The sequence below is a fragment of the Pseudomonas sp. H9 genome (genome assembly GCF_004353925.1).
Classification (GTDB): Bacteria; Pseudomonadota; Gammaproteobacteria; order Pseudomonadales; family Pseudomonadaceae; genus Aquipseudomonas.
The window spans coordinates 115344-171951 of sequence record NZ_SMOK01000027.1 but is presented as its reverse complement, the minus strand read 5'-3'; the positions used below and the strand labels follow the sequence as shown (position 1 = coordinate 171951).

General features: G+C 60.0%; 51 protein-coding genes and 1 pseudogene (2 of these 52 only partly in view). 26 read left to right on the top strand and 26 right to left on the bottom strand.

Annotated features, from left to right (window positions below):
- Positions 1-909 carry the 3' portion of an NAD(P)/FAD-dependent oxidoreductase gene (locus E1573_RS20930; protein WP_133216470.1) on the top strand. 471 nt of this gene lie to the left of the window's left edge, so 909 of the gene's 1380 nt are visible here — the last part of the coding sequence; the start codon falls outside the window, past its left edge; its stop codon occupies positions 907-909.
- Between the two features lie 101 nt (positions 910-1010).
- Here the strand turns inward: E1573_RS20930 and rfaD are convergent, their stop codons facing one another.
- Positions 1011-2006 carry an ADP-glyceromanno-heptose 6-epimerase gene (gene rfaD / locus E1573_RS20925; RefSeq protein ID WP_133216469.1) on the bottom strand — a complete coding sequence of 332 codons (996 nt, stop codon included), beginning with the start codon at positions 2004-2006 and terminating at the stop codon, positions 1011-1013.
- A gap of 176 nt (positions 2007-2182) precedes the next feature.
- Between rfaD and E1573_RS20920 the strand changes: the two genes are divergently transcribed.
- Positions 2183-3334 carry a lysozyme inhibitor LprI family protein gene (locus E1573_RS20920; RefSeq protein WP_133216468.1) on the top strand — a complete coding sequence of 384 codons (1152 nt, stop codon included), beginning with the start codon at positions 2183-2185 and terminating at the stop codon, positions 3332-3334.
- 4 nt (positions 3335-3338) lie between these two features.
- On the opposite strand, the gene E1573_RS20915 is transcribed toward E1573_RS20920, so the two are convergent.
- Positions 3339-4529 carry an MFS transporter gene (locus E1573_RS20915; protein WP_133216467.1) on the bottom strand — a complete coding sequence of 397 codons (1191 nt, stop codon included), beginning with the start codon at positions 4527-4529 and terminating at the stop codon, positions 3339-3341.
- A gap of 222 nt (positions 4530-4751) precedes the next feature.
- Between E1573_RS20915 and E1573_RS20910 the strand changes: the two genes are divergently transcribed.
- Positions 4752-6416: an FMN-binding glutamate synthase family protein gene (locus E1573_RS20910; RefSeq protein WP_133216466.1), complete on the top strand. Its 1665-nt coding sequence runs from the start codon at positions 4752-4754 to the stop codon at positions 6414-6416.
- A gap of 66 nt (positions 6417-6482) precedes the next feature.
- Here the strand turns inward: E1573_RS20910 and E1573_RS20905 are convergent, their stop codons facing one another.
- Positions 6483-7802, bottom strand: a complete 1320-nt coding sequence (locus E1573_RS20905; protein WP_133216465.1) for an OprD family porin — start codon at positions 7800-7802, stop codon at positions 6483-6485.
- 361 nt (positions 7803-8163) lie between these two features.
- Between E1573_RS20905 and E1573_RS20900 the strand changes: the two genes are divergently transcribed.
- Positions 8164-10251, top strand: a complete 2088-nt coding sequence (locus E1573_RS20900; protein ID WP_133216464.1) for a TonB-dependent siderophore receptor — start codon at positions 8164-8166, stop codon at positions 10249-10251.
- 99 nt (positions 10252-10350) lie between these two features.
- Here the strand turns inward: E1573_RS20900 and E1573_RS20895 are convergent, their stop codons facing one another.
- From E1573_RS20895 to E1573_RS20880, 4 genes are all read right to left on the bottom strand, one after another.
- Complete coding sequence (locus tag E1573_RS20895; RefSeq protein WP_133216463.1) at positions 10351-10542, bottom strand: hypothetical protein; 192 nt, start codon at positions 10540-10542, stop codon at positions 10351-10353.
- 183 nt (positions 10543-10725) lie between these two features.
- Positions 10726-11832: an agmatine deiminase gene (gene aguA, locus E1573_RS20890; protein ID WP_133216462.1), complete on the bottom strand. Its 1107-nt coding sequence runs from the start codon at positions 11830-11832 to the stop codon at positions 10726-10728.
- Between the two features lie 60 nt (positions 11833-11892).
- Positions 11893-12771, bottom strand: coding sequence for an N-carbamoylputrescine amidase (gene aguB, locus E1573_RS20885; RefSeq protein WP_133216461.1), 879 nt, complete (start codon positions 12769-12771; stop codon positions 11893-11895).
- Between the two features lie 184 nt (positions 12772-12955).
- Complete coding sequence (locus E1573_RS20880) at positions 12956-15862, bottom strand: aminotransferase (protein ID WP_133216460.1); 2907 nt, start codon at positions 15860-15862, stop codon at positions 12956-12958.
- A 195-nt stretch (positions 15863-16057) separates the two neighbouring features.
- Between E1573_RS20880 and rfbB the strand changes: the two genes are divergently transcribed.
- The 7 genes from rfbB to E1573_RS20845 are packed head-to-tail and all read left to right on the top strand — an operon-like array spanning position 16058 to position 23137.
- Positions 16058-17140: a dTDP-glucose 4,6-dehydratase gene (gene rfbB / locus E1573_RS20875; RefSeq protein WP_133216459.1), complete on the top strand. Its 1083-nt coding sequence runs from the start codon at positions 16058-16060 to the stop codon at positions 17138-17140.
- On the top strand, positions 17137-18009 hold the full coding sequence (gene rfbA / locus E1573_RS20870; RefSeq protein WP_133216458.1) for a glucose-1-phosphate thymidylyltransferase RfbA: 873 nt from the start codon (positions 17137-17139) through the stop codon (positions 18007-18009). The genes rfbB and rfbA overlap by 4 nt, the downstream gene beginning before the upstream one ends.
- Positions 18009-18554, top strand: coding sequence for a dTDP-4-dehydrorhamnose 3,5-epimerase (gene rfbC / locus E1573_RS20865; RefSeq protein ID WP_133216457.1), 546 nt, complete (start codon positions 18009-18011; stop codon positions 18552-18554). The genes rfbA and rfbC overlap by 1 nt, the downstream gene beginning before the upstream one ends.
- 11 nt (positions 18555-18565) lie before the next feature.
- Positions 18566-19426, top strand: coding sequence for a dTDP-4-dehydrorhamnose reductase (gene rfbD, locus E1573_RS20860; RefSeq protein WP_133216541.1), 861 nt, complete (start codon positions 18566-18568; stop codon positions 19424-19426).
- 35 nt (positions 19427-19461) lie between these two features.
- A complete protein-coding gene (locus tag E1573_RS20855; RefSeq protein ID WP_133216456.1) occupies positions 19462-21276 on the top strand; it encodes an ATP-binding protein in 1815 nt (604 codons plus the stop codon).
- Positions 21273-22685 (top strand): sigma-54 dependent transcriptional regulator, encoded by a 1413-nt coding sequence (locus E1573_RS20850; protein WP_133216455.1) that lies wholly within the window; start codon positions 21273-21275, stop codon positions 22683-22685. Before E1573_RS20855 ends, E1573_RS20850 begins: the two co-directional genes overlap by 4 nt.
- A complete protein-coding gene (locus E1573_RS20845) occupies positions 22682-23137 on the top strand; it encodes a YiiD C-terminal domain-containing protein (protein WP_133216454.1) in 456 nt (151 codons plus the stop codon). Before E1573_RS20850 ends, E1573_RS20845 begins: the two co-directional genes overlap by 4 nt.
- Here the strand turns inward: E1573_RS20845 and cysQ are convergent.
- Together cysQ and nudE are read right to left on the bottom strand one after the other, a co-directional pair.
- The gene (gene cysQ / locus E1573_RS20840; RefSeq protein ID WP_133216453.1) at positions 23126-23953 is read right to left on the bottom strand and encodes a 3'(2'),5'-bisphosphate nucleotidase CysQ; all 828 of its coding nucleotides are present in this window, start codon (positions 23951-23953) and stop codon (positions 23126-23128) included. The two genes, E1573_RS20845 and cysQ, sit on opposite strands and share 12 nt — an antisense overlap.
- Positions 23950-24516, bottom strand: a complete 567-nt coding sequence (nudE, locus tag E1573_RS20835) for an ADP compounds hydrolase NudE (RefSeq protein WP_133216452.1) — start codon at positions 24514-24516, stop codon at positions 23950-23952. The genes cysQ and nudE overlap by 4 nt, the downstream gene beginning before the upstream one ends.
- A gap of 80 nt (positions 24517-24596) precedes the next feature.
- Between nudE and yrfG the strand changes: the two genes are divergently transcribed.
- Positions 24597-25268, top strand: coding sequence for a GMP/IMP nucleotidase (gene yrfG / locus E1573_RS20830; RefSeq protein ID WP_133216451.1), 672 nt, complete (start codon positions 24597-24599; stop codon positions 25266-25268).
- A 245-nt stretch (positions 25269-25513) separates the two neighbouring features.
- Here yrfG and lysM read toward each other — a convergent pair whose 3' ends face one another.
- Complete coding sequence (gene lysM / locus E1573_RS20825; RefSeq protein ID WP_133216450.1) at positions 25514-25954, bottom strand: peptidoglycan-binding protein LysM; 441 nt, start codon at positions 25952-25954, stop codon at positions 25514-25516.
- A gap of 84 nt (positions 25955-26038) precedes the next feature.
- Between lysM and E1573_RS20820 the strand changes: the two genes are divergently transcribed.
- From E1573_RS20820 to E1573_RS20805, 4 genes are all read left to right on the top strand, one after another.
- Positions 26039-26926 (top strand): LysR family transcriptional regulator, encoded by an 888-nt coding sequence (locus tag E1573_RS20820; protein WP_133216449.1) that lies wholly within the window; start codon positions 26039-26041, stop codon positions 26924-26926.
- 92 nt (positions 26927-27018) lie between these two features.
- On the top strand, positions 27019-27849 hold the full coding sequence (fdhD, locus tag E1573_RS20815; RefSeq protein ID WP_133216448.1) for a formate dehydrogenase accessory sulfurtransferase FdhD: 831 nt from the start codon (positions 27019-27021) through the stop codon (positions 27847-27849).
- A gap of 2 nt (positions 27850-27851) precedes the next feature.
- Positions 27852-30188, top strand: a complete 2337-nt coding sequence (locus E1573_RS20810; RefSeq protein WP_133216447.1) for an FdhF/YdeP family oxidoreductase — start codon at positions 27852-27854, stop codon at positions 30186-30188.
- Positions 30189-30402: 214 nt separating this feature from the next.
- On the top strand, positions 30403-30885 hold the full coding sequence (locus tag E1573_RS20805; protein ID WP_133216446.1) for a glycine zipper domain-containing protein: 483 nt from the start codon (positions 30403-30405) through the stop codon (positions 30883-30885).
- Positions 30886-30922: 37 nt separating this feature from the next.
- Here the strand turns inward: E1573_RS20805 and E1573_RS20800 are convergent, their stop codons facing one another.
- The 4 genes from E1573_RS20800 to E1573_RS20780 all read right to left on the bottom strand — a co-directional run bounded on the left by E1573_RS20800 (position 30923) and on the right by E1573_RS20780 (position 34583).
- The gene (locus E1573_RS20800) at positions 30923-31351 is read right to left on the bottom strand and encodes a thioesterase family protein (RefSeq protein WP_133216445.1); all 429 of its coding nucleotides are present in this window, start codon (positions 31349-31351) and stop codon (positions 30923-30925) included.
- Positions 31352-31489: 138 nt separating this feature from the next.
- Positions 31490-33037 (bottom strand): phosphoenolpyruvate carboxykinase, encoded by a 1548-nt coding sequence (locus E1573_RS20795; protein WP_133216444.1) that lies wholly within the window; start codon positions 33035-33037, stop codon positions 31490-31492.
- A 179-nt stretch (positions 33038-33216) separates the two neighbouring features.
- Positions 33217-34119 carry an Hsp33 family molecular chaperone HslO gene (hslO, locus tag E1573_RS20785; RefSeq protein ID WP_133216443.1) on the bottom strand — a complete coding sequence of 301 codons (903 nt, stop codon included), beginning with the start codon at positions 34117-34119 and terminating at the stop codon, positions 33217-33219.
- Between the two features lie 62 nt (positions 34120-34181).
- Positions 34182-34583 carry an RNA-binding S4 domain-containing protein gene (locus E1573_RS20780; RefSeq protein WP_133216442.1) on the bottom strand — a complete coding sequence of 134 codons (402 nt, stop codon included), beginning with the start codon at positions 34581-34583 and terminating at the stop codon, positions 34182-34184.
- 141 nt (positions 34584-34724) lie between these two features.
- On the opposite strand from E1573_RS20780, the gene E1573_RS20775 reads away from it, so the two are divergent.
- Positions 34725-35207 (top strand): ATP-dependent zinc protease, encoded by a 483-nt coding sequence (locus E1573_RS20775; protein ID WP_133216441.1) that lies wholly within the window; start codon positions 34725-34727, stop codon positions 35205-35207.
- Entirely contained in the window at positions 35204-36109 is a 906-nt protein-coding gene (gene rimK, locus E1573_RS20770) for a 30S ribosomal protein S6--L-glutamate ligase (protein ID WP_133216440.1), read from the top strand. The genes E1573_RS20775 and rimK overlap by 4 nt, the downstream gene beginning before the upstream one ends.
- 74 nt (positions 36110-36183) lie before the next feature.
- Here the strand turns inward: rimK and E1573_RS20765 are convergent, their stop codons facing one another.
- The gene (locus E1573_RS20765) at positions 36184-37497 is read right to left on the bottom strand and encodes an ATP-binding protein (protein WP_133216439.1); all 1314 of its coding nucleotides are present in this window, start codon (positions 37495-37497) and stop codon (positions 36184-36186) included.
- 127 nt (positions 37498-37624) lie between these two features.
- Positions 37625-38365, bottom strand: a complete 741-nt coding sequence (ompR, locus tag E1573_RS20760; protein ID WP_133216438.1) for a two-component system response regulator OmpR — start codon at positions 38363-38365, stop codon at positions 37625-37627.
- Between the two features lie 240 nt (positions 38366-38605).
- On the opposite strand from ompR, the gene E1573_RS20755 reads away from it, so the two are divergent.
- Together E1573_RS20755 and E1573_RS20750 are read left to right on the top strand one after the other, a co-directional pair.
- Positions 38606-40924, top strand: coding sequence for a Tex family protein (locus tag E1573_RS20755; protein ID WP_133216437.1), 2319 nt, complete (start codon positions 38606-38608; stop codon positions 40922-40924).
- Complete coding sequence (locus tag E1573_RS20750; RefSeq protein WP_133216436.1) at positions 40924-41307, top strand: PaaI family thioesterase; 384 nt, start codon at positions 40924-40926, stop codon at positions 41305-41307. Before E1573_RS20755 ends, E1573_RS20750 begins: the two co-directional genes overlap by 1 nt.
- 4 nt (positions 41308-41311) lie before the next feature.
- Here the strand turns inward: E1573_RS20750 and E1573_RS27055 are convergent.
- Positions 41312-42580 (bottom strand): annotated as a pseudogene (locus E1573_RS27055) (aminotransferase class I/II-fold pyridoxal phosphate-dependent enzyme).
- Between the two features lie 327 nt (positions 42581-42907).
- Here E1573_RS27055 and gshA point away from each other — a divergent pair.
- Both gshA and E1573_RS20735 read left to right on the top strand, forming a co-directional pair.
- Entirely contained in the window at positions 42908-44494 is a 1587-nt protein-coding gene (gene gshA, locus E1573_RS20740; protein WP_133216435.1) for a glutamate--cysteine ligase, read from the top strand.
- A gap of 1 nt (position 44495) precedes the next feature.
- A complete protein-coding gene (locus tag E1573_RS20735; protein WP_133216434.1) occupies positions 44496-45152 on the top strand; it encodes a TetR/AcrR family transcriptional regulator in 657 nt (218 codons plus the stop codon).
- A gap of 46 nt (positions 45153-45198) precedes the next feature.
- On the opposite strand, the gene E1573_RS20730 is transcribed toward E1573_RS20735, so the two are convergent.
- From E1573_RS20730 to E1573_RS20695, 8 genes are all read right to left on the bottom strand, one after another.
- Positions 45199-45414, bottom strand: coding sequence for a molybdopterin-binding protein (locus tag E1573_RS20730; protein WP_028942316.1), 216 nt, complete (start codon positions 45412-45414; stop codon positions 45199-45201).
- A gap of 18 nt (positions 45415-45432) precedes the next feature.
- On the bottom strand, positions 45433-46245 hold the full coding sequence (ssuB, locus tag E1573_RS20725; protein WP_133216433.1) for an aliphatic sulfonates ABC transporter ATP-binding protein: 813 nt from the start codon (positions 46243-46245) through the stop codon (positions 45433-45435).
- Positions 46242-47036: an aliphatic sulfonate ABC transporter permease SsuC gene (gene ssuC, locus E1573_RS20720; protein ID WP_133216432.1), complete on the bottom strand. Its 795-nt coding sequence runs from the start codon at positions 47034-47036 to the stop codon at positions 46242-46244. The genes ssuB and ssuC overlap by 4 nt, the downstream gene beginning before the upstream one ends.
- Before the next feature lie 10 nt (positions 47037-47046).
- The gene (gene ssuD, locus E1573_RS20715; protein ID WP_133216431.1) at positions 47047-48195 is read right to left on the bottom strand and encodes an FMNH2-dependent alkanesulfonate monooxygenase; all 1149 of its coding nucleotides are present in this window, start codon (positions 48193-48195) and stop codon (positions 47047-47049) included.
- A gap of 58 nt (positions 48196-48253) precedes the next feature.
- Entirely contained in the window at positions 48254-49219 is a 966-nt protein-coding gene (locus tag E1573_RS20710) for a sulfonate ABC transporter substrate-binding protein (RefSeq protein WP_133216430.1), read from the bottom strand.
- Positions 49220-49312: 93 nt separating this feature from the next.
- Entirely contained in the window at positions 49313-49906 is a 594-nt protein-coding gene (gene ssuE, locus E1573_RS20705) for an NADPH-dependent FMN reductase (protein WP_133216429.1), read from the bottom strand.
- 215 nt (positions 49907-50121) lie between these two features.
- Positions 50122-50760, bottom strand: a complete 639-nt coding sequence (locus tag E1573_RS20700; protein WP_133216428.1) for a peroxiredoxin — start codon at positions 50758-50760, stop codon at positions 50122-50124.
- Between the two features lie 158 nt (positions 50761-50918).
- Complete coding sequence (locus E1573_RS20695) at positions 50919-52256, bottom strand: OprD family porin (RefSeq protein WP_133216427.1); 1338 nt, start codon at positions 52254-52256, stop codon at positions 50919-50921.
- A gap of 463 nt (positions 52257-52719) precedes the next feature.
- On the opposite strand from E1573_RS20695, the gene tauA reads away from it, so the two are divergent.
- The 4 genes from tauA to tauD all read left to right on the top strand — a co-directional run bounded on the left by tauA (position 52720) and on the right by tauD (position 56257).
- Positions 52720-53694: a taurine ABC transporter substrate-binding protein gene (gene tauA, locus E1573_RS20690; RefSeq protein WP_133216426.1), complete on the top strand. Its 975-nt coding sequence runs from the start codon at positions 52720-52722 to the stop codon at positions 53692-53694.
- Between the two features lie 81 nt (positions 53695-53775).
- On the top strand, positions 53776-54570 hold the full coding sequence (gene tauB / locus E1573_RS20685; protein ID WP_133216425.1) for a taurine ABC transporter ATP-binding subunit: 795 nt from the start codon (positions 53776-53778) through the stop codon (positions 54568-54570).
- Positions 54567-55406 (top strand): taurine ABC transporter permease TauC, encoded by an 840-nt coding sequence (tauC, locus tag E1573_RS20680; RefSeq protein ID WP_133216424.1) that lies wholly within the window; start codon positions 54567-54569, stop codon positions 55404-55406. Before tauB ends, tauC begins: the two co-directional genes overlap by 4 nt.
- Positions 55407-55423: 17 nt before the next feature.
- On the top strand, positions 55424-56257 hold the full coding sequence (gene tauD, locus E1573_RS20675) for a taurine dioxygenase (protein ID WP_133216423.1): 834 nt from the start codon (positions 55424-55426) through the stop codon (positions 56255-56257).
- 77 nt (positions 56258-56334) lie between these two features.
- Here tauD and betT read toward each other — a convergent pair whose 3' ends face one another.
- Positions 56335-56608, bottom strand: partial view of a choline transporter BetT gene (gene betT, locus E1573_RS20670; protein ID WP_165957368.1) — the 3' portion only. Its footprint extends 1688 nt past the window's final position; the window shows 274 of its 1962 coding nt (coding positions 1689-1962); the start codon falls outside the window, past its right edge; its stop codon occupies positions 56335-56337.

Genomic DNA, 56608 nt, shown 5'->3' with positions numbered 1-56608 from the left:
GTGGTGGTGGCGAGCGGGCATTTCTCTACCCCGCATGTGCCGGACTTTGCCGGTTTCGAGCGTTTTTCCGGGCGCATTCTGCATGCTCACGATTTCCGTGATGCGCTGGAATTCAAGGGCAAGGATGTGCTGATTGTCGGCAGCAGTTATTCCGCCGAAGACATCGGTTCGCAGTGTTTCAAGTACGGCGCCCGCTCCATTACCAGCGCCTGGCGTAGCCAGCCGATGGGTTACAAGTGGCCCAAGGGCTGGGAGGAGCGCCCGCAACTACAACGGGTGGAAGGCGATGTGGCGTTTTTTGCCGACGGCTCCAGCAAGCGCGTCGATGCGATTATCCTGTGCACGGGATATCAGCATCATTTCCCGTTCCTGCCCGATGAGCTTGCGCTGAAAACCAATAACCGCCTGTGGCCGTTGGGGCTTTATCAGGGTGTGGTGTGGGAGCAAAATCCACAGCTGCTGTACCTGGGCATGCAAGACCTCTGGTACAGCTTCAACTTGTTCGACGCCCAGGCCTGGTTCGCCCGCGACTACATGCTCGGGCGTATCAACCTGCCAAGCCTGACGGCAATGCGCAGCGACAGCGAGCAATGGCGCGCCGAAGAGCAAGCCCTGGAAACCACGGCGTCGATGTACGAATTTCAAGGCCGCTATATCCAGCACTTGATCGAGCAAACCGATTACCCGAGCTTCGACATCGACGCCGTCAACCGCATCTTCCTCAAATGGAAGTCGGACAAGAAGCAGGACATCATGGGCTATCGCGACAAGTCCTACCGCTCGGTGATTACCGGCACGGCGGCAGTGCCGCACCATACCCGCTGGCTGCAGGCCATGGATGACTCGCTGGCCGAGTACCTGCGCGAGACTTCAGCCAAAGGCGATGTCAAAACCTTGCGTCAGCACTAGGCTCTGTGGGAGCGGGCTTGCCCCGCGAATTCAGGCTTTGCTGCCGCGTTACAGCAAATCGCGGGGCAAGCCCGCTCCCACACCGTACTTTTCGAAAAAACCTAGGCCGCCGTTCCCTGCAACCAGTCACAGTAACGTGCAACACCCTGCTCGACCGTCAGCGTTGGTGCCTGATACCCCACAGCGCGCAAACGCTCGAGGTCGGCGCAGGTGTAGCACTGGTACTTGCCGCGTAAGTGGTCGGGGAATTCGCTGTATTCCAGAATGCCTTCAAGCAACGCCATTTCCAGCGACAGTGGTGGCTGATCTTGCTGTTCGCGCAGGCGGTTGATCACGGCCAGGGCTACGTCGTTGAAGGGCTGAGCACGGCCACTGCCGACATTGAAAATACCGCTCAACTGCGGGCGATCGAGGAAGAACAAGTTGACCTTGACCACGTCTTCCACCGAAACAAAGTCGCGCAGGTGTCCACCGCTGGGGTAGTCACCGTAACTGCCAAACAGGCTGACTTTGCCGTGGGCCTTATACTGGTTGAAGCAATGCATGGCCACCGAGGCCATGGCACCTTTGTGCTGTTCGTGCGGGCCATAGACGTTGAAGTAGCGCAGGCCAACCACCTGACTGCGGGCAACCGGCAGCTGTCGGCGTACTCGCTGGTCGAACAGAAATTTGGAGTAACCATAAACGTTCAATGGCCGCTCGCATTCGCGCTGTTCGCGAAAGTCCCGGCCGGCGCCATACACCGCAGCCGACGAAGCGTACAACAAGGGCACCTGCAGGCCTTGAGCCGACTCAAGCAAGTCGCGGCTGAAGCGGTAGTTGTTGTCCATCATCAGCCGCCCGTCACTTTCGACGGTGCTGGAGCACGCGCCCTGATGCAATACGGCGCGGACTTTACCGAACTGGCCACGGGCAAAACGCTCCAGGAAGTCGTCTTTGTCCAGGTAGTCGGCGATCTCGCTGTCAGCGAGGTTGGTAAATTTGTCGCCATCACGCAGGTCATCAACCGCGATGATCTCGGTTTCGCCGCGTTGGTTAAGCGCCTGCACCAGGTTGCTGCCGATAAAGCCAGCGGCGCCGGTCACGATAATCGTCATGCCATTTCCCCCTTTGAGGGTGCTGAGCCGTCAGTCTAAGCAGGGGAAACTGTACATAAATTAACCAGGATCAATAATTTTGCGCTTAGCCATGACGCTCGTCGGGCTGCACTTTTGCGGTGATTGGCAACGCTGCCGTATTATCACGGCCCCGCTCTCGTGCACATGGATGTCTGATGAAAGCCCTTTCACGCTTGCTACCTGCTGCCCTGGCCATCGCCTGTCTCGCCAGCCCTGCGGCCCTTGCCGCCAGTTTCGACTGCAGCAAAGCCAGTACCCTGGTAGAGACCGCCGTGTGCACAGCGCCGACGCTGTCGGTCAAGGACGAACAGCTCAGCGCACTGTACCAACCACTTCAACACCAGAAAGTTTTCCGCGAACTGCAACGGCGCTGGCTGCGCGAAGTACGCAACCTGTGCAAGTCGGCCATATGCCTTGAGAACGCTTACGATCAACAGATCGAGCGGCTGACACCGGCACAGCCAAACCCTCAGGCCGAAGCACCTACCTTAAGGCCGTCGTCAGACCAACAGCCCTACCTGCAGATCACCGACGCACCGTGGCAACGCTTTGCCTTGGCCACCGTCCCTGGGGTGAACCCTCACTTGTATACCCAGGTGGTTGACGTGGCGATCCTGGACGGTGTGTTGAACGTGGTGGTTTTTGTTGGCGAACACGTAGACCAAACCGTCCGCAATGCTGGCAATAGCTATGAAAAACGCTACTTCGGCTCGCTGTACGAGTACTCCGACGCCCGCTCTGGCCTGCATCCGATTGTTCGCGACATTCGCTTCAGCGGCTGGAACAACATCGGCGCCAATGATCAGGGGGAGCGTTATGCCGGCATCATCGACGGGGTGTTCTATTACCGGCATCGCGTGAAGGGTGAAGCCGAGCAGAGCATGGCTTACACCCTGGGCTCCAAGGAGCAGCCACAGCCTTCAACCCAGCTGTTTTCCGCTGAATCCGGTGCCAAGCGCTTTTCCAAGGCGATGATTGCCACCGACCTGAACTACGACAACACGAACGTGATGCTGCATTACCCTTATGAGCGCGATGGCAACACCTACGACCGGGTCATGGACAAAAACGATAACGGCTGGAGCGTGGTCAACCCGATGTGGAATCAAACCCGGCCGGTGCTGTACTTCGACAACAGCGGCGACTTTGCCTGCGTCTGGCGCGTTGATCTGGTGAACAAAACGCTGGAAAAGATCGTCCCTGAGCATGAAGCCGTTTCGGCCGTCCCGGTGGATGTACTGGGCCAGGAAGCGCTTGTTTATCTTGAGGGCGACAAGCTGATGTTCACCATAGCCCCGCAGCAGTAAATGCTCAGGCGGGCGCCGACAACGTCCCGGCGCGTCGGCGTCCGTACAGGCGACCAACGCTGATCGCCCAGTTGAGCACGGCGATGATCAGCAGACTGACCATCATCGCCTCGGTGCCACTGCTGACAATCAAGTGGCCCGCCAACCACGGATAGCCGAACACCCCGAGAAAGTACGCCAGGCTGAACAGCAGCAGCGCTTGAGGGGTGTGCCCAGGTGGTGCCTGATTCGCCGCCAGGCCGTTGATCACCGAGTAGTTCAGGCCGTAACCGACACCCAGCAATGCCGCAGCCAGCAGGTAGCCAAGGTTGCCCTGTACCCCCCAGCCCAAGGCCAGCACCGCCAGCACGGTAAAACCCGAGAGCAGGCACGACGCCCAATAGGCATCACGTTTGACCACCCAACCAGCGACCAGCAACCGGCAGCTGATCGCGGCACTCATAAAGCCAATGAAAAACAACGAGTAGTCCAGGCCGCGAGCACCTGCATAAGAAGTCTGAAAGCTGCCCAAACCACCAAAGATCGCCCCTCCCAGGCCGACCATCACAATGGGCCAACGTGCCTTGGAACCCAATACCTCGATACACGCATGAGTGCTGATGCTGACCGGGCTGGTGGCAGGCGATTGCAAACGCGCCAGATAATGGAAGATCAACAGGCCGCACAAGGCAGCCAGCGCAGCGGTGTAGAACGCTGTCTGTACCGGTAGCGCAAATGCGCTGGCCAGTTTGCCCACCAACGGCCCGGAGCCGATGCCGCTCATCATGCTGCCCGACAGCAGGGCAAAGCTGTGAGTGCGGCGCTGGGCATCGACCCGTTCGCTGACCAGAATCGGCCCCAGGGTGTAGAACGCCCCCCAGCCAAGTCCCAAGGCCAGGCCGCAGAGCATCAAACCAAGCCCGGTACCGGGCACCAGGGCAAAACCCAGCGAGGCGGCTACCAGGCACAACGCCGACAGCGTGATGGCGCGCGCCGACCCCAGGCGGTCGGCCAGGTGCCCGCTCATCAATACCGCCACCACGGTGCTGAGCATGGCCAGGGAAATGATCTGTCCGGCGTCCTGCTCGTTACCGCCACGGCTGCTCACCAGCAGCGACAACAAAAACGTCGAACCATACGACAACGACAACAGATAACTGGCCAGGCACAGCAGGCCGAATCCCTGGGTTCTGGGTGCTGCTGGAGTGGCAGACATGGTGCGACTTCGCCTGGAAAATACTGGAAAAACCTTGTAACACGCTAGCTGTGCGCGGCAGTTATGCAACTTGCGGAGTAAGGATCAGTAGGGAGCGAACTAACGCGCTAACGTGGGCCTTGCAAGCACAACAGGGATAAAAGTCTTTTACCGAATTCACGGGTTTTCCGCTGCTGCGCTTGCCCTATCCTAGGCACGATTACTCCTGTCAGCGGAAGATTCATGAAAGCTTCGCTCCCCAGCCGTTATGCCTGTTTGGTCGGCTGTCTGCTCTTCACTTGTATCAGCCTGCCCTTTCTTGCGACCCATACCTGGCTCTGGCCGTTTACCCTGATCTGCGCGTCGCTCAGCCTGGTGGGCCTGAACGACCTGCGCCAAAGCCATCACGCCGTGCGGCGCAACTACCCGATCCTGGGCAATATCCGTTACCTGATCGAAACCATCCGCCCGGAGATTCGCCAGTACCTGCTCGAAGGCGATGACGACAAACTGCCGTTCTCACGGGCCCAGCGTTCGCTGGTGTATGCGCGGGCCAAGAACGAAAGCGCCGAGAAGGCCTTCGGCACGCTTAACGACGTGTACCGCCCGGGTTTTGAATTCATCAGCCATTCGATGCTGCCTGCCGACACCCCCGACCCTGCCTCGTTTCGCATAGCCATCGGTGGCCCGCAGTGCCGCCAGCCCTACTCAGCTTCGATCTTCAATATCTCGGCCATGAGCTTCGGCGCCCTGAGCGCCAACGCTATCGCCGCGCTCAACCAAGGTGCCAAGAAAGGCCGATTCGCCCATGACACCGGCGAAGGCAGTATCAGCCCGTATCACCGCGAGCACGGCGGAGACCTGATCTGGGAAATAGGCAGTGGCTATTTTGGTTGCCGCACGGCTGAGGGCCGTTTCGATCCTGATCGTTTTAGCAGGCAGGCACGTGACCCGCAGGTGAAGATGATCGAGATCAAGCTGAGCCAGGGCGCCAAGCCGGGCCACGGTGGGATTTTGCCGGGGCACAAGGTCAGCCGCGAGATCGCCGCCACCCGTGGCGTGATGGTCGGTGAAGACTGCATTTCACCGGCTGCGCACAGTGCCTTTCATACCCCAATCGAGTTGTTGCAGTTCATCGCACAACTGCGCGAGTTGTCAGGTGGCAAACCGGTTGGCTTCAAGTTCTGCCTGGGGCACCCTTGGGAGTTCATGGGCATTGCCAAGGCCATGTTGGTCACCGGCATTGTGCCCGACTTCATCGTTGTCGACGGCAAGGAAGGCGGCACCGGTGCCGCGCCGCGCGAATTCAGCGACAACATTGGCGTACCAATGCGCGAAGGTTTGATGTTTGTGCACAACACCCTGGTCGGGCTGAACCTGCGCGACAAAGTGCGTATTGGTGCGGGCGGCAAGATTGTCAGTGCGTTCGACATTGCCAGCGTGTTGGCTATTGGCGCGGACTGGGTCAATTCGGCACGTGGTTTTATGTTTGCCATTGGCTGTATCCAGTCGCAGAGCTGTCACACCAACAAATGCCCAACCGGCGTCGCCACCCAGGATCCGCTGCGCCAACGTGCGCTGGTTGTACCAGACAAGGCCGAGCGGGTTTACAGCTTCCACCGTAATACTTTGCATGCCTTGGCGGAGATGCTCGCTGCCGCTGGCCTTGAGCATCCGTCACAGCTCAAACCCAAACACCTGGTACGGCGCATCAGCGCCAGTGAGATTCGGTTGTTTTCACAGCTGCACGTGTTCCTCAAGCCCGGTGAGTTGCTCAGCGGCTCGATTGACAGTGAGTTTTATGCACGGATGTGGCGGATGGCCCGTAGTGACAGCTTTGAGCCGGAGACAGGCGAGATGCAGCCGGTGAAACCTGCTGCACCTCGTAAGCAGACAACCCCGGCCTGACGCTGGGGTCGCCTCGCGGGGCAAGCCCGCTCCTACCCGTAGGAGCGGGCTTGCCCCGCGAATCGATCAGAGAATGCTGATCGGGTATTCAACGAATACGCGGACTTCGTTACCGTCGTCGTTGTAACCGCTTTCGCGAACGCTGGTAGAGGTACGCAGGAACGAGCTACGCAGTTTGATCGACAGGTCCTTGGCAGGGCCGTCCTGAACGACGTACTTGAACTGGTTGAAAATTTCGCGCTCTTTACCTTCACCGAAGCCCTGAGGGTCATCGACGGTGCGGGTGTTGATGTTGTCACCCACGACATAAGCCAGCTTGTAGGTCAGGCCTGGAACGCCAAAGGCGCCGAAGTCCAGACCGTAGCCCAGCTGCCAGGAACGCTCGTCTTCAGCGTTGAAGTCAGACCAGTAGGAGTTGGCCAGGTAGATGGTCGAACCACCATCACCCACGCCACCAGCGTTCTGGTAGAAGCCGTACTGGTAGCCGGTGTCACCCGTGCTGCGCTGGTGCGCCAAGGTGATCGAGTGTGGGCCGAAGGCGTAAGTTGCTGCCAGGCTCCAGATGGTGTTGGAGTCGCCGTTGAGCTCGGCTGCAGTGACGTACTCTTTGTCGATGTCCGACTTGTAGCCGTTGAAGTCCAGGGTCAGGGACTGGTCACCCGAGATCGGGTAGACATAGTTGACGCCCAGGTAGTACTTCTTCAGTACGTCTTCAACGTCGGAGCCGTACACCGAAGCCGTCAGGTTATCGGTGAACTTGTAGCTGCCGCCGAGTACGTTGATCGACTTCAGGCCACCGCTGTCACGGCCTTCAGCACTTTTACGTGCTTCTTGGGTGAAGCGAGCAGCGTTCAGTTCCAGGCCCTTGATCTCCTTGGAGGTGATCATGGTACCGGTGTAGCTCTCTGGCAGCAGGCGGCCGTCGTCGTACTGCAGCACTGGCAGTTCCGGCATTTGGTCACCGTACTTCAGTACAGTGTTGGAAACGCGGAATTTGACCGCAGCGCCACCACGGGCCAGGTTGTGCGGGGAGTTCTGCTGGTTGGTCGGCGAGTCGCCATCAGCCGGCTTGAAGAAGTCGATACCAGCGCCACCGTTGTGGCCTTTACCGCCGTCCAGACGCACAGCGTACAGACCGAACGCATCAACGCCGACACCCACGGTGCCTTGGGTGTAGCCAGACGAGAACTTACCAATGAAAGCCTGACCCCATTCGCGCTGGTCGTTGGTGTCGTGCTTCTTGTCGCGGTTGATGAAGCCATTGCGCAGCAACACGCTTGCGCTGCTGTCTTCGATAAAGCCCTTTGCTTCGGCCTGATCGTTAGCCGATGCCTGAGTCGCTGCCATAAGCCCCAGCGCGATCAGGCTGATCCTTGTTTTCAACATTTTTGTTTTCCTTATTACTTAGTCGGATACGCTCTGCGACCTACGCCAAAAACCACGCCCCCTGCGTGGGTTGACGCTCGCGGGTCAGAAAGTAAAAAGCCCGCCTGCGGATGTTCGCAGCGGGCCTCTTATTCTGGACTCTTGGCTCATGGGCCTACAGGCGTTGATCGAATCCTATCCGCGTGCGGTTCAGCATGTCAAAAATTCGTGAAATGCCTTGAAGAAATATGAAACAAATTGAAACATAAATTCAGAAGACGGAATAAGAAACAATTAACATAAGTAAATAGCAAGCATTATCATCCGCGCGCTTTTTCAATCCCGCTTTCGTCTAGTTCTCAAAACCCTTCGGATGTTTTTAATGCCTGCCCCCTGCCGTCTGTCACCCTTGACCTTGGGTGTTTCCCTGTTTCTCAGTTCCGCAATGGCACACGCCGCCCCCATGAACCTACCCGAGCTTTCGGTAACCGCTGAAAGCGACCGTGAGCGCGACGATCCACGGGTCAAGGAGGTCAGCACCGCAACGCGTACCTCAACTCCGGCGCGCTACGTTCCGCAGGCGATTGATTCGGTAAAAACCAGCAACGTACTGGACTACGGCAGCAATGACCTGGGCAAGGCGCTCAGTGGCATCCCCAACGTCAGCACCGGTGCCGACACCCGTTTCGACAGCGTGCGTATCCGTGGCTTCGATGCCAGCAACGACTTTTATCTGGACGGCATCCGCGACGACAGCCAATACGTGCGCGACCTGCACAACATTGAACGCATCGAAGTGCTCAAGGGCCCGGCGGCTGTCCTTTATGGACGTGGCAGTCAGGGCGGGATCGTCAACCGCGTCAGCAAAATGCCCGAAGCCGGCCGCCGTTCGACCATCGAAGCCCAGGGTGGCAGCGAAGACCTGCGCAGCCTGTACGCCGACCTCAGTGCCGACCCGAGCGACAACATCAGCTTGCGCCTGAACATGGGCAACCAGGACAACAACAGCTTCCGTCATGGCATCGACGGCAGCCGCCAGCTGTTCGCGCCGTCGATGAGCTGGCAACTGACCCCAGACCTCAACTGGCTGGTGCAGTATGAATACAGCCGCTACAACCGTACCCCTGATCGTGGCATCCCAAGCATCAATGGCCGCCCGGCTGATGTCAGCCGCTCCACCACCTACGGCGATACTCAGCGCGACTTCATCGATGACAAAGCACAATCGCTGCGCTCGCGCCTGAACTACCAGCTCAGCGACAGCTGGCAGGTGCGCCATACCCTGGGCCTGTTCAAGCTCAACAGCGATTTCGACAACACCTACCAGACCGGCTACAACGCCAAGACCGGTCAGGTCACCCGTCAACGCTGGCAGCAGGACCTCAATACCCGCAACCTGTTCAACAACGTAGAACTGGAAGGCAACTTCGATACCTTCGGTCTGCAGCACACGCTGTTGACCGGCATTGAGATCGGCAATCAGCGTCGTGACCCGCTGCTGTACAAAAATGCCACGCCGGTACCGAGCGTAGACGTCTATAACCCCGACCGTAACGCGCAGTACAACGGTCAGATGATCGCGTCGAGCAACAACCACACGGTGGTCGACAGCCGTGGCCTGTACATCCAGGACCAACTACGCCTGAACGATCAATGGCAGGTGTTGGCCGGTGTGCGCTTCGACCAGTTCGAAGTGGAAACCACCAACAAGCTCAAGAACAACCTTTCCGAGAAGCAAGACAGCAACAGCACCAGCCCGCGCCTGGGTGTGGTGTATTCGCCGTGGAAGGAACACTCCTTCTATGCCTCCTGGAGCAAAACCTTCTCACCCGTGGGCGGCGGCTTGATCGGCATCACCCCGGGTGCGCCTGGCAACAGCAACGAAACCAGCCCCGAGGAAACCCGCCAGAAAGAAGTGGGGATCAAAAGTGACTGGCTGGACGAGCGCCTGAGCACCACCCTGGCCATTTACGAGCTGGAACTCTACAACCGCCGCACCAGCGACCCGAACAAGCCGGACGTTACCCTGCTGACCGGCCTGCAGCGTTCGCGTGGTATTGAACTGACTGCTACCGGCAACATCGTTGGTAACTGGTACATGCGCGGTGGCATTGGTATTCAGGATGCAACCATTGTTGAAGACGAGAACGGCCAAGAAGGTAACCGGGTGAGTAACGTTGCCAAGCGCAACGGCAGCGTGTTCGTGACCTGGAAACCGGAGATGGGCTGGTACGGCGAAACCGGTTTGACCTTTGTCGGCGAACGCTACGCCGACAACCAGAACACCGCGGTGCTGCCTGGTTATGGCCGTTGGGACGCGCTGGCTGGTTTCCGCACCAAAGACTGGGACTTGCGCGCAGCGTTGAACAACATCACCGACAAGACGTACTACAGCTCGGCCACCAGCGCCGCGCAGATCCAGTTTGGTGATCCACGCAGCTTCGTAGTGACCGGTACCTACAGCTTCTAAATCACCAAGGTGGGTGCGGGCTTGCTGTGGGAGCGGGCTTGCCCCGCGATACGATGTGACTGACAGATCGCTATCGCGGGGCAAGCCCGCTCCTACCGGTCAACTACCCAGCAGGGCTTCCAGCTCTGCTTCGGTAATCAGCCCCGTTGGGTAACGCGCCAGCAGCGCGCGACGGTGATCGGACTTCCTGCCCCGAATAACTCTATTGTCTTTCAACCACTGCGCCACTCGCTGGAGCGACTGGTGGTTCATTGCCGATGAGGGCGAAGCCGGCTCACTTACTGCATTCATTTCAACACGTACTCCCTGGGCCGTGAGCGGCTAACTTAATCAAACTTTGTGACAGAACAGGGCTGCCCTATCTGCTTGAAATACAATGCAAAACAAATACAAGAGGTATGCCAGCGCACACGCCGACTGTCGCCCGCCCATAAAAAAACCCGTCCTAGGACGGGTTTTTTTATGGGCGCTGATTCAGCCTTTGAATGGAGCTGGTTGCTGCTGGGTCAGGCAGTGGATGTTGCCGCCCCCCAAAAGCATCTCGCGGCCCGGAATCATCACTACCTCATGATCCGGGAAGACCTTGGCCAGAATCGCTCTAGCCTCGGCATCTGCCGGGTCATCGAAGCTCGGCGCAATGATGCCGCCGTTGACGATCAGGAAGTTGACGTAGGAGCCCGCCAGGCGAACCGACGGGTTACGCTCCTGGCTACCGGCCACCGGATCGACGCCCGCGCACTCTTCTTCAGTGGCGAACAGCGGGCCCGGGATCGGCATCTTGTGCACTGTAAAGGTGCGCCCTTTGGCATCGCGGCTGTTCTCCAGCACCTCAAGTGCGGCGTGGCAGCGTGCGTAGTTGGGGTCTTGCGGATCATCTGTCCAGGCCAGTAACACTTCGCCTGGGCGCACGTAACAACAGAAGTTGTCGACGTGGCCGTCGGTCTCGTCGTTGTACAGGCCATCAGGCAGCCAGATGATGGTGTCCACCGCCAGGTGATCACGCAGCACCGCTTCGATCTGCTCACGATTGAGGTGCGGGTTACGGTTGTGGTTAAGCAGGCATTCTTCGGTGGTGATCAGCGTGCCTTCACCATCGACGTGAATCGAGCCGCCTTCGAGCACAAAGCCTTCGGTGTGGTAACGCGGGCAGCGTTCCATTTCGAGAATTTTGCTGGCCACTTGCTCGTCACGGTTCCACGGCCAGTACAAGCCACCTTCGAAACCGCCCCAGGCATTGAAGCCCCAGTCGACGCCACGGACTTCGCCGCTGTTGTTGATGACGAAGGTCGGGCCAGTGTCACGCACCCAGGCATCGTCGTTGCTGATTTCAACCACACGAATGTTCGGTGCATCCAGGCGAGCACGTGCGTTGTCGTATTGAGCGGCAGAAACGGCCACGGTCACCGGCTGGAAACGGGCGATAGCGTTGGCCAGCGTCACGTGTGCCGCTTGTACCGGTTTGCCACCCAGGCGCCAGTTGTCCGGACGCTCAGGCCAGACCATCCATACCTGGGTTTGCGGCGCCCATTCGGCTGGCATGTAAAAGCCGTCGGCGCGTGGGGTGCTGGTCAGGGTCTTCATGAGTAAACCTTTGCAGTGTTCGCCGCAGGCATTGTGGCCTGCAGCAGGGTCAGTGGACGATCAGGATTCCAGCGCGCCATCGAGGGTTTTCACCGGGCCGTACAGGTTCGGACGGCGGTCACGGAACGTGCCCCAGGCGCTGCGGATGTGCTCCAGTTTGTCGAGGTCGAAAGTATGCACCAGCACGCCCTCCTCGGTCTCGTTGAGCTCCTGGACTTTCTCACCAAACTGGTTGGCGATGAACGACGAGCCATAGAAGGTGATGTCGTAGCCGTCTTGCTCTTCGGTGCCGATACGGTTGCTGGCAATCAGTGGCATCAGGTTGGCGCCCGCATGGCCTTGCTGCACACGCTGCCAGTGGTCACGCGAGGAGATGGTCTTGTCGTGCGGCTCGCTGCCGATGGCCGTCGGGTAGAACAGCACTTCGGCACCCAGCAGCGCCATGCTGCGCGCGCACTCCGGGAACCACTGGTCCCAGCAGATGCCGACGCCGATTTTGGCGTAACGGGTTTGCCAGACTTTGAAGCCGGTATCGCCCGGGTTGAAGTAATACTTTTCGTGGTAGCCAGGGCCATCCGGGATGTGGGTCTTGCGGTACACACCCAGGTTGCTGCCGTCGGCATCGATGATCGCGATGCTGTTGAAGCGCGCACGCCCGGCCAACTCGAAAAAGCTGATCGGCAACACCACCTGCAGCTCTTTGGCCAGTGCCTGGAAGTGTTCGATAGCAGCATTGGTTTCAACCGGCGTCGCCAGTTGCAGGTAGTCCGGGTTCGGCTTCTGGCAGAAGTACGGGGTTTCGAACAGCTCCTGGATCAGGATGATCTGCGCGCCTTTGGCCGCCGCTTCGCGGACCAGTTTTTCAGCATTGGCCAGATTGGCCTGGCGATCCCAGGAACACGCCATCTGGGTGGCGGCAACAGTGACGGTGCGGCTCATGAAAACCTCCTCGAAGGATGACAGGGCCGACTGACCGTACAGGCGACCGCTAACAGATTGCAGGGTGTTGGACGACTTTATATCCGATAAATATCGGCTTTAAAAGTGACATTTAAAAAATTACAGACACAAAAAAGCCGGTTAAGCCGATAACAATCGACTTAACCGGCTTTTAGCCCACGCACTAGAGCGCTTCGTTGAGTACCTTGTCGATGCTGTCGACGAAGAAGTCCACGCTGGCGCGGGTGGTGCACATCGGTGGCTTGATCTTGAGGATGTTCAAGTAGTCACCGGTCGGTTGCATGAAGATGCCCAGGTCGCGCAGGCGATTGCACAGGGTGGTGGTTTCTTCGCTGGCCGGTTCCAGGGTGCTACGGTCGCGCACCAGCTCCAGGCCCAGATAGAAGCCCGAGCCGTGCACAGCGCCGGCTAGCGGATGTTTATCGACCAATTGCTGCAAGCGGGCCTTGAAGTACCTGCCAACATCACGGGCGTTTTCCCACAGGCCTTCCTCCTTCATGACATCCAGCACCGCGATACCAATCCGGCAACTGACCGGGCTGCCGCCGGCCGACGAGAAGAAATAGCCCTCGGCCTCCAGCGCTTCAGCGATCTCGCGCCGGGTGATCACTACGCCCAGGGGCTGACCATTGCCCATACCCTTGGCCATGGTGATGATATCCGGCACCACACCTTGCTGTTCAAAGCCCCAGAAGTACTCGCCCAGACGCCCATAACCCACTTGCACTTCATCGGCGATGCACACACCACCGGCCGCCCGCACCTTGGCATAGGCCTGTTGCAGATAGCCCGGCGGCAAGGAGATACCACCCGCGTTGCCATACACCGGTTCACAAATAAACCCGGCCAGTTGCCGCTGCTTGGCCGCCACGGCCTCCAGCTTGGCATCGACATCGCGCAGGTAATCGGCGGTGCTGTCATCGCCGCGATAGGCGCCACGATAGGTGTTGGGCGCGATCACCGGGTGTACCCACTCAGGCCGCGTACTCAAGGCTTGAGGGTTGTCGGCAATCGAGGTGGAAATCGCATCGGTGGCCACCGACCAACCGTGATAAGCCTCCAGCACGCTGAGCATGTCGCGACCACCGCTGTAAGCCCACGCCAGGCGAATCGCCAGGTCGTTGGCCTCGGTACCGCTGTTGACCAGGAACACCCGGTCCATGGAGTCGGGGGCCAATTCCAGAATGCGCTCTGAGAATTCGGCGATGGCCGCGTAGTGGAACCGCGAGTTGGTGTTGACCAACGACCATTGTCGGGCCGCTTCACTGGCCATCCGTGGATGGCCATGACCCAACACCGCGACGTTGTTGAGCATGTCCAGGTACGAGCGCCCCTGCATGTCGATCAGGTAGTTGCGCCAGCCGCGTTCGATATGCGGTGGCTGCTCGTAGTAGTGCTTCTGCGAACGGGCAAAACTGGCATCACGGCGCGCCAGCAGTTGCTGGGCATCGATCAGAGGTTCTGCGTCACAGGCAAAGCCCAGCACCGCTTGCGGTGACGGGCACAAGGCCGCCCAGGCGGTGGCCCGCGACGGTACAACAAACGCAGGCGGGCAGAGGTCGGCGACGCGGCAAAGCTGAACGCTCAATACGCCATCGGTCTGCCCCAAGCGCTGACCTTGGCTGAGCTGTGCGCCGGACTCCGGTGCATCCACCAGCCCACGCAGCCACAAGCTGCACAGTTCACCTTTCAGGCATCCCTGGCCGGCTGCCGTCTGCAGCCAGACACCTGCCCAAGGGGCTTGCAACTCACTGCCCGCAGGCGCTTGTACTTCGACGTGCAGGGCAAAGGTGCGGGGTTCTTGCGGGTTGTCGATGTGGGTTTGCGACAACCGATACTGACCATACAGCGAGCAGGCGGCGCCTTGTGCAGCGGCTTGTTCACGAAGAAGTTGCTGATCGAAACCGGGCTGCTCCCAGTTACCCGCCTGGCAATGATCGCTCAATACGCCCAGGTCCACTGGCGTGACTGCGCTGCCCTGCAGGCCAGGCAGCAGTACGCCTTCTTGCAGCGCGACTTCCGGGACTGAGAAGCCAGCCGCCTGCAGGATCGCAGCCTCCATCAGTTCGAACGGAACACTGGTGGCTACATCGAAGATTTCCCACTCGTGGCTGAGGTTGTCGCGGATGTAGGCGTTACCAGGATCGACACTCAGTTGCTGTTCACTGCTGAGCACCAGCACCGCTGCCCGTGCCACGATCATCGGCCACAGCGCCTTGAGCTCGGCTTCAGTCAGCGGATTCAGCGCGTGGTAGGCCTCAACGGCCGGCAGAATGCGCAATGGATCGCCTTCAGCATGATGCAACAACGCCGCACAAGTCACCGACAGATCGGCAATCCGCCAGGTGTGCAGCAAATCGCCGAAATCGATGACGCCTTGCAGCTGCCATTGCCGCTGTTCATCACGCTGCCACACGGCGTTGTCATCGGTGATGTCCAGGTGCACGGCCTGCATCGGCAGGTGTTCAACCAATGGCCGCAAGCGCTGTTCGGCTTTTTCAGTGGCGTCCAGCAGTTGCGCCTTGCGTGGCCCGTCGCCGAGTACGGGCAGCAGGTGTGAGATAAGCGCTGCCGCATGGCGCGGGTCCCATTGCAACGTGCGCTCAAGCCCTGGGTGACTGAAATCGGCCAAGGCCTGGTCGATCCGCGCACAAAGCCTGCCCAGTTCGGCGATCAACGATGGCGGCATGTACTTGAGGCGGGTCAGCGACTGACCTTCAATGTATTCGAGCAGCCGTACACGCAGTAACTGGCCTTGCAGCTCCAGTGCCAGCAACTGTGCGCCGGAGCTTGCGGCGACCACCGCCGGGACTGGCAAACCGCGCTCGCGCAGGTAACTGAGGGCGGCGTGCTGGGCCTCGAGTTCGGCAACGGCATAGTCGCCGTGGCAGATTTTCAGTACATGCCGGCCCTGGGCGCTGTCGACGCGAAAGTTCAGGTCTTGCTGACTGCCCAACGACTGCAAGGTACCGCCAAGCCCATAATGCTCCTGCAATAAAAGCAGAGCCTGCTGCTCGCTAACGTCAGGGCAGGGCTGTGTGGAGCGATGAATCAGGGTACTGAGCGGCATGGTGCGACCTCATTTTTTTGTTGCTTATATCGCCACCGCTTCAGCCGATAAGCAAGTATGGGCGGTAAAAAGCGATGAACAACGAGGTGCGCCGCAGTAACCTGCGGTAAAGCAATGCTGATTTGCTCCTGCTTATAACTATTCACAAGCTAGGCTTGAGCAGAACACTACCTGCCTCATCAAAGGTCATTGGACATGCGAATACTCGTAACCGGCGGTGCCGGCTTCATCGGCTCTGCCCTGATTCGTCACCTGATCGGTAACACCGAGCATGAGGTGCTGAACCTCGACAAGCTGACCTACGCCGGCAACCTGGAGTCGTTGGCCAGTATCGCAACCGACACCCGCTATGAGTTCATTAAGGCCGATATTGCTGATCAGGCCACCGTCAGTGCACTGCTAGAGCGCTTTGAACCCCATGCAATCATGCACCTGGCGGCAGAGTCGCACGTCGATCGCTCGATCGATGGGCCGGCCGACTTCATTCAGACCAACATCGTCGGCACCTACAGCCTGCTCGAAGCAACGCGCGCATATTGGATGAAGTTGGCAGCACCAGAACGTGCAGCCTTCCGTTTCCACCATATTTCTACCGATGAAGTGTACGGCGACCTGCACGGCGTCGATGACCTGTTCACCGAAACCACCCCCTATGCGCCAAGTTCGCCGTACTCGGCGAGCAAAGCGGCATCCGACCATCTGGTCCGTGCCTGGCACCGCACCTATGGCCTGCCGGTGCTGGTCACCAACTGCTCGAACAACTACGGGCCCTTTCACTTTCCGGAAAAGCTCATTCCGCTGGTGATCCTCAATGCCCTGGCCGGTAAGCCGCTGCCGGTGTACGGCAATGGCCTGCAGGTACGTGACTGGTTGTTCGTCGAGGACCATGCCAGCGCCTTGCTCAAGGTCGTCACTGAAGGCCAGGTGGGCGAAACCTACAATATTGGTGGCCACAACGAGCAGAAAAACATCGATGTGGTACGTGGTATTTGCGCGCTGCTCGAAGAGCTTGCGCCAGAGCACCCGGCAGGCGTCACTCGCTATGCCGACCTGATCACCTTCGTTGAAGATCGCCCAGGCCACGATCAGCGTTATGCCATCGATGCCAGCAAAATCGAACGTGAACTGGGGTGGACCCCCGCAGAAACCTTCAACACCGGCCTGCGCAAAACCGTGCAGTGGTACCTGGACAACCTGGAATGGTGCCAACGGGTACAAGACGGTAGTTATCAAGGGCAGCGCCTTGGCTTCAGCAACTTCAAGGATCTTATTGCATGACCAAAGGTATCGTTCTGGCCGGAGGCACCGGCACCCGCTTGCACCCCATCACCCTGGGCGTATCCAAACAGCTGCTACCTATCTTTGACAAACCGATGATTTACTACCCGCTTTCCGTGCTGATGCTGGCCGGTATCCGGGAAATTCTGGTGATCTCTACGCCAAATGACTTGCCCCAGTACAAGCAATTGCTGGGTGATGGCAGCCAGTTTGGTATCGACATCAGTTACGCCATACAGCCTTCGCCGGACGGCTTGGCCCAGGCCTTTTTGATTGGCGAAGCATTCATCGGCAAGGATTCTGTCTGCCTGATCCTGGGCGACAACATTTTTCATGGCCAGGGTTTCAGCGAACAGCTGCTGCGTGCCATCGGGCAGCCCTCTGGCGCCACGATTTTCGGTTACCTGGTCAAAGACCCGGAGCGCTTCGGGGTGGTCGACTTCGACCAGCATGGTCGTGCACTGTCGATTGAGGAAAAACCAGCGGTGCCCAAGTCGCCGTATGCCGTAACAGGCCTGTATTTCTACGACAACGATGTGGTGGAAATCGCCAAAAAAGTCAGGCCATCCGCACGCGGCGAACTGGAAATCACTGACGTCAACAATGCTTACCTGCAACGTGGCGACCTGCGTGTGGAACGCTTCGGGCGCGGCTTTGCCTGGCTCGATACCGGCACTCACGACAGCCTGCTGGATGCTTCGCAGTATGTGCAAACCATCGAACGCCGTCAGGGCCTGAAGGTTGCCTGCCTGGAGGAAATCGCCTTCCAACAAGGCTGGATCGACCGCACACATTTGCTGGAACGCGCCAAAGCTTTCGGTAAGACTGGCTACGGACAATACCTCTACGGCCTGGCTGAAGAACGCTAATGAATGTAACGACTACCGAGCTACCTGACGTGCTGATCATCGAACCGCAAGTGTTCGGTGACAGCCGTGGTTTTTTCTTCGAAAGCTTCAATGACAGAGTGTTCAGAGAACTGACTGGCGTCGTTAAGACATTTGTTCAGGACAACCACTCACGCTCCGAGAAAGGCGTACTGCGCGGGCTGCACTACCAACTGGAAAATACCCAGGGCAAGCTGGTTCGGGTGATCCACGGTGAAGTGCTGGATATCGCCGTCGATGTTCGGCGCAGCTCGCCCTGTTTCGGCAAGTGGGTCGGGGCTCGGCTATCGGCTGAGAACCGTCGCCAGATGTGGGTACCGGAGGGGTTTGCGCACGGTTTTGTCGTACTCAGCGACAGCGCCGAGGTGGTCTACAAAACCACCGATTACTACAACCCGGCGGCTGAGCGCTGTATTCGCTGGGACGATCCGGATCTGGCCATCGACTGGCAACTGAGCGAACCACCGCGCCTGTCTGAGAAAGACCAACGCGGCAAATTGCTCAAAGAACTGGACGTACTCCCATGACCGCACGCCGTCTGAGCATCCTGATCAGTGGCCAGCACGGTCAGGTGTCCCGGGCGCTGCAACAGCAACTGAGCGAATTCGGCCAGTTGCACGTGCTGGGTCGCGACCGCCTCGACCTGGCGCAGCCCGATGCTATCCGCGAGCAAGTCCGGACAATCAAGCCGGACCTGATCATCAACGCCGCCGCCCACACGGCGGTGGATCAGGCCGAAAGCGAGCCGGAGCTGGCCTTTGCGATCAACGCCCAGGCACCGGGAATCTTCGCCGAAGAAGCCAGGCAACTGAGCATCCCGCTGATTCACTATTCCACCGACTACGTATTCGACGGCAATAAAGACGCCCCCTACACCGAAGATGACGCCCCCAACCCGTTGGGTGTCTACGGCCGTAGCAAACTCGCGGGCGAGCAGGCCATCGCCGCTGTTGGTGGCGAGTTCCTGATCCTGCGCACCAGCTGGGTGTACTCACGGCACGGGCGAAATTTTCTGCTCACCATGCAGCGCTTGCTGCAGGAGAAACCCGAGCTGCGCGTCGTCGCCGACCAGATCGGCGCGCCCACTTGGGCGGGCACTATCGCGCAGAGCACCCACGCCTTGATCGAACGCTGGCAGGCAGGCCTGGGCGGTGCCTGGGGTACCTATCACCTGACCGCTCAGGGTGAAACCTCCTGGTTCGGTTTTGCCCAGGCCATCGCCGAGCAGCTCAAGTCCCAGGGCCTGCCCTGCGCCCGTTTGCTGCCCATTGCGTCCAGCGAGTACCCGACCCCTGCCCGCCGCCCGTTGAACTCGCGCCTCGATTGCAGCCGCCTGCAACGCGAATGGCAGGTCAGCCAACCGCACTGGCAGCAGGCGCTGATCGACTGCCTGAAGTAGCGCATAATGCGCCAGATCATTCTGGCGCACTTACGATGAACAAGATTCCACCCCTCCCCCGTCGCCCGCGATGGCGTAGCCTGGCACTGCTGGCGGTGTGCCTGGCGCCGTTGCTGTGGCCGTTGCAGCACTTGGCCAAACACTATTACCAAGGCGAGCTGGCCGGGCAAAACCGCCAGACTCTCGACCTGTACGTAGCCAACCTGCTCGGCACCCTGCACCGCTACGAAACCCTGCCGCAGATCCTCGGCGACCTGCCAGCCCTACGCGCAGTGCTGGCCGACCCGTTGCGCCTGGAAACGCTGACCAACGCCAATCGCCTGCTCAAAGACATCACCACCCAGACCGGCGCCGAAGTCATGTACCTGATGGACACCAAGGGCAACACCCTGGCGGCGTCCAACTGGGACAAGAAAGACAGCTTCGTCGCACGTAATTTCGCCTTTCGCCCCTACTACTCCGACGCGATAGAAGGGCGCTTGGGGCGCTTCTTCGGCCAGGGCACCACTTCGGCCAAGCGTGGCTACTTTTTCGCCGCTGCCGTGCGCGATGGCGAGAAAATCATCGGTGCTTTAGTAGTCAAGGTCGATCTGGACCACACCGAAAACCTGTGGGGCAAGACACCCGAACAACTGCTGGTGACCGACCATAACGGCGTTGTAATCCTTACCTCACGGCCCGACTGGCGTTTCCGTGCCACGCGCCCGCTGACCGACGCCGAACGCGAGGCCATCATCGCCATCCAGCCGTACCCGACAGTGGCACCCCAGCCCCTGAATCTCGTCCCTGACGCCTGGCTGATCCAGACCCAGGACATCGAAGAAACCGGTTGGAAGGTCAGCATCCTGGCGCCGCGCACCCTGATCGACCGTTCAGTGAACACTGTGGTGGCGATCGGCAGCGCCACCCTGATGGTGCTGATGCTGTTGCTGGGCCTGATGATGCAGCGTCGCCGCCATTACATGGACCGTATCGACTTTGAGGCCCACGCTCGCCACGAACTGGAAAAGCGAGTGATCGAGCGCACCGCCGATCTGGAAGGCCTGAACACACGCCTGAAAAGCGAAGTACTGGAGCGAGAGCATGCTCAGCAAGAACTGGTGCGTGCTCAGGACGAGCTGGTTCAAGCGGGCAAACTGTCGGTATTGGGCACCATGTCGGCGAGCATCAGCCATGAGCTCAACCAGCCGCTGGCGGCAATCCGCAGCTATGCCGAAAACGCGGAAATTCTACTCGACCACCAACGCATCGATGATGCCCGCAGCAACCTCAAGCTGATCAGCGAGTTGACCGGGCGTATGGCCTCGATCATTGCCCACCTGCGCGCCTTCGCCCGTCGCGACCGCCATGCACCGGAAAGCGTGGCCCTGCAGCCCGCGCTGGACGACGCCCTGGCCCTGCTGGCCAAGCGCCGACGTGCCATGGCGGTGGAATTGGTGCGTGATTTACCCGACGCCACGCTGTGGGTGCAGGCCGGTGAAACCCGCCTGCGTCAGGTATTGGGCAACCTGTTGGCCAACGCCCTCGACGCCCTGACCGAAAAAGCCAACCCGCGCAGGCTTATGCTCAGTGCCGAACAGCGTGAAGGCAACGTCTACCTGTACATTCGCGACAACGGCCCGGGTTTTACCAGCGAAGCACTCGCTCGGGCACGCGAACCGTTTTTCACTACCAAGACACGCACTCAGGGTCTTGGCCTGGGCCTGGCGATCTGCGATACCTTGATGCGGGCGTTGGGTGGCGAGTTGCTGCTCGGCAACCACCCCGAAGGTGGCGCTCTGCTCACCCTGCAACTGCGCGTGGCCACACCCGGCGCCAACCTGCACACTTCAGAGGACCCATCGGCATGACCACCGAGCCGCCCATCGACAGCCGCATTCAGGTGATTCTGGTCGACGACGACCCGCACCTGCGCCAGGCCTTGAGTCAGACCCTGGATCTTGCCGGCCTTAAAGTCCTGTCGTTGAGCGATGCCCAGAACCTGGCCACCCGCATTGAGCCCGACTGGCCTGGCGTGCTGGTCAGCGATATCCGCATGCCGGGCATCGACGGCCTGGAGTTGTTGCGACAAGTACACGCTCAAGACCCTGACTTGCCGGTGTTGCTGATCACCGGTCACGGTGACGTACCCCTGGCGGTACAGGCCATGCGTGCCGGTGCCTACGACTTTCTCGAAAAGCCGTTTGCCAGTGATGCCCTGCTCGACAGCGTGCGGCGTGCCCTGGCCCTGCGCCGCCTGGTGCTGGACAACCGCAGCCTGCGCCTGGCCCTGAGCGATCGCCAGCAACTGAGCACCCGCCTGGTAGGCCAATCGCCTGCCATGGCGCGCCTGCGTGAACAAATCGGTGCCCTGGCCGCCACCCGCGCCGATGTACTGATCCTCGGTGAAACCGGCGCGGGCAAGGAAGTGGTCGCGCGCGCCCTGCATGATCTGTCCAGCCGTCGCGATGGTCCTTTCGTCGCGATCAACGCCGGCGCGCTGGCCGAGTCGGTGGTCGAAAGCGAATTGTTCGGCCATGAACCCGGCGCCTTCACTGGCGCGCAAAAGCGCCGGATCGGTAAGTTCGAGTTCGCCAATGGCGGCACTCTGTTTCTCGACGAAATCGAGAGCATGAGCCTGGATGTGCAGGTCAAGTTGCTGCGTTTGCTGCAAGAACGGGTGGTTGAGCGCCTGGGCGGCAACCAACAGATCCCGCTGGACATCCGCGTCATCGCCGCCACCAAGGAAGACCTGCGACAGTCCGCTGACCAGGGGCGCTTTCGCGCCGACTTGTACTACCGCTTGAACGTTGCGCCGCTGCGTATTCCACCGCTGCGTGAGCGCGGCGATGACATTCTGGTGCTGTTCCAGCATTTCGCAGATGCTGCCAGCGAACGCCATGGCCTGCCTGCCCATACCCTGCAGCCAGCGCAGCGTGGTTTGTTGCTGCGCCACAACTGGCCGGGCAATGTGCGTGAACTGCAAAATGCCGCAGAACGCTTCGCCTTGGGCCTGGAACTGGCGCTGGATGGCCAGGCACCGGAACAGCCGCAAGAACAACCCGCGATTGCCGCCGGTGGCAACCTCAGCGATCAGGTGGAGCAGTTCGAACGCTCGCTGATTGCCGCCGAACTGAGCCAATCGCACAGTTCGATGCGCAGCCTGGCCGAGGCGCTGGGTATTCCGCGCAAAACCTTGCACGACAAACTACGCAAACATGGCTTGAGCTTCGCCGACAGCAATGCCAGCACCGACGACACAGAGGACAACCGCCCATGACCACGGACAGCCAATACCTGCAATCAGTGTTACATGGCGACATTCCATTGACCCGCGAGATGGGCCTGCAGGTGCTCGACTGGCAAGCCCAGCAACTGCGTCTGCAATTGCCGCTGGCGGCCAACGTCAACCACAAGAGCACGATGTTCGGTGGCAGCCTGTACTGCGCAGCCGTGCTGGTGGGCTGGGGCTGGCTGCACTTGCGCCTGCGTGAAGCGGGGATCGACGACGGCCATATCGTCATTCAGGAAGGCCAGATCAGCTACCCGTTGCCGGTCACGGGTGCCGCGATCGCGGTGTGCGAAGCACCGGAGGAGAAGGTCTGGGAGCGCTTTATTGCCACCTACCAGCGCCGCGGGCGCGCACGTCTGACCCTGAACACCCGCGTCTGCAATGCTGACAGCGATGAAGCCGCCGTGCAGTTCAGCGGCCAGTACGTGTTACATCGTTAACGCCAACTGCAACAGCCGCTCGCGCCACGCCGCAGCGGCTGGGATAGCCAGAAAATGCGGGTTGAGCAACGACTCGCGCGGCGGGTAGCTAAAGGCCTGACCGTCGAGGCCGAGCACTTCGCCCCCCGCGCCCTCCAGCACACCCTGAGCGGCTGCGGTATCCCACTGGGACGTTGGCGCCAGGCGCGGATAACAATCAGCAGCGCCTTCAGCCAACAAGCAGAACTTTAATGAACTGCCGATATTGGCCAGTTGCAACTCACCGACAGCGCGGCTCAAACCGGACAGCAAGGCTTCTTGCTGCGGGCTGGAATGACGTCGGCTGGCAACCACAGTAAAACGCTCACCTGCAGCCGGTGCCAATCGCACTTGAATAGCTTGAGGCGCGGCATCGGCTTTGGCGCACCAGGCACCGATGCCTTGCCCACCGTAGTAGCAGCGACCGTCCGTCGGCATCGCCACCACACCAAATACCACACGGCCTTGCTCGATCAGGGCGATATTGACAGTGAATTCGTCGGTACCAGCGATGAACTCTTTGGTGCCGTCGAGCGGATCGACCAGCCACCAGCGCTGCCACTGCTGACGCTCACTCAAGGGGATGTTGCAGTCTTCTTCAGACAGCACGGGAATCTCTGGGGCCAGCGCGCGCAAGCCCTTGGCAATCACCTCATGGGCAGCCAGATCAGCGGCGGTCACCGGTGAGTCATCGGCTTTGGCCGTCACCGCTACCTCTGCACGCCAGAACGGCAGGATGGCCTTGCCTGCCTGACGAGCCAGCTCGACCACCTGGAGCATCAATTGCGGGTCGTTCATGCGCTGAACGCCCCGCGCTGCGTCAGCAGGTCACGCACCAAGTACAGCGCGGCCAGCGCACGGCCTTCGGAAAATTGTGGGTGCTGAGCCAGTGCAGACAATTCGCGCAGGTTGATCTTGTCGACGCGCATCGGCTCCGGCTCGTCGCCTTCAAGGCGCTCCTCGTACAGGTCAGTGGCCAGCACCACCTGGATCTTCTGGCTCATGTAGCCTGGCGACAACGACAGCTCGGTCAGATGCTCAAGCTGACGCGCACCGAAACCGGCTTCTTCCTTGAGTTCGCGGTCTGCTGCTGCCAACACATCTTCACCCGGCTCGATCAGCCCCTTGGGCAACGACAGTTCGTACTCGTCGGTGCCGCCACAGTACTCTTCCACCAGCACTGCGTGCTCGGCATCGAGCATGGCCACGACCATTACCGCACCATAGCCGTTGCCACGTCCCACTAACCGCTCATAGGTACGCTCGTTACCATTGGCGAAGCGCAATTGCACGGCTTCGACCCGAAACAAACGGCTGCTGGCGACAATCTCGCGGGAGAGTACGGTGGGTTTCTGGCGCATGGGGAGGCTCCTGGGCGTGAACGGGTTACTATACCGTGGCTTGCCCGGCCACTGCTGCCCTGACTGTCCGAGAATTTCATATGCCTGTTTTAGCCTGGTCCACCATCGATACCGTTCTGCTGGACATGGACGGCACCTTGCTGGATCTGCACTTCGACAATCATTTCTGGCTCGAACACCTGCCGCAGCGCTATGCCGATCTGCACGGCGTCAGCCTGGCGATGGCCAATCTGGAGCTGCAACCACTGTTCGAACGCCACGCCGGTTCACTGAACTGGTACTGCCTGGACTTCTGGAGCCGCGAGCTGAATCTCTCGGTCCGTGACCTGAAACTGGAAACCGCGCACCTGATTGCCCTGCGCCCAGACGCCGACACGTTCCTTCAGGCCATCAAACAGGCTGGCAAGCGGGTGATCCTGATCACCAATGCCCACCGTGATTCGTTGTCACTGAAGTTGGAAAAGGTCGAACTGGCGCCCTACTTCGAGCGCCTGATCAGTTCGCATGACTACGGCTATCCCAAAGAGAATCCGCAATTCTGGGATGCACTGCAGGCCGATATTGGCTTCACGCCAGCGCGCAGCCTGTTTATCGATGACACTTTGTCGATCCTGCGCAGTGCTCGCCGCTTTGGCGTGGCCCACCTGCTTGCGGTGCGCCAGCCAGATAGCCGCAAAGGGCCGCGTGATACCGAGGAGTTCGCTGCGGTAGAAGACTACCGAACGCTGCTCGAAGGCCTTCAAGACCTGTAGGAGCGGGCTAGCCCCGCGAAGCGATGTAACAGACGAACCGCCATCGCGGGGCAAGCCCGCTCCGACCGCACTGATCTGTGGGAGCGGGCTAGCCCCGCGAAGCGATGTAACAGACGGACCGCCATCGCGGGGCAAGCCCGCTCCTACCGCACTGATCTGTGGGAGCGGGCTAGCCCCGCGAGGCGATGTAACAGACGAACCGCCATCGCGGGGCAAGCCCGCCCCTACCGTAAGGTCTCAGACCCCTACTCTGGAATGCGCAGGGACTGCCCAGGGTAGATCTTGTCAGGATGCGAGAGCATCGGTTTGTTGGCCTCGAATATCTTGTTGTACTGGTTGGCATTGCCATACACGGCCAGCGAGATGGCGCTGAGGGTGTCGCCCTTTTTCACCACAACGAAGCGGGCAGCAGCCACTACGGGCCCGGTAACGGTGATCTGGTCATCAACTGTGGCAACACCGGCAATGTTGCCCAACGCCAGGAGGATCTTCTCCTTCTCTTCCTGGCTGCCTACTTCACCGGTAACCGTTACTTTGTCGCCCTCGACTGTGGTCTGGATGTTCGGATTTCCAAGACCAACTTTTGCCACGTGCTCTTTCAATTGCTCACTGGCATTGGCATTCCCAGGGGTCAGCAGGTCGATGATTTTCTCACCGGCCTCTTTGATAAAGCTGAATATGCTCATACCGCTCTCCTTGGTGATGAATCTCGGAGAATGCAGTCTAGGACAGGTTAGAATGCTTCGCCTGCTTTACGCCAAGGAGCGACGATGGACATCAAACAACTGAAATTCCTCATCGCACTGGATGAAACCCGGCATTTCGGCCAGGCTGCGGCGCGCTGTCACGTGACTCAGCCCACTTTGTCCATGCGCCTGCGTAACCTGGAGCAGGAGCTGGACTTGGCCTTGGTCAACCGTGGCCAGCGCTTCGAAGGCTTCACCGCCCAGGGCGAGCGGGTACTGGCCTGGGCCCGTACCGTAATTGCCGCTTACGATGGCCTGCACGCTGAAGCCGCCGCCTGTCGCGGTCATCTGGTCGGCAACTTGCGCCTGGGCGTGGTGCCGCTGTCGAGCTTCGACCCACTGCCGCTGTTGCAACGCCTGCATCAGCAGCACCCGGACCTGAACTTCGAACTCAGCGCGCTAAGCTCCGAACAAATCCTCGAGCAACTGACCAGCAACCGCCTGGACCTGGGCGTTTCCTATCTGGATCGCCTCGACCAGGAACGCTTTCTTTCCCTGCCGCTGGGGGAGACTCGCATGGGGCTGTTGTATGACCCAGATCACTTCTCCTTCGAGCAGCAGCCATTAAGCTGGCAAACAGTGGCTGAATTGCCGCTGGGCCTGTTGACTGCTGGCATGCATTTTCGCCAGTCGATTGATCACAACTTCCACAGCCGTGGCCTGGAGCCCCGGTTGCTGCTGCAAACCGATGCCGTCCATCAGCTGGTTCAGGCAGTCGGTGGTGGCTTGTGTTGTGCAATCATGCCGCTGGCGGCAGGTCTTGAAGTTCTCACCGAACGGCTGCGCCTGCAACCGATCGAACAGGCCAGTACCCTCGCTCCACTGGGCCTGATCATGCGGCGCACAGCGCCACGCTCGGCGCTGGCCGAAGCCTGTCTGGCCGAATTTCAGGCCATGCAAAGCCGTGCCTGATCGACACGCTCTATCAAGGCATCAGGATTAGCGATTAGACGATAACCGAGCGCAAGCCTAGGCTTAATTCAGACCAGCCGCCGGTATCTCTGATGAGTACAACACCTCCGGCCTGCGCGGCGTCGGCTCCCCTGACTGCGCCCGCGGCCAGCAACAACTATGACTACAGCCACCTGACCGACCACAGCCAGGCCAACACTCCGCTGGCCGAAGAGGTTGCCTTGGGGATTGCCTACAACGGCATCAACCAGGCGGTCATGCTGGTCAGCCCCACAGACCTTGAAGACTTTATTGTAGGTTTCAGCCTGGGCAGCGGCATTGTCAGCTCGCCAGACGACATCTATGACCTCAAGCTCACCGGTCGCGGGTCGGCCATCAGCGCTGAGGTGGAAATCGCCAGCCGCGCCTTCTGGAATTTGAAAGACCAGCGCCGGCAACTGGCCGGCACCAGCGGTTGCGGCCTGTGCGGGGTCGAAGCCCTGGAGCAAGCGCTACCACAGCTCAAGGCGTTACCTGGCGCTCCGCTTCCGCCCGCCCGTTGGCTAGATGGCCTGCGCCAGCGTATCGATGCTTTCCAGCCCTTGGGCCAGCACTGTGGCGCCGTGCACGCAGCGCTGTTCATGAATAACCAAGGTGAGCTGCTGCTGGGGCGTGAAGACATTGGCCGCCACAACGCGCTCGACAAGCTGATCGGCGCCCTGCTGCGCCAGCACATCAGCCTCGATGGTGGCCTGGCGATTGTCACCAGCCGCTGCAGCCTGGAGTTGATCCAGAAAGTCCTGCGCGCCGGCATTCAAACCCTGGTCAGCCTTTCGGCTCCGACCGGCCTGGCGCTGCAGTGGGCACGCCAGCACAACCTTAACCTGATCCATCTGCCTAAACACAGTGCGCCACGGGTGTTCAGCCCCGTGCTGGAGGATTGACCGTGAGCCTGCATCATCAAGCCGACCAAAAGCCCGTTCCCCGATATAAGCCCTACCACGGTGCTGCGGGCGGCTGGGGGGCCTTGCGCAGCGTGGCACAGGCCTGGATCGGCAGTGACAACGCGCTGAAGAACATCCGCGCCCTGCTCAAGACCAACCAGAACGGTGGCTTCGACTGCCCGGGCTGCGCCTGGGGCGACTCGCCGGAAAGCGGCATGGTGAAGTTTTGCGAGAACGGCGCCAAGGCGGTGAACTGGGAGGCCACCAAACGACGTGTCGATGCGGCGTTTTTTGCTCGCCACAGCGTAACTTCGTTGCTCGGCCAGAGTGACTACTGGCTCGAATACCAGGGCCGGTTGACCGAGCCTATGGTGTACGAGCCAAGCACCGACCGCTACCGCCCGATTGACTGGGACACCGCGTTTGCCTTGATCGCCAGCCACCTGCACAACCTCGAAAGCCCCGACCAGGCTGAGTTCTATACCTCGGGCCGGGCCAGCAACGAGGCGGCCTACCTCTATCAGCTGTTCGTGCGCGCCTACGGCACCAACAACTTCCCGGACTGCTCAAACATGTGCCACGAGGCCAGTGGCGTTGCCTTGGGCCAGAGTGTCGGGGTCGGCAAAGGGACGGTGACGTTTGATGACTTCGAGCACGCCGATGCGATTTTTGTCTGGGGCCAGAACCCCGGCACCAACCACCCGCGCATGCTTGAACCGTTGCGCGAGGCGGTCAAACGTGGCGCGCAGGTAGTCTGCGTCAATCCGCTCAAAGAACGAGGGCTGGAACGCTTCCAGCACCCGCAGCACCCGTTGGAGATGTTGACCAACGGCGACCGTCCGACCAACACCGCGTACTTCCGCCCGGCCCTGGGCGGCGACATGGCCGTATTGCGCGGCATGGCCAAGTTCCTTCTACAGTGGGAGCGCGAGGCCCAGGCCAACAATGCCCCGGCCATCTTCGACCATGAATTCCTCAATCAACACACCCACGGCGTGCTTGATTACCTGGCCGCTGTCGACAACACCTCCTGGCAACAAATTGAAAGCCAGTCCGGCCTGAACCTTGCGCAAATCGAGCAAGCCGCACGGATGTACTGCAAGGCGAAGAAGGTCATCATGTGCTGGGCCATGGGCATTACCCAGCACCGCCATTCGGTGGCAACCATTCAAGAAATTGCCAACCTCATGCTGCTGCGCGGCAACCTCGGTGTGCCGGGTGCAGGCTTGTGCCCGGTACGCGGCCACAGCAACGTGCAAGGCGACCGCACCATGGGCATCAACGAACGCCCGCCAGTGGCGCTGCTTGACTCGTTAGAGCGTCGCTTCGGCTTCAAGGTGCCACGCCACAATGGTCACAACACCGTCGAAGCCATCGGTGCCATGCTGGCCGGCCAGGCCAAGGTGTTCATCGGCCTTGGCGGCAACTTCGCCCAGGCGACACCCGACACCGAGCGCACCGCCCAAGCCTTGCGTAGTTGTGAATTGACGGTACAAATCAGCACCAAACTCAACCGCAGCCACCTTATTCATGGCAAGCAGGCGTTGATCCTGCCATGCCTCGGTCGCACCGATATCGACCTGCAAAGCGAAGGCCCGCAGGCAGTCACGGTGGAAGACTCGTTCAGCATGGTGCACGCTTCCAACGGCCAACTGCAGCCCTTGTCGCGGTACATGCGCTCAGAGCCTGCAGTAATCGCTGGTATTGCTGCTGCCACCCTCGGCGCCACACCGGTCGACTGGAACTGGCTGGTGGCCGACTACGGCCGCATCCGTGACCTGATCGCCGACACCATTCCGGGCTTCGACAACTTCAACCAGCGCCTCGAACATCCAGGTGGCTTCTACCTGGGCAGCAGTGCCGGACAACGCCAATGGAAGACCGCCACAGGGCGGGCAAACTTCAAAGCCAATGGCCTGCCGGACGATCTGCTGCACGAGCGCGTACGCGCAACTGGTCAAGTGCCTGACCTGATCATGCAGTCGATGCGCTCTCACGATCAGTACAACACCACTATCTACGGGCTAGATGACCGCTACCGTGGCGTTAAAGGTCAGCGCAACGTATTGTTCGCCAACGAAGCCGACATCATCCGCCTGGGCTTTCATCCGGGACAGAAGGCCGATATCGTCTCGTTGTGGAGCGATGGCCGTGAACGGCGGGTCAAAGGCTTCACCTTGCTGGCGTTCGACATCCCGGCCGGTCAGGCAGCGGCGTATTACCCGGAAGTGAATCCGCTGGTGCCGCTGGAAAGCGTGGGCGATGGCAGCCATACACCCACGTCGAAATTTGTCGCGATCAAACTCGAAGCAGCCGGCGACAACGCTCGCATCCTCTGACAGAATCTTCGGTTCGAAAACCCAACAAAAAAGGCCCTGGCAGCGATGCCGGGGCCTTGTTCCAAGTAAGCTCAGACAGCGTAAAATCAATAAAGTTTCACCGAAAAAACAATAACTTAGCGAATTGTGTACAAGTCGTGTTACTCGTCGGATTTGCGTTGCCAGCGCCCCCTCTCCAGCCTCAGGATCGCCTCGTCATCCCTATGAGGCTCTCTTGATGAAGTACTCCTCGATTCTGTTGTTGTCTTTTGGCCTGCTCAGTGGCGTTGCCTCAGCCGGCGGCAATACCGAAGCCGGTATTGGCGGCGCATTGGGTGGGGTACTGGGCTCGGTGGTCGGCCAATCGGTCGGCGGAAGCACCGGTGGTGCCATCGGCGCCGGCCTGGGCGGTGCAGCTGGTGGTGCACTGGGTGCCGACAAACGCCAGCGTGGCGAAGCGGCAATTGGCGGCGCCTTGGGCGCAGCTGGCGGTAACGTGGTAGGTCGCAGCGTGGGCGGCACTACCGGCAGTTACATCGGTGCAGCCGCAGGTGGTGGTGCTGGTGGCGCCCTGGGTAACTACCTGGGCAACAGGGCCGATGAAGACGAACGTGACGATGCCCGTCGCTATCGTCGTGGCTACGACGACCACCGTCACTATGACCGTGGTCACCACTATGGCCATCGCAAGCACAAGAAGCACTGGCGTCACCGCTAAGCACGGTTGGGCCCAGGCCCAGCCTCTATAGCGTCAATCAGCCCTGCAGGCGCAGCAATGCTGCCTGCAGGGCTGTTGGCAGTTGCATCGGCCGCCCCGAAGCCCGCTCGATAAACACCTGCACCACCTTACCTGCAGCACAAGGCTGCTGCTCTCCCGCCTGAAACAGACCTAACTGATACTCCACCGTACTGCCGGCCAGGCGCGCAACACGCAAGCCGACCTCAAGGGTGTCAGGAAACGCAGGCAAGGCGAAAAAGTCTGCAGCCGAACTCACCACAAACCCCATCACTTCACCGTCCTGAGGGTCCAGGCCTGCGTGTTGCTGCAGGAATGCCTGAATCGTTGTGTCGAAGTAGCTGTACACCATAGCGCCAGCGATATGGCCGTTGAGGTCGCTGTCCTGCCAGCGGGTGAGGATGGGCTGATGATGAAGGTATTGGTGGCGCTGCAGAGCTTCAGACATGATTCACCTGGTAGGAGCGGGCTTGACCCGCGATTGTAGACTGGCCGTTGCATCGTATCGCGGGGCAAGCCCGCTCCTACACGCCGAAAACAAAAAGCCGCCCATGAGGGCGGCTTTTTGCGTCACGCAGTCTTCAGCTTACAGCTGTGGACCCGCGGCCTTGATGGCGTCGGAAACTTCAAACTTCTTGAAGTTCTCGATGAACAGGTTTGCCAAGCCTTTGGCTGCTTCATCGTAAGCAGCGGAGTCAGCCCAGGTGTTGCGCGGGTTGAGCAGAACGGTTTCAACACCAGGAACCTGTTTTGGTACGTCCAGGTTGATGATGTCCAGGTGCTCGGTTTCAGCACCTACCAATGCGCCGCTCTGGATCGCCGCGATCACCGCACGGGTGGTCGGGATGTTGAAGCGCTTGCCAACGCCGTAGCCACCGCCAGTCCAGCCGGTGTTAACCAGGTAGACCTTGGAACCGAAGCCGTTGATACGCTTGATCAGCAGCTCAGCGTACTCGCCCGCAGGACGCGGGAAGAACGGTGCACCGAAGCAGGTGGAGAAGGTCGACTTGATGCCGCCGCCCGAACCCATTTCGGTAGAACCGACCAGCGCGGTGTAGCCGGACAGGAAGTGGTAGGCCGCCTGCTCGTTGTTCAGGATCGACACAGGAGGCAGTACACCAGTCAGGTCGCAGGTCAGGAAGATGACCGCATTCGGCTCGCCACCCAGGTTTGCTTCGGCACGCTTGGCAACATGCTCCAGCGGGTAGGCAGCACGGCTGTTCTGGGTCAGGCTGACATCGGTGTAGTCGGCATGCTTGTTGTCATCGATGATGACGTTTTCCAGCACCGCGCCGTGCTTGATAGCTTTCCAGATGACCGGCTCGTTCTTCTCGGACAGGTCGATGCACTTGGCGTAGCAGCCGCCTTCCATGTTGAAGACAACGCCTTCGCCCCAACCGTGTTCGTCGTCACCGATCAGGTAACGGCTTTCGTCGGCCGACAGGGTGGTTTTACCGGTACCGGACAGACCGAAGAACAGGGTGACATCGCCTTCTTCGCCGATGTTGGCGGCGCAGTGCATTGGCAAAACGTCGGCAGCTGGCAGCAGGAAGTTCTGTACCGAGAACATCGCCTTCTTCATTTCGCCGGCGTAACGCATGCCTGCGATCAGCACTTTCTTCTGGGCGAAGTTGAGGATCACGCAGCCATCGGAGTTGGTGCCGTCACGCTCAGGCACGCACTCGAAGTTGGCAACGTTGAGGATCTGCCACTCATCACGCTGGGCAGGGTTGTATTTGCCCGGCTCCGGATTGATGAACAGGCAACGGCCGAACAGGTTCTGCCAGGCAGTCTGGGTGGTCATTTTCACCGGCAGGTAGTGCTCGGCGGCCGCACCTACGTGAACGTAGGAAACGAAGTGCTCTTGTGCGTTGTTGAACGCTTCAACGCGGTCCCACAGGGCATCGAACTTGTCGGCCGGGAACTTGCGGTTGATCGGGCCCCAGGCGATGGCGTCCTGAGTGGACGGCTCTTCGACGATGAAACGGTCGACTGGCGAACGACCGGTACGATGACCAGTTTTCACAACCAGTGCGCCAGTATCGGCCAGCTCGCCTTCACCGCGGTTCAGCGCTTCTTTTACCAGCTCATCGACGCTCAGGTCGGTGTACACGGTGTTGTTGGCTTGCGTCATGAGATTCCCCATCCGGCCTGAGGCCGAGTGCTCCAAACGTTTTGTAGTAGAGCTTTGAAAACTACTACAGCGAAAAAAGTGGCCGGATTATGCCAGAAACGCCCAAAAAAAGTAGAGCCCTCCTGTCAGAACGGCGATTTTCCGGCGTTAGACAGGAGATTTACCTGTGATGAAACGTTTTAGTGCCGAGTATCTGACGGCGCGTCTACACCGCCACCGGCGAACAATTGCTCAATATCGGCGGCATCGAACACATAGCTTTGGTTGCAGAACTGACAATCGACCTCGATCTTGCCGCCATGTTCATTGAGCAACGCCATTGCATCCTGTTCACCGAGGCTGACCAACGCATTACCGGAACGTTCCCGCGAGCAGCTGCAGCGGAAGCGCAATGGCTGGATATCGAACAGGCGCACGGCATCTTCGTGATACAGGCGATGCAGCACGGTTTCGTTGTCCAGGCCCAACAGCTCTTCAGCCTTCACGGTGTTGGCCAGAGCCTTGACGTGGTTCCAGCTTTCCTCACGCTCTTCGATGTCCTTCTGGCGGTCGGCAGGCAGCTGTTGCACCAGCAGACCGCGAGCGCGCTGGCCGTCAGCAGCGAGGGAAATACAGGTATTGACCTGCTGGGACATGACGAAATAGTTGGTGAAACATTCCGACAGGTCCTTGCCGTCCAGCTCCACCGTACCCTGATAACGCTGGCCGTTAACCGGAATGATGGTCAGCACCAGATGCCCGCCAGGCATCAAATCAGCCAAAGTTGCATCATCGTTGATCTGCTCGGCCTCATAGCGCGCCAGGCCGCGAATATCGTGCTCGCTGGTGCATTCGATGGCCAGCAGGGGCACCGGGCCGCTCGACTGCGCCTGAAGAATCAACAGGCCATCGAACTTCAGCGTGCCGACCAGCAGCGCAGCTGCCGCCATCAACTCACCCAGCAGTTGTGCAACTGGCTGCGGGTAAGGGTGCTTGGCCAGCACTTCGGCGTAGCTGCGCTCCAGCCCGACCATTTCACCGCGTACATCGCGGTCGTCGAAGAGGAAGCGTTGGGTGTAATCGGTATCCGGCAATTCAGACATGGGTTCGGGTTTTCACGTAAATGAGTTAATGGCGCCTAGTTTATCAGTGCGCCCCGCGCCCGTTAACCGGCGCTGTCGTGAAGCTGGTGGAGTTGGCGCCGCTGCTTCTTGTTGGGCCGACCATCGGTACTGACGCCCAACGCTCCGGCCTTGCGCATGGCTGCGGCCTGCTCCCGACGCGCGATGCTCTCGGCAGTTTCCTCATACAGCGTCTGGGCCTCGGGGGCGCCTTTGCGCACCACCGAAAGCGCCTTGACCACCACCGTGCGCTCATCAAAGCCGGTACGCAAGACAAACTCGTCGCCCAGCCGTGGCTCTTTGCCAGGCTTGCAGCGCTCCCCTCGGCAGTGCACCTTGCCGCTTTCAATGGCCGCCTTGGCCAGCGCCCGGGTTTTGTAGAAACGTGCTGCCCATAGCCATTTATCCAGACGTACTTTGTCGTCTTCTTCCGACTTTTGTGCCATGACATTTCCCCGCATTTTTTCGTTAACCGAACTGTACTACCGTATCTGGCGGATGCAAAAAAACTGCGGCGTGCTTACAGTTCACCGACCTGTCGCGCACGCCGTTTCTGGCCTTGCGACTTTCTATGCCGGTTGAGCAATTTGAAGACATTTGACCATTTGACTGTGATCGGCCTGCGCGAGTGGGTGGCCCTGCCTGACCTTGGCGTGGCGGGCCTGCGCGCCAAGATCGACACTGGCGCCAGCACCTCCAGCCTGCACGCCACCGAGGTCGAGACCTTCGAGCGCAATGGCCAGCCCTGGGTACGCTTCAATGCGCACCTGGGCTCAGTCGTGCAACTGCGTCACCGTCGCTGCGAAGCGCCGCTGGTGACCATGAAAACCATCAAGAGCTCCAACGGCCAGGCGCAAGTTCGCTACGTGATCCGCACGCCGCTGGCCCTGGGCGACCGGGTTTGGGAGGTCGAATTCACCCTGGCCTGCCGCAAAGCCATGCGCTATCGCCTGTTGCTTGGCTCCAAAGCCCTGATTCATGGCCAACTGGTGGTCAATCCGGGCCTTAAATACGTACAAGACAAACCGGCATTCCCGGCCACTATTTCTCCCTCCACAGGTGTTGCATGAAGATCGCTGTGCTGTCGCGGAACCCGCGTCTGTATTCCACTCGTCGACTGGTTGAAGCCGGTACTGCACGAGGCCATGAAGTGGTGGTGATCGATACCCTGCGCGCCTACATGAACATCGCCAGCCACAAGCCACAGATCCACTACCGCGGCAAACCCCTCGAAGGTTTCGATGCGGTGATCCCGCGCATCGGTGCCTCGGTGACCTTCTACGGCTGCGCGGTATTGCGCCAGTTCGAAATGATGGGCGTGTTCCCATTGAACGAGTCGGTGGCCATCGCCCGCTCGCGTGACAAACTGCGCTCGCTGCAACTGCTGTCACGGCGTGGCATCGGCCTGCCAGTCACCGGTTTTGCTCACTCACCCGACGACATTCCCGACCTGATCCAGATGGTCAACGGCGCACCGCTGGTGATCAAAGTGCTCGAAGGCACCCAGGGTATCGGTGTGGTGCTGTGCGAAACCACCAAGGCGGCCGAGTCGGTGATCGAAGCGTTCATGGGCCTGAAACAGAACATCATGGTTCAGGAATACATCAAGGAAGCCGGTGGCGCCGACATCCGCTGCTTTGTGGTCGGCGACAAGGTCATTGCCTCGATGAAGCGCCAGGCCAAACCCGGCGAGTTCCGCTCCAACCTGCACCGCGGCGGCAGTGCCAGCCTGATCAAGATCACCCCCGAAGAGCGCATGACCGCCATTCGCGCGGCCAAAGTCATGGGCTTGAGCGTGGCAGGTGTGGATATCCTGCGTTCCAATCACGGGCCGTTGGTGATGGAGGTGAATTCATCGCCAGGCCTGGAAGGCATCGAAGTTACCACCGGCAAAGACGTGGCCGGGATGATCATCGAGCACCTGGAAAAGAACGGCGGGCCAAATCTGACCCGCACGAAAGGAAAAGGCTAGTAGGAGCGGGCTTGCCCCGCGATGCGATGCGACTGACACACCGCTACGCGGGGTAAGCCCGCTCCTACCATTGGTTACACCGCATCACGCGGCAGCAATAGCCCCAGCGGCAGCCGCACCCGGGCTTCCAGCCCGCCGCCAGAGCGGTTACGCAGCTCGACATTGCCGCCATGCTGGGCGGCAATGCGCTTGACGATTGCCAGCCCCAACCCGGTGCCTTTGCCGCTGCGGGCACGATCACCACGGATGAACGGGTTGAAGATCCCTTCCAGCTCGTTCGGGTCAATGCCCGCCCCGCGATCCAGTACGCTCAGTACCACGTAAGGCGCGCTGCTATCACCGGACACGTAAGCCGCAACCTCAACCCCTTTGCCGGCGTGGTACAGGGCGTTGCCGATCAGGTTGTTGAGCATGCGCTTGAGCGACACCCGGCGTAGCGGGAACGGTGGAATCGGCTCAAGGCACAGGCGTACCCGCTCCTCTGGCTGGTTGAACGGTGCAACTACTTCGCGCACCAGGTCACTCAGGTCGACTTCTTCCACCGGCTCGTCGCGCCCGTCACGGATGAAGGCGAGGAATTGGTCGAGGATGGCGTCCATGTCTTCGATGTCACGCACCATGTCGTCGGTCAGATCGCTGTCATTGGCCAGTAACGACAGCGACAGGCGCAAACGGGTCAAGGGCGTGCGCAGGTCATGGGACACACCGGCCAGCATCAGCTCCCGCTCCCGCCCAGCTTGTTCAACGTCTTCAGCCATCTGGTTGAAGGCCCGGTACACCTCGGTCATCTCGCTGGGCGTATCGCTGACCGGCAACCGTACGCTACGGCCCTGCCCCAGTTGCCGGGCCGCAAACACCAGGCGCTTGAGCGGCTGGTTGAGCTGGCGAACAAAAATCCACGCCGACGCTGTGGACAACAGGCCGATGGCCAGGAACCAGCCCAGCACGCTCCAGATTTTCTGGCCACGCAACGGATGCGGATAGAGCGGAACCTTCAACCAGCCATCACCCAGGCTAGGCGCCCGCACCCAAAGGGCCGGTGGCGCATGGATGCGCAAGCGCACTTCGGTGTCGGCACCCAGTTCGGCCTGCATCTGGCGCTGGTAGATTTCGCTGTAGGGCCAGTGCTGCTCGCCTTCGGGGACACCGGAACCCACCACCCGGATCAGCCCTGCCGCCTCAGCGATCTTGTCGCGGTCGGATTCGTCCGCCGCCCAGTAGGCGCGCAGGGTCAGGGCCACCCCGTGGCTGTACTGGCGATCAACCAACACGTCTTCGTTCATCAGCAGGTAGACCAGGGTCAACGCCTTGGAAAACAGCACGACGATCAGCACCAACCAGAGGGTGCGGGCGAAGAAGCTTTGCGGGAACCACAAGGGCGTTTTCATCGACAACGGCTACACACTTTGCAGGCACGAGCATGGCTCGCAGGCTTTGTGGATCTCGGCACAGACAAAAGCAGGGCAACCCGAAGGTCCGCCCTGCTTGCTGTGACCGGCTCCTACAATCGGAACATCACTTACCGCTATTGCCGTCCGGCACAAACACGTAACCAACGCCCCAGACGGTCTGGATATAACGCGGTTTCGAAGGGTCGGGCTCGATCATGCGGCGCAGACGAGAAATCTGCACGTCGATGGAACGCTCAAGCGCATCCCACTCACGGCCACGCGCCAGGTTCATCAGCTTGTCGCGGGTCAGCGGTTCGCGTGCATGCATGACCAGCGCCTTGAGCACGGCGAACTCACCGGTGGTGAGCATGTGTACTTCTTCGCCACGCTTGAGCTCGCGGGTCGCCAGCGACAGTTCGTAATCACCAAAGGTGACCGTTTCGTCTTCGCTGCCGGGTGCGCCCGGCACGGCAGGGGCCTGGCGACGCAGCACGGCTTTGACCCGCGCCATCAGTTCGTCAGGGTTGAACGGCTTGGCCAGGTAATCGTCGGCCCCCAGCTCCAGCCCCTTGATTCGGCTCAGCTCGTCGCCCTTGGCGGTCAGCATGATGATCGGGATCTGGTTGTTCGCGGCGCGCAGGCGGCGGCAGGCGGTCAGGCCGTCTTCGCCCGGCAGCATCAGATCGAGCACCACCAGATTGAAAACTTCACGGGCCAGCAGGCGGTCCATTTGCTCGGTATTGGGGACTGCACGGGCGCGGTAGCCCTTGCTGGTGAAGAAACGTTCCAGCAGGCTGCTCAAGCCCGGGTCGTCATCGACGATGAGAATTTTTTCGCCTTCAGCGTTTTGTGCAGTGCTGCTCATGAATTACTCCTCTAATCTCGGCACGCATTATGGCTTAGCCGCCATTGGCCGTGCCGTGTGCATTGTTAGCAGATTTTTCCCGGTGCGCCAGTTCCGCAGCCTCCGAAGCTGGCGCGCTGCTATCACCGCAAGCCCGGCGTGCTGGGTATAATGCGCCCCTTTCAGCCAGCGTCGCATCGCTTCAAGCGCCCCATGGCGCCCGCCCGCGGCCTTTGTATTCACAATTTGTCAGGTGGTTTTATGGACAGCATCAACAGCCGCATCGCCGAGGAACTCGGTGTCCGCCCGCAACAGGTCGAAGCGGCCGTGGCCCTGCTTGATGAAGGATCGACGGTACCGTTCATCGCCCGTTACCGCAAAGAGGTGACCGGCAGCCTGGATGACACCCAACTGCGCAATCTGGAAGAGCGCCTGCGCTACCTGCGTGAACTGGACGACCGCCGCGCCAGCATCCTGGCCAGCATCGAAGAGCAAGGCAAACTCACCCCGGAACTGGCCCGCGAGATCAAACTGGCTGACACCAAGACGCGCCTCGAAGACCTTTACCTGCCGTACAAGCAAAAGCGCCGCACCAAGGGCCAGATCGCCCTGGAAGCTGGCCTGGGCGAACTCGCCGATGGCCTGATGAACGACCCGCAACTGAGCCCGGAAACCGAAGCCGCGCGCTTCGTCGACGCCGAGAAAGGCGTGGCCGACCTCAAGGCCGCGCTCGAAGGCGCCAAGTACATTCTCATGGAGCGCTTCGCCGAAGACGCCAGCCTGCTCGACAAGCTGCGCAGCTTCCTCAAGCAGGAGGCCGTGCTCAGCGCCCGTGTGGTGGCCGGCAAGGAAGAGGAAGGCGCCAAGTTCCGCGACTATTTCGAACATGACGAGCTGCTCAAAAGCGTACCCTCGCACCGCGCCCTGGCTATTTTCCGTGGTCGCAACGAAGGCGTCCTGGCTGCATCGCTGAAGGTTGGCGAAGAACTGCCGGGCACCCTTCACCCCTGCGAACTGATGATTGCCGAACGCTTCGGCCTGCAGAACCAAAACCGCCCAGCCGACAAGTGGCTGGGTGAAGTGGTGCGCTGGACTTGGAAGGTTAAGCTCTACAGCCACCTGGAAACCGACCTGTTCGGCGAACTGCGCGATAACGCCGAAAGCGAAGCCATCAACGTATTCGCCCACAACCTGCACGACCTGCTGCTGGCTGCCCCAGCCGGCCCGCGCGCCACCCTCGGTCTCGACCCTGGCTTGCGTACCGGCTGCAAGGTGGCGGTGGTCGATGCCACCGGCAAGTTGCTCGATACCGCCACGGTCTACCCACACGTTCCGAAAAACCAGTGGGACCAGACCATCGCTGTGCTCGCCGCCCTGTGCGCCAAGCATTCGGTAGAACTGATTGCGATCGGCAACGGCACCGCCAGCCGCGAAACCGACAAACTGGCTGCCGAGCTGATCAAAAAATATCCAGCGCTGAAAATGACCAAGATCATGGTCTCTGAAGCCGGTGCTTCGGTGTACTCGGCGTCGGAACTGGCAGCCCGCGAATTCCCGGACCTGGACGTTTCGATCCGTGGTGCGGTGTCGATCGCCCGCCGTCTGCAGGATCCGCTGGCAGAGCTGGTGAAGATCGATCCGAAATCCATCGGTGTCGGCCAGTACCAGCACGACGTTTCCCAACTCAAACTGGCGCGCGGCCTGGACGCCGTGGTTGAAGACTGCGTGAACGCCGTCGGTGTCGACGTCAACACTGCTTCGGTCGCCCTGCTGTCGCGCATCTCCGGCCTCAACAGCACCTTGGCGCAGAACATCGTCAGCCACCGCGACGCCAACGGCGCCTTCAAAACCCGTGCAGCCTTGAAAAAGGTCAGCCGTTTGGGTGAAAAAACCTTCGAACAGGCCGCCGGCTTCCTACGCGTGATGAACGGTGACAACCCGCTGGACGCTTCGGCAGTGCACCCTGAGGCCTACCCGCTGGTACAACGCATTGCTGCCGATACCGACCGCGACATCCGCTCGCTGATTGGCGACAGTGGTTTCCTCAAGCGCCTGGACCCGAAAAAATTCACCGACGAAACCTTCGGCCTGCCAACGGTTACCGACATCCTCCAGGAACTGGACAAACCCGGCCGCGACCCGCGCCCCGAGTTCAAAACCGCTGAATTCCAGGAAGGGGTCGAAGACCTCAAAGACCTGCAACTGGGCATGATCCTCGAAGGCGTGGTCACCAACGTCACCAACTTCGGTGCCTTCGTCGACATCGGCGTCCACCAGGACGGCCTGGTGCACATCTCGGCGCTGTCCGAGAAGTTCATCAAAGACCCACGCGAAGCGGTCAAAGCCGGCGACGTGGTCAAGGTCAAGGTCATGGAAGTCGACATTCCGCGCAAACGGGTCGGCCTGTCGATGCGCATGAGCGACACCCCAGGCGAGAAGATCGATGGCGCTCGTGGTAGCCGCCCAGGCTCTGCCCCGCGCCAGCAAAGCGCAGCACCGCGTGCCAAGGAAACGCCGGCTCCGGCCAACAATGCCATGGCCGCGCTGTTCGCCAACGCCAAACAGCTGAAGAAGAAGTGATGGAGGTTCCCGAAGAGGTCGTGTACAGCGCCTTCAGTCAGTTGCTCGGTTGCCGTCTGCAGCGCCTGGAACCAGGTGTTGCAGAAGTAACCCTGTCGGTGGAAGCGCATTTGCGCAATCGCGGCGGCAAGTTACACGGTGGTGCACTGTTCAGCCTGGTGGACATCGCCATGGGCCTGGCCTGTTCCAGCGCCCACGGCTTTGATCAGCAGAGCGTGACCATAGAATGCAAGATCAACTACCTGCGCCCCGTCAGTGACGGGGAGGTGTTGTGCATTGCCCAGGTTCTGCAGGCAGGCCGGCGTCTGTTTGTGGTCGAAGCCGATGTGCGCCAAGAGGGAAAATGCGTGGCAAAAGCACAGGGAACCTTCACGTTGCTGTAGAGGCTCACGCGTCCCGCTCAGCGTTCCTCTCATAGCGCTGGGCGAGACGAAAGGCCGCCGTTAGCCGGTTCACCGCAGCAAGCAGGTCATCTTTATGGTGCCCTGCCATTACCTGAAGGCGCATACGTGCCGACCCTTTGGCGACCGCCGGGTACTCCACTAAATTGGCAACCATCTGCAGGTCGGGTAACTCTCGCCCCACCAGTCGTGCCAAACGCTCGTTGCCCATCTTGACGCAGACAATGGGCGAGTCGGTCCCATGGACCTCAAATTTTTCTTCACCCAAGCGCTGGCGCAACACGCGAATATTGGCCATCAGTTGTTCTCGCAGGCGGGCCCCTTCCTCAGAAACGATGATTCTCAGACAATCGCCGATCACTGCGGCCTGCACAGGTGACAACGCATTGGAAAAAGTATGGGGGGAGCTGTAGTAGCGCAGATACTCTTTAACGCTGTGTTGACGACAGGCGACAAACCCGCCATTGGAAGCAAAGGTCTTGGAAAAGCTGCCCATCACCACGTCGACTTTACCTCGCATTCCCTGATCGCCAACATGCCCCCAGCCATTTGCCCCCAAACACCCCAGGTCGTGAGCGACATCGACTACCAACGTCGCGCCAAATTCTGTCGAGAGCCTCTGCATGGCCGAGATGTCCGGCGTGTCAGAGTCCATGGAAAACAGGCTTTCCGTCACTACGAGTACACCTGCCTCGTGAGCTTCGCTGCGAATCTTCTTTAGCTGCTCACGCTACGACATCAAGTCGTTGTGCCGAAACAAATGCACGTTACGGGTTGCTGCCTGGGCACCTTCGTGCAGGCAAGCATGCGCGAGTCGATCCATGACAATGTAATCGCCAGGCCTGACCAGCGCCTTGATGACGCCATAGCCCGCCGCCCATCCGGTTGGAAACAAAGTGACATACGGTTGTTGAAGAAACTCGCCCAGCTGTTCCTCCAGCGCTAGCGAAAGTGATGTATTACCCACCAGCGCCGGTGACCCTGCGCTGTGCACACCAAAACTCTGAAGCGCCTCAATAGCCACTGCTTTTATGCTGGGATGCGAAGACAAGCTCAGGTAATCCTGTGAAGCCAGGTTTATGCCGGTGAAGAGCCGCCCGGTATCACTACGTACCTGACATACACCGTGCGGGCCGTTTTCCGTAGAACGTCCCAAAGACCACACACCGGCAACGCGCCGGGCTTGCTGCCATTCGAAAAATGGCTCCAGACGAGTCAGCAAATGTGCTCCTGGCAATACGCGAAAATCCTGCATACTGCCGCCCAGCGGATCGAAACCAGCCATGATCGTTACCTAGCCGAAGGTCCTATGCCGCCATTGAGCATCAATTGCAGTCGTCGGCGAAACTGGCAAAAATGCTAGGTGGCAGGTAGGCGCGGGCGTAGTTATGGCTGGCAGATGCCATTGTTTGTAAGGTATTTTTAGTGATAACGGATGCGGTTTGATCCCTTGTTAGCGGCAGGCGTTGCGCCATGGGACACCGACACCTAGCCAGGCGACAACGCCAGTTCCTCTGTCCACCCTTGTAGACCGTCAATTCCACCCCCATATTGGGGCGACTGACGCGTGAAGGAATCCATCTTGAGCGAACTTCTCAACCGCCGCCTGAGCCTGCTCGGCGAAGGCGACAACCTCTCCCTGCTCAAGCAGTGCCTGCACGGCATCGAGCGCGAATGCTTGCGTGTGACCGAGGAAGGTCGCCTGGCACAAACCCCGCACCCCGAGGCTCTCGGCGCGGCGTTGACCCACGAGCAGATCACCACGGACTATTCGGAGTCGCTGCTGGAGTTCATCACCCCAGCCCTGGCTGACCCGGCGCAGACCCTCGAAAGCCTGGAGAATATCCACCGTTTCGCTTACACCCAGCTGGGCAGCGAATACCTGTGGAGCCCGTCTATGCCGTGCCCACTACCGGCAGAGGAAGACATTCCGATTGCCTGGTATGGCACATCCAACATCGGTCAGCTCAAGTATGTCTATCGCAAGGGCCTGGCCCTGCGTTACGGCCGCACCATGCAGTGCATTGCCGGGATTCACTACAATTTCTCGCTGCCAGAAAAACTCTGGCCGCTGCTGCGTGCCGCTGAAGGCAGCAACCTGGATGATCGCGCTTATCAGTCGGCGGCCTACATCGCCCTGATCCGCAACTTCCGCCGCTACAGCTGGCTGCTGATGTACCTATTCGGTGCCTCGCCCGCACTCGACGCCGGCTTCCTGCGCGGCCGCCCGCATCAGCTCGAACAGTTCGACGCCGACACCCTCTACCTGCCATACGCCACCAGCTTGCGTATGAGCGACCTGGGCTACCAGAGCAATGCCCAGGCCGGCCTTACCCCGTGCTACAACGATCTGAACAGCTACACCGACAGCCTGCGCAAGGCCGTCGCCACCCCGTATGCGCCGTATGTCGAGATCGGCACACACAAAGATGGCGAGTGGGTGCAACTGAACACCAACATCCTGCAGATCGAAAACGAGTACTACTCGAACATCCGTCCGAAGCGCGTGACCTACAGCGGCGAACGTCCGATCCAGGCCCTGATGGCGCGTGGCATCCAGTACGTCGAAGTGCGTTGCCTGGACATCAACCCGTTCCTGCCCACCGGCATTGACCTTAACGAAGCGCGCTTTCTCGACGCCTTCCTGCTGTTCTGCGCCCTGGAAGACAGCCCGCTGCTGGGTTATCTGGAGTGCGGCAACTGCACCAGCAACTTCCTCAGTGTGGTCAAAGAAGGTCGCCGCCCAGGTTTGATGCTGCAGCGTCACGGCAAGCCGGTAGCGCTCAAGGAATGGGCTGACGAATTGCTTGAACGTATTGCCCCGCTGGCCGAACTGCTCGACCGCAGCCTGGCCAGTGATGAGCATGGCAAAGCGCTGGAGCTGCAAAAAGCCAAAGTCAGCGACCCGTCCCTGACGCCGTCGGCGCAGGTACTGGCGAGCATGACTGAGCACAAGGAGAGCTTCAGCCGCTTTGCCTTGCGCCAAAGCCAGGCACATGCCGAGTTTTTCCGCGCCAAGGCGCTACCAGCGCAAGAGCAACAGCGCTTTGAAGCCGCAGCCCGCGAGTCACTGGAAGCCCAGGCCAAGTTGGAGCGTGAAGAGAACAAGGCCGACTTCGACCTGTTCGTCAGCGCTTACCAGGCCAGTATCCTGGCAATCAGCAACTGACATGAGCCGCACAGTCAGCCCACGCAAACCCCGCGCCCGCAGTCAGGCGCGGATCGACTCGATCCTTGAGGCGGCACGTACCCTGCTGGCCAGTGAGGGTGTGGCCAGCCTGTCGATCTACAGCGTTGCCGAACGGGCACAAATCCCGCCGTCATCGGTGTATCACTTTTTCGCCAGCGTACCGGCGCTGCTCGAAGCCCTGACCGCCGACGTTCATGGCGCATTTCGCGCCTGCCTGGCAGCCCCCATCGAGACATCGACGCTGAACACCTGGCACGACCTGTCGCGCCTGGTGGAACAACGCATGCTGAGTATCTACAACGAAGATGCGGCGGCCCGCCAATTGATTCTCGCCCAGCACGGCCTGAGCGAGGTGACCCAGGCCGACCGCCAACACGACATCGAACTGGGCGACCTGATGCACAAGTTGTTTGCCCAGCATTTTCAGCTGCCGGCGCTACCAGAAGATGTGGACGTGTTTGCCCTGGCCATGGAGCTGGGTGACCGGGTGTATGCCCGCTCAGTGCAGTTGCATGGCCAGATCACGCCACGCATGGCCGAAGAAGGCATGCGCGTGTTTGATGCTTACTTAGGGCTATACCTGCCACCCTTCCTGCCAAAGTGGGAGCGGGCTTGCCCCGCGACGCGATGTAACTGATACACCGCTATCGCGGGGCAAGCCCGCTCCCACCCAGGTCAGCTGATTACAGCTTGGCAATCGACACTTCAGTAGATTTCACGAAGGCAATCACTTCACTGCCAATGGCCAACTCCAGCTCACGCACTGAGCGGGTGGTGATCACCGAGGTGACGATGCCCGATGCCGTCTGCACATCGATTTCCGACAGCACCGGCCCTTCGAGGATTTCTTTCACAGTGCCTTTGAACTGGTTACGTACGTTGATCGCTTTGATAGTCATTGGTCTGCTTCCTTTTCGTTAATGAGCCCAACGCAGTTGCGTGGGTAAAGGTGCTACGGGTTCCGGCTCGGGCGGTGCGCCCGGAACCGAAAGAACGCGGTTGAGAACTTCGGTTTCCAGCGCCGCCAGGCGATGGGAACCCCGTACACGCGGGCGCGGTAAGTCGATGGTCAGGTCCAGCCCGACCTCACCGTCTTCAATCAGAATCACCCGGTCAGCGACCGCGACCGCTTCGCTGACGTCATGGGTAACCAACAGCACGGTAAAACCGTGTTGGCGCCAGAGCCGTTCGATCAGTTGCTGCATCTCGATGCGCGTCAGGGCGTCCAATGCCCCCAGTGGCTCGTCGAGCAACAGCAGGCGCGGCTGGTGAATCAGCGCGCGAGCCAATGCCACACGCTGCTTCTGGCCGCCGGACAAAGCCGCAGGCCATTCGTTGGCGCGCTCGGCCAAGCCGACCGCCTCCAGGGCTCGCAATGCCTGCCCACGCCAGTCGCCGGACAACCCCAGGCCAACGTTGTCGATGACCTTTTTCCATGGCAGCAAACGCGCTTCCTGGAACATCAGGCGGGTGTCTTCACGCGCTTCGCTCAAGGGCGCAGAGCCTGCTAACAGTTCGCCGCCAGTGGGCTGATCGAGCCCGGCGAGCAGGCGCAGCAACGTGCTCTTGCCGCAGCCGCTGCGCCCGACGATGGCGACGAACTGCCCGGCTGGAATATGCAGATCGATGTCACCCAGCACAGTGCGCTGGCCAAAGGTTTTCTGCAGGTTGTTGGCCGCCAGCGGAATACCGCGCAGCAAATGCTGTGGCGCTTCTTTGAGGATGGTCATGCGCCCTCTCCCCGGGTTGGTTGATAAGCCGGGTGCCAACGCAGCCAGACTCGCTCCAGCCCCCGCGCGGCCAGGTCGGCCAGCTTGCCGAGCACGGCGTACAGCACAATCGCCAGCACCACGACGTCGGTCTGCAGGAACTCACGGGCATTCATCGCCAGATAGCCGATGCCTGCGTTGGCCGAAATGGTTTCGGCCACGATCAGGGTCAGCCACATAAAGCCCAGGGCAAAACGCACACCGACCAGAATCGAAGGCAAGGCCCCCGGCAGAATCACCTGGCGAAACAGTTCAAACCCAGACAGGCCATAGCTGCGCGCCATTTCCACCAGCGCCGGGTCAACGTTGCGGATACCGTGATAGGTGTTGAGGTAAATCGGGAACAAGGTACCCAGCGCCACCAGGAAAATTTTCGCCGACTCATCAATACCGAACCACAGAATCACCAATGGGATCAGCGCCAGGTGCGGCACGTTGCGGATCATCTGCACCGAGCTGTCGAGCAGGCGCTCGCCCCATCTCGACAGCCCGGTGATAAAGCCCAACGCCAGGCCGATCGAACCACCGATCACGAAGCCAAGGGCCGCACGCCAGCCGCTGATCGCCAAGTGGGTCCAGATTTCACCGCTGCGGACCAGCTCGACACCCGCGCTAAACACCGCGCTCGGTGCCGGCAGGATGCGCGTTGACAGCCAGCCAGCGCTGACTGCCAATTGCCAGACCGCCAACAGCAACAGCGGTAGCGCCCAGGGCGCCAGGCGCTGTGGCCAAGGAGTGGATGCTCGACTCATGGCGATACCCTCAGCGCTGCGCTGCGGATTTGGGCAGGATGTCATTGGCGACCATTTCGCCAAACGGGCTCACGTAGCCACCGCTTTTCGGCAGTTCCGGACGCTCCACATCCAGGTGCGGGAACAGCAGCTCAGCGACCCGGTACGACTCTTCCAGGTGTGGATAACCCGAGAAGATGAAGGTATCGATACCCAATGCCGCGTATTCCTTGACCCGTTCTGCCACGGTCGGGCCATCGCCCACCAGCGCCGTACCGGCACCACCGCGTACCAAACCGACACCGGCCCAGAGGTTAGGGCTGACTTCGAGGTTGTCACGGTTGCCGCCGTGCAACGCGGCCATGCGTTGCTGACCCACCGAGTCAAAACGTGCCAGCGAGGCTTGAGCGCGGGCAATGGTGTCGTCGTCCAGGTGCGAGATCAGCCGCTCAGCGGCCTGCCAGGCTTCAGCGTTAGTCTCACGCACAATCACATGCAAGCGAATGCCGAAGCGCACGGTGCGGCCTTGCTTGGCGGCCTTGGCGCGCACTTGTTCGATTTTCTCGGCCACTGCTGCCGGCGGCTCACCCCAGGTCAGGTACAGCTCGACCTGCTCGGCGGCAAGGTCTTGTGCCGCTTCGGAAGAACCACCGAAATACAGCGGCGGACGTGGCTGCTGAATTGGCGGATAAAGCAGCTTCGCCCCTTTGACCTGAATATGCTGACCGTCGTAGTCAACGGTTTCGCCTTCCAGCACCCGCCGCCAGATGCGGGTGAATTCCACCGACGCCTGGTAGCGCTCTTCGTGGCTGAGGAATAGGCCATCACCGGACAGCTCTTCGGGATCACCACCGGTGACCAGGTTGAACAACGCACGGCCGCCGGAGAGTCGATCCAGGGTCGCGGCCTGACGTGCGGCCACCGTCGGCGAGATGATGCCGGGGCGCAGAGCCACCAGGAATTTCAAACGCTGGGTCACCGGAATCAGCGACGCAGCTACCAGCCAGGAGTCCTCGCAGGAACGCCCGGTCGGAATCAGTACACCACCAAAGCCCAAACGGTCGGCAGCCTGGGCGATTTGCTGCAGGTAGCCGTGATCGACGGCGCGTGCACCTTCAGCGGTGCCCAGGTAGTGGCCGTCACCATGGGTGGGAAGAAACCAGAAAACGTTGAGGCTCATTGGAGTTGTCTCCTAAAGGGAACGCAAGCCGGGCACACCGCCCGGCACGGGCAAATCGTCAAGGCGCGGTGGCAACCTTGGCCGGGGGAGTCCAGATCACATCCTTGATGCTCAGCGGTTTGGGAATCAGCTTGAGCGTGTGGAAGGTATCGGCGATTTTCTGTTGAGCGATGACCACGTCCGGGGTCAGGAAGTGCGCGCCATAGCCCTGGCGTTTCACCGAGGTCAGGGTGATGTCGGCGGGCAGGCCCAGCAGCGGTGCGACTTGATCGGTAACCTCCTGCGGGTTGGCCTTCGACCACTCGCCCACCGCGCGCACTTCGTCCACCAGCGCACTGATCACCTCTGGGTGCTTTTGCGCATACGGCTTGGTCGCCAGATAGAACTGATGGTTGTCGACGATGCCCTTGCCGTCACGCAGGGTGCGAGCCTGCAATTGCTGTTCGGCAGCGGCCTGGTACGGATCCCAGATGACCCAGGCATCGACACTGCCACGCTCGAACGCGGCGCGGGCATCGGCGGGTGGCAGGAACACAGGCTGGATATCGGTGTATTTAAGGCCGGCATCTTCCAGCGCACGCACCAGCAGGTAGTGCACGTTGGAGCCTTTGTTCAGGGCGACTTTCTTGCCCTTGAGCTCTTTCACCGACTGGATCGGCGAACCCTTGGGCACCAGGATCGCTTCACTGTGTGGCGCTGGCGGCTCATACGCCACATACAGCAGGTCGGCACCAGCCGCCTGAGCAAATACAGGTGGGGTTTCACCGGTAACGCCAAAGTCGATGGAACCAACGTTCAGGCCTTCCAGCAGCTGCGGGCCGCCGGGGAACTCCGTCCATTGCACCTGAATACCTTGGGCAGCCAGACGCTTCTCCAGCGAGCCTTTGGCCTTGAGCAGCACCAGGGTGCCGTACTTCTGATAACCGATACGCAGGCTTTCGGCCTGAGCTTGAGTAATGGCGCCGAAGGACACAGCCGCAGCAAACAGAGCGACCAGACCACGACGCAAAATGACAGTGCGCATAGCGCTCTCCTTTTGCTGTTGGGTTCAGGCTGCACCTGCTTGCCCGTTGGCGGGCGAGTAAGGTGGGAATTGCAGTGAAACGGGTAAGGCGCCTCAGATGCTCCAGCGAGCACTGAGCAAACGTTCGTTCAATACACCGGGCGCAACCGGTTTCGGTCGGCGTGCCAGCGCACTGTGAAACAGGTCGAGCGATTCGTTCAGGCGTTGCTCCAGAGCCGGGGCCAACTGTGCGGCAGCGCTGCCTTCGCCATAGGCGATCTGACTGTCATCGGCGAAGATCCCTTGCAGGGTTTCCTGGGCCTTGAGTGCAGACAGCACGGGCTTGAGCGCGTAGTCCACCGCCAGCATATGGGCGATGCTGCCACCAGTAGCGATGGGCAATACTACCTTGTGGCTCAGGGCGCGTTCAGGCAGCAGATCGAGCAGGGTTTTCAGCGCACCGGCAAACGATGCCTTGTACACCGGCGTTGCTACAATCAGGCCGTCTGCCTGCTCTACCAGTTGCAGAAAATGCTGCACCCTGGGGCTGTCGAAACGCGCATGCAGTAAATCTTCGGCAGGGAAATCACGCACCTGGAATGTCACCACTTCAACGCCCTGCTCTTGCAGCCACTGACGACTGCGCTCAAGCAGTACGCCGGAACGTGAACGCAAACTGGGACTACCACCGAGAGAAACAACCAACATTGCCGCGTATCCTTGATCGTGTTCTAAAAGGCCGCGAGGTTGAGTTCTCGCTGGAATGCAGTGACCTTAACAGTTCATTTCATATATCAATAAATCATATTTTTTCATTTGTTTATTCTTTTACGAGCTATTAAAAAGCTCGCGGGGCAAGCCCGCTCCCACCGGAATTGCACAGACTCTGTGGGAGCGGGTTTGCCCCGCGATAAAGCCAATAATCAGCGATTAGGCTGCGGCGTCAGGCGCAGGTAAGGCTTGACCGCCCGGTAGCCCTTCGGAAAGCGCTGTTTGATCTCGTCTTCATCCTTGAGCGACGGCACGATCACCACTTCATCACCGTCCTGCCAGTTGGCCGGGGTGGCAACCTTGTGGTTGTCGGTCAGTTGCAGTGAGTCGATCACCCGCAGGATCTCGTGGAAGTTACGCCCGGTGCTGGCCGGGTAGGTGATGGTCAGGCGGATCTTTTTGTTCGGGTCGATGACGAACAACGAGCGCACGGTGAGGGTGTCGCTGGCATTGGGATGAATCAGGTCGTAGAGGTCAGACACCTTGCGATCGGCATCAGCCAGGATCGGGAAGTTAACGATGGTGTTCTGGGTTTCGTTGATGTCTTCGATCCAGCGATGGTGCGAATCCACCGGGTCGACCGACAGGGCGATGGCCTTGACCCCGCGCTCGGCGAATTGTTCTTTGAGCTTGGCGGTAAAGCCCAGCTCGGTGGTGCACACCGGGGTGAAGTCTGCCGGGTGCGAGAACAACACGCCCCAGCTGTTACCCAGCCATTCATGGAAACGGATCTTGCCGTCGCTGGATTCCTGTTCAAAGTCGGGGGCGATATCGCCGAGTCTGAGGCTCATGGTGCGGCTCCTTGGCTGGGTTCGTTATGGGCTAACTGTGCCTGCACTGGCATAAAAACAAAAAGAATAAATATTGATTTATTTATAACTTTTAAAGCTATTGATGCACAGACAAAAAAAAGCCTCGCACTAGGCGAGGCTTCTCGTTTCAACCGGACTTACATGAAGTTGTAAGTGTAGTTGAAGATCAGGCGGGTCTGATCCTGGTCGGCACTGGCTTCGGAACCAGCACCACGGTAAACACCGTGACGCAGGCTGGCGCCCAAGCCTTTGAGGGTGCCTTCCTGAATGACGTAGTCGATGCGCGCATCGCGTTCCCATTCGTTGTAGCTGCTGCCATTTTTTGCGCTCTTGATGTCATCGCCACGCAGGTAGGAAACCGACGCCTTCAGACCTGGCACGCCCAGACGCGCGAAGTCGTAAGCATATTGACCAAAGGTGGTGTTCTCACCCGCTTTGGCGAACTGGTTGATCATGCTGTCGGTGAACAGGTAGAAGCTGGAGCCACCGGCACCTTCGGTGCTGGTGTTGGAAGTACCGTCTTTGGTGATACCACCTTGGTTCAACCAGACAAAACCACCGTCATCACCGATCTGCTGGTGACCCAACAGGAAGGAGTGGCCGCCCAAGGTATAGGTGAACATGGCGCTCCAGGTCTTGTTGTCGACCTCGCCCTTGTTCTTGGCATAACCCTTGTTGTTGTCGAACTGATAACCGGTTTCACCGTTCTTGCCGTCGCTGCTGCTGTCGAAGTAACGCAGGTCAGTTTTGAACGACTGGTCTTCGGCGATCGGGTAGACGTGAACCAGGCCCAGGAAGTGCTGTTTGTAGAAGTCTTCCAGGTTCGAGTAGTAGTACTGCAGGGTCAGGTCTTTGGTGACCTTCCAGTCGCCACCAGCGAACTGGAACTTGTTGCTGTCCTGAGTGGCGCCAGCAACAGACAGACCAGTACGGTTGCTCGACGCACGACCCATGGCGTGGGTCAGTTGACCAGCGTTCAGGGTCAGGTTGTCGATTTCTTTCGACTGAATCGTGCCACCTTCAAAGGTTTGCGGCAGCAGACGACCGTCGTTGGCAACCAGGATTGGCAGGTTCGGTGCCAGCGCGCTACCGAAGTGAGCCTCAGTTTTGGAGAAGCGCGCTTTGGCGTTGGCACCAAAACGGCCCCACTGGCTCTCAGCCGATTTATCAGTGTCGCTTGGGAAGAAGCTGCTGTTGTCCGGGTGGTGGCCTTTACCGCCATCCAGGTGAATACCCCACAGAGCCTGTGCATCAACGCCGAAACCTACGGTACCTTCAGTGAAGCCCGAGATGTAATCGAGCTTGAAGCCCTGGCCGGATTCGCGGTTATCAGCACCGCCATCACGGTTATCGTTGTTGAAATACATAGTCCGCGAACTGAGCGACAGCTTGCTGTCTTCAACGAAACCGGCAGCGTTTGCTTGCTGGGCAAGCACCCCTACGGCCACGGCGAATGCCAGGGTCGACTTGTACATGTTTTGCTCCTCTCATTTTCTAATTTTTGTGTGTCGCTTACGGCAGGATCTATTGCCCCGCTCGACGTCGATGGGCGATTAGCACCAGAGGGTGACCGTCAAGTCAATCGTAACTATTCATTTCACGACTTTGGTCTAATGCGCCAGACACTGGGGTCAAGGATAATGACAATCCTATAAATCCAAAAAGACTTATTTCGTAAATTTTCAGATTATTACGGAATATGCACCGAAATTTTCTCCGCTTCCGCTGTCGGCACATAAGCTAATTCCTTAAAGCTATAAAAAAATCTACGACTTAGAACCTTTATCTCCCTATGCCCACATCCCGGCTGCCGCAGCCGCAAAAAAGCTTAAAGCGAATGGCTCCTAAGCTAATGCTAAAAAGTTATTTATTTTAAGTTTCTTAGATCATCTAGTCTTGCGACCACTACCCCACTGCTCGCCTGACCAGGAGTTCACCATGACCCTTCATGCTCCGCTGCGCCTGTTCGCCGCCCTGACCCTGGCTGGTGCCAGTTGGTTCGCCCAGGCGGCTGACCTGACCGTCGCCTACCAGACCACCGTAGACCCGGCAAAAGTCGCTCAGGTTAACGGCGACTATGAAAAAGCCAGCAAGGCCAGCATCGACTGGCGCAAGTTCGACAGCGGTGCCGACGTGATCACCGCCGTAGCCTCCGGCGACGTGCAGATCGGCTATCTCGGTTCCAGCCCTCTGGCAGCTGCGGCGACTCGCAAGCTGCCGGTGGAAACCTTTCTGATCGCCACCCAGATCGGTGCGGCCGAAGCCTTGGTCGCCCGTGAGGGTGCAGGAATCAACTCGCCTCAAGACCTGATTGGCAAGAAGATCGCCGTGCCTTTCGTGTCTACCGGGCACTACAGCCTGCTGGCCGCGCTTAAACAGTGGAACATCGACCCGGCCAAGGTACAGATCCTCAACCTCGCACCACCAGCAATCATTGCGGCCTGGAAGCGGGGCGACATCGACGCCACTTACGTCTGGGACCCAGCCCTGGGTGTGGCCAAGGAAAATGGCAAGGTGCTGATCACCTCGGGTGAGCTGGCCGAGAAAGGTGCGCCCACCTTCGACGCCTGGATCGTGCGCAAGGATTTCGCCACCAAGCATCCTGACATCGTCAAAGCCTTCGCCAAAGTCACCCTCGACGCTTACGCCGACTACCGCAAAGACCCACAAGCCTGGCTGGCCGATCAGAGCAATGTCGACAAGCTGGTCAAGCTCTCCGGCGCCAAAGCCACCGACATTCCGGCCCTGCTGCAAGGCAACGTTTACCCGCTGGCCGCTGATCAGGTCGTAGCCCTTGGTGCACCGACCACTCAGGCCATTACCAACACTGCAACCTTCCTTAAGGAACAAGGCAAGGTTGAAGCGGTGCTGCCCGATTACGCGCCGTTTGTAAGTGCGCGCTTTGTGCAGTGATTTGTATCGCGGGGCAAGTCCGCTCCCACTGTAGGAGCGGGCTTGCCCCGCGATCCTGCAGCTAATTGATCGGAGATTGTCATGGCATTGCTTGAGCTGGAGCGCATCAGCGCACAGTACCCCGGTGCAGCCGACGCGGTGCTGGCCGATATCAACCTGAGCCTGGGCCCGCAGCAGTTGCTGGTGGCCCTCGGCCCTTCCGGCAGCGGCAAAACTTCGTTGCTCAACCTGATTGCCGGATTCGTTGCCCCCAGCGCCGGGCGCATCACCCTTGATGGTGTGCCCGTGCAAGGGCCCAGCGCCGAACGCGGCGTGGTGTTCCAGGACGATGCCCTGCTGCCTTGGCAGGATGTGCTGGCCAACGTCGCCTTTGGCCTTGAGCTGGCCGGCGTACCACGCCCCGAGCGCGAGCGCAAAGCCCGGGAAATGCTCGCCTTGGTCGATCTGGCTGACTTCGGCGCCCGACGCATCTGGCAATTGTCCGGCGGGCAGAAGCAACGCGTGGGCCTGGCCCGTGCCTTGGCCGCCGATCCACGGGTGCTATTAATGGACGAGCCGTTCGGTGCCCTGGATGCCTTTACCCGTGAACAAATGCAGGAGCTGCTGTTGCAGGTCTGGCAGCGCACGGCCAAACCGGTGTTCCTGATTACCCACGACATCGAAGAAGCCGTGTTCCTGGCCACCGACTTGATTCTACTGGCGCCTAACCCTGGGCAAATCGTCGAACGTCTGCATCTGGATTTCGGCCGCCGCTATGCCGCAGGCGAATCGGCGCGGGCAATCAAGTCGGACCCTCGCTTTATAGAAACCCGCGAGCATGTGCTGAGCCGGGTGTTTTCTCAACGCAGCGCCGCGCTGCGGCAGGAGTTCGCATGAGCAGCCTGGACGTGCCGGTAGCGGCCAAACACAGCAGCCCGTCACCATCGGCTGCCACACCTCAACGTACCCTCAGCACACGCTGGATCAGTGGCCTGACATTAGCCACCCTGCTTGTGCTGTGGTGGGCGGTGACCGCTGCCGAGTGGATCGAGCCGTTGTTTCTGCCATCCCCTGAAGCGGTGCTGAGCAAGGCCTGGTTACTGCTGACCCAGGGCTATATGGAGTCGACCTTGTGGCAGCACCTGGCTGCCAGCCTCGGGCGCATAGGCCTGGCGCTGGGCGCAGCGATTGTCACGGCCATTCCGATTGGAATCGCCATCGGCCACAACCGTATCGCCCGCGGGATTCTCGATCCGCTGATCGAGTTTTACCGTCCGATTCCACCCTTGGCCTACCTGCCGCTGATTGTGATCTGGTGCGGTATCGGCGAGTTGTCGAAGGTGCTGTTGATCTACCTGGCGATCTTTGCACCGATTGCCATTGCCACCGCCACCGGAGTACGTACGGTTGATCCGGCCAAGCTGCGCGCGGCGCAATCGTTGGGGGCTACCCGTGCCCAGCTGATCCGCCACGTCATTTTGCCCAGCGCCCTGCCCGACATTCTTACCGGTGTACGCATCGGCCTCGGAGTTGGCTGGTCAACGCTGGTCGCCGCCGAGCTGATCGCCGCCACCAGTGGCCTGGGTTTTATGGTGCAGTCGGCTGCGCAGTTCCTGGTTACCGATGTGGTGGTACTGGGCATCCTGGTGATCGCACTGATTGCCTTCGCCCTTGAAATGAGCCTGCGCGCCCTGCAGCGCAAACTGGTGCCTTGGCACGGCCAGAGTCATTGAAGACAAAGAGAACAATCATGAGCCTGACCATTACTCCGCTGCGCTCTGCACTCGGCGCCCAGATCAGCGGCATTGACCTGAACTGCGAGATCAACAGCGAGCAACGTGATGCCATCGAGCAGGCCCTGCTCAAGCACCAGGTGCTGTTCTTCCGTGACCAGCCGATCAACCCGCAACAGCAAGCTGCATTCGCTGCGCGCTTTGGTGACCTGCATATCCACCCGATCTACCCAAACGTACCGGAAACCCCGCAGGTGCTGGTACTCGACACCGCCGTGACCGACGTGCGCGACAACGCCATTTGGCACACCGACGTGACCTTCCTGCCCACCCCGGCCTTGGGTGCGGTGCTCAGCGCCAAGCACCTGCCGGCGTACGGTGGCGATACCTTGTGGGCCAGCGGCATTGCGGCGTTTGAAGCTTTGTCAGCACCGCTTCAGCAACTGCTCGACGGCCTGACCGCGACCCATGACTTCACCAAGTCATTTCCTCTGGAACGCTTCGGTACGACGCCTGAAGACCTGCAGCGCTGGGAAACGGCACGGCGCAACAATCCGCCGTTGTCACATCCGGTGATCCGCACGCACCCGGTCAGCGGGCGCAAGTCGCTGTTCGTCAACGAGGGCTTCACCACGCGAATCAATGAGCTGAATGAGGCGGAGAGCGAGGCGATCCTTAAATTGCTGTTCGCTCATGCCACGCGGCCGGAGTTCACCATCCGCTGGCGTTGGCAGGAGAACGACGTGGCTTTCTGGGACAACCGCGTCACCCAGCACTACGCGGTGGATGACTACCGGCCACAACGGCGGGTGATGCATCGGGCGACCATTCTGGGGGATGCGCCGTTCTGAGACCCAGATCGCGGGGCAAGCCCACTCCCACAAGAATTGCACAGCCCTTGTGGGAGCGGGCTTGCCCCGCGATACATTCAACGCACCAAATGCAGATACTGCATATGCCGCTCGTACTGATCGAGGATGTCGTTGATGATCTGCTCTTTGCTGTAGCCGACCAGGTCATAGTCCTGGCTACCTTCGCTCAGATGCACCTCCGCACGGTAGTAGCGGCGGTTCTTCAACTCCTGAGTACCCAGCCCAGCCAAAGCAAATGACGGCGTGAAGTAGCCACGCATCTGCACTTGGTAAATGAACGGCTGCTCCTCACCATGGCCGATCTTCAAGCTGACGTTGTCATGGCTGGGG

What these genes read in the sequence shown, in the direction of transcription:
- rfaD (WP_133216469.1), bottom strand. Translation starts at nt 2,006, where the DNA reads ATGACGATTATCGTGACCGGCGCCGCTGGCTTTATCGGCAGCAACCTG.
- E1573_RS20920 (WP_133216468.1), top strand. Translation starts at nt 2,183, where the DNA reads ATGAAAGCCCTTTCACGCTTGCTACCTGCTGCCCTGGCCATCGCCTGT.
- E1573_RS20915 (WP_133216467.1), bottom strand. Translation starts at nt 4,529, where the DNA reads ATGTCTGCCACTCCAGCAGCACCCAGAACCCAGGGATTCGGCCTGCTG.
- E1573_RS20910 (WP_133216466.1), top strand. Translation starts at nt 4,752, where the DNA reads ATGAAAGCTTCGCTCCCCAGCCGTTATGCCTGTTTGGTCGGCTGTCTG.
- E1573_RS20905 (WP_133216465.1), bottom strand. Translation starts at nt 7,802, where the DNA reads ATGTTGAAAACAAGGATCAGCCTGATCGCGCTGGGGCTTATGGCAGCG.
- E1573_RS20900 (WP_133216464.1), top strand. Translation starts at nt 8,164, where the DNA reads ATGCCTGCCCCCTGCCGTCTGTCACCCTTGACCTTGGGTGTTTCCCTG.
- E1573_RS20895 (WP_133216463.1), bottom strand. Translation starts at nt 10,542, where the DNA reads ATGAATGCAGTAAGTGAGCCGGCTTCGCCCTCATCGGCAATGAACCAC.
- aguA (WP_133216462.1), bottom strand. Translation starts at nt 11,832, where the DNA reads ATGAAGACCCTGACCAGCACCCCACGCGCCGACGGCTTTTACATGCCA.
- aguB (WP_133216461.1), bottom strand. Translation starts at nt 12,771, where the DNA reads ATGAGCCGCACCGTCACTGTTGCCGCCACCCAGATGGCGTGTTCCTGG.
- E1573_RS20880 (WP_133216460.1), bottom strand. Translation starts at nt 15,862, where the DNA reads ATGCCGCTCAGTACCCTGATTCATCGCTCCACACAGCCCTGCCCTGAC.
- rfbB (WP_133216459.1), top strand. Translation starts at nt 16,058, where the DNA reads ATGCGAATACTCGTAACCGGCGGTGCCGGCTTCATCGGCTCTGCCCTG.
- rfbA (WP_133216458.1), top strand. Translation starts at nt 17,137, where the DNA reads ATGACCAAAGGTATCGTTCTGGCCGGAGGCACCGGCACCCGCTTGCAC.
- rfbC (WP_133216457.1), top strand. Translation starts at nt 18,009, where the DNA reads ATGAATGTAACGACTACCGAGCTACCTGACGTGCTGATCATCGAACCG.
- E1573_RS20855 (WP_133216456.1), top strand. Translation starts at nt 19,462, where the DNA reads ATGAACAAGATTCCACCCCTCCCCCGTCGCCCGCGATGGCGTAGCCTG.
- E1573_RS20850 (WP_133216455.1), top strand. Translation starts at nt 21,273, where the DNA reads ATGACCACCGAGCCGCCCATCGACAGCCGCATTCAGGTGATTCTGGTC.
- E1573_RS20845 (WP_133216454.1), top strand. Translation starts at nt 22,682, where the DNA reads ATGACCACGGACAGCCAATACCTGCAATCAGTGTTACATGGCGACATT.
- cysQ (WP_133216453.1), bottom strand. Translation starts at nt 23,953, where the DNA reads ATGAACGACCCGCAATTGATGCTCCAGGTGGTCGAGCTGGCTCGTCAG.
- nudE (WP_133216452.1), bottom strand. Translation starts at nt 24,516, where the DNA reads ATGCGCCAGAAACCCACCGTACTCTCCCGCGAGATTGTCGCCAGCAGC.
- yrfG (WP_133216451.1), top strand. Translation starts at nt 24,597, where the DNA reads ATGCCTGTTTTAGCCTGGTCCACCATCGATACCGTTCTGCTGGACATG.
- lysM (WP_133216450.1), bottom strand. Translation starts at nt 25,954, where the DNA reads ATGAGCATATTCAGCTTTATCAAAGAGGCCGGTGAGAAAATCATCGAC.
- E1573_RS20820 (WP_133216449.1), top strand. Translation starts at nt 26,039, where the DNA reads ATGGACATCAAACAACTGAAATTCCTCATCGCACTGGATGAAACCCGG.
- fdhD (WP_133216448.1), top strand. Translation starts at nt 27,019, where the DNA reads ATGAGTACAACACCTCCGGCCTGCGCGGCGTCGGCTCCCCTGACTGCG.
- E1573_RS20800 (WP_133216445.1), bottom strand. Translation starts at nt 31,351, where the DNA reads ATGTCTGAAGCTCTGCAGCGCCACCAATACCTTCATCATCAGCCCATC.
- E1573_RS20795 (WP_133216444.1), bottom strand. Translation starts at nt 33,037, where the DNA reads ATGACGCAAGCCAACAACACCGTGTACACCGACCTGAGCGTCGATGAG.
- hslO (WP_133216443.1), bottom strand. Translation starts at nt 34,119, where the DNA reads ATGTCTGAATTGCCGGATACCGATTACACCCAACGCTTCCTCTTCGAC.
- E1573_RS20780 (WP_133216442.1), bottom strand. Translation starts at nt 34,583, where the DNA reads ATGGCACAAAAGTCGGAAGAAGACGACAAAGTACGTCTGGATAAATGG.
- rimK (WP_133216440.1), top strand. Translation starts at nt 35,204, where the DNA reads ATGAAGATCGCTGTGCTGTCGCGGAACCCGCGTCTGTATTCCACTCGT.
- E1573_RS20765 (WP_133216439.1), bottom strand. Translation starts at nt 37,497, where the DNA reads ATGAAAACGCCCTTGTGGTTCCCGCAAAGCTTCTTCGCCCGCACCCTC.
- ompR (WP_133216438.1), bottom strand. Translation starts at nt 38,365, where the DNA reads ATGAGCAGCACTGCACAAAACGCTGAAGGCGAAAAAATTCTCATCGTC.
- E1573_RS20755 (WP_133216437.1), top strand. Translation starts at nt 38,606, where the DNA reads ATGGACAGCATCAACAGCCGCATCGCCGAGGAACTCGGTGTCCGCCCG.
- E1573_RS20750 (WP_133216436.1), top strand. Translation starts at nt 40,924, where the DNA reads ATGGAGGTTCCCGAAGAGGTCGTGTACAGCGCCTTCAGTCAGTTGCTC.
- E1573_RS20735 (WP_133216434.1), top strand. Translation starts at nt 44,496, where the DNA reads ATGAGCCGCACAGTCAGCCCACGCAAACCCCGCGCCCGCAGTCAGGCG.
- E1573_RS20730 (WP_028942316.1), bottom strand. Translation starts at nt 45,414, where the DNA reads ATGACTATCAAAGCGATCAACGTACGTAACCAGTTCAAAGGCACTGTG.
- ssuB (WP_133216433.1), bottom strand. Translation starts at nt 46,245, where the DNA reads ATGACCATCCTCAAAGAAGCGCCACAGCATTTGCTGCGCGGTATTCCG.
- ssuC (WP_133216432.1), bottom strand. Translation starts at nt 47,036, where the DNA reads ATGAGTCGAGCATCCACTCCTTGGCCACAGCGCCTGGCGCCCTGGGCG.
- ssuD (WP_133216431.1), bottom strand. Translation starts at nt 48,195, where the DNA reads ATGAGCCTCAACGTTTTCTGGTTTCTTCCCACCCATGGTGACGGCCAC.
- E1573_RS20710 (WP_133216430.1), bottom strand. Translation starts at nt 49,219, where the DNA reads ATGCGCACTGTCATTTTGCGTCGTGGTCTGGTCGCTCTGTTTGCTGCG.
- ssuE (WP_133216429.1), bottom strand. Translation starts at nt 49,906, where the DNA reads ATGTTGGTTGTTTCTCTCGGTGGTAGTCCCAGTTTGCGTTCACGTTCC.
- E1573_RS20700 (WP_133216428.1), bottom strand. Translation starts at nt 50,760, where the DNA reads ATGAGCCTCAGACTCGGCGATATCGCCCCCGACTTTGAACAGGAATCC.
- E1573_RS20695 (WP_133216427.1), bottom strand. Translation starts at nt 52,256, where the DNA reads ATGTACAAGTCGACCCTGGCATTCGCCGTGGCCGTAGGGGTGCTTGCC.
- tauA (WP_133216426.1), top strand. Translation starts at nt 52,720, where the DNA reads ATGACCCTTCATGCTCCGCTGCGCCTGTTCGCCGCCCTGACCCTGGCT.
- tauB (WP_133216425.1), top strand. Translation starts at nt 53,776, where the DNA reads ATGGCATTGCTTGAGCTGGAGCGCATCAGCGCACAGTACCCCGGTGCA.
- tauC (WP_133216424.1), top strand. Translation starts at nt 54,567, where the DNA reads ATGAGCAGCCTGGACGTGCCGGTAGCGGCCAAACACAGCAGCCCGTCA.
- tauD (WP_133216423.1), top strand. Translation starts at nt 55,424, where the DNA reads ATGAGCCTGACCATTACTCCGCTGCGCTCTGCACTCGGCGCCCAGATC.